At 73.3% G+C, this 54,177-nt stretch carries 55 protein-coding genes and 2 pseudogenes (2 of these 57 cut by a window edge); 22 read left to right on the forward strand and 35 right to left on the reverse strand.

Annotated elements, in window-relative coordinates; all coding sequences use genetic code 11:
• Window positions 1-1,089: the 3' portion of a substrate-binding domain-containing protein gene (locus ACIBTU_RS01055; protein ID WP_399123752.1), read on the forward strand. Its footprint begins 39 nt before the window's first position; the window shows 1,089 of its 1,128 coding nt (coding positions 40-1,128); its start codon lies off the left edge, out of view; the stop codon is at window positions 1,087-1,089.
• Complete coding sequence (locus ACIBTU_RS01060; protein ID WP_399123753.1) at window positions 1,086-1,481, forward strand: HEAT repeat domain-containing protein; 396 nt, start codon at window positions 1,086-1,088, stop codon at window positions 1,479-1,481. Before ACIBTU_RS01055 ends, ACIBTU_RS01060 begins: the two co-directional genes overlap by 4 nt.
• Window positions 1,482-1,517: 36 nt before the next feature.
• Here ACIBTU_RS01060 and ACIBTU_RS01065 read toward each other — a convergent pair whose 3' ends face one another.
• Entirely contained in the window at window positions 1,518-2,420 is a 903-nt protein-coding gene (locus ACIBTU_RS01065) for a helix-turn-helix transcriptional regulator (RefSeq protein ID WP_399123754.1), read from the reverse strand.
• A gap of 235 nt (window positions 2,421-2,655) precedes the next feature.
• Between ACIBTU_RS01065 and ACIBTU_RS01070 the strand changes: the two genes are divergently transcribed.
• Both ACIBTU_RS01070 and ACIBTU_RS01075 read left to right on the forward strand, forming a co-directional pair.
• Entirely contained in the window at window positions 2,656-3,633 is a 978-nt protein-coding gene (locus tag ACIBTU_RS01070) for an aldo/keto reductase (RefSeq protein ID WP_399123755.1), read from the forward strand.
• A gap of 48 nt (window positions 3,634-3,681) precedes the next feature.
• Complete coding sequence (locus ACIBTU_RS01075; RefSeq protein WP_399123756.1) at window positions 3,682-4,533, forward strand: aldo/keto reductase; 852 nt, start codon at window positions 3,682-3,684, stop codon at window positions 4,531-4,533.
• A 51-nt stretch (window positions 4,534-4,584) separates the two neighbouring features.
• On the opposite strand, the gene ACIBTU_RS01080 is transcribed toward ACIBTU_RS01075, so the two are convergent.
• The 8 genes from ACIBTU_RS01080 to ACIBTU_RS01115 all read right to left on the reverse strand — a co-directional run bounded on the left by ACIBTU_RS01080 (window position 4,585) and on the right by ACIBTU_RS01115 (window position 14,554).
• Window positions 4,585-7,107: a polysaccharide lyase 8 family protein gene (locus tag ACIBTU_RS01080; RefSeq protein ID WP_399123757.1), complete on the reverse strand. Its 2,523-nt coding sequence runs from the start codon at window positions 7,105-7,107 to the stop codon at window positions 4,585-4,587.
• Between the two features lie 131 nt (window positions 7,108-7,238).
• The gene (locus ACIBTU_RS01085; protein WP_399123758.1) at window positions 7,239-8,633 is read right to left on the reverse strand and encodes an NADP-dependent succinic semialdehyde dehydrogenase; all 1,395 of its coding nucleotides are present in this window, start codon (window positions 8,631-8,633) and stop codon (window positions 7,239-7,241) included.
• An 84-nt stretch (window positions 8,634-8,717) separates the two neighbouring features.
• Window positions 8,718-9,224: an NUDIX domain-containing protein gene (locus tag ACIBTU_RS01090; RefSeq protein WP_399123759.1), complete on the reverse strand. Its 507-nt coding sequence runs from the start codon at window positions 9,222-9,224 to the stop codon at window positions 8,718-8,720.
• A 10-nt stretch (window positions 9,225-9,234) separates the two neighbouring features.
• Window positions 9,235-10,758 carry an MFS transporter gene (locus ACIBTU_RS01095; protein ID WP_399123760.1) on the reverse strand — a complete coding sequence of 508 codons (1,524 nt, stop codon included), beginning with the start codon at window positions 10,756-10,758 and terminating at the stop codon, window positions 9,235-9,237.
• 153 nt (window positions 10,759-10,911) lie between these two features.
• Window positions 10,912-12,159: a cation:proton antiporter gene (locus ACIBTU_RS01100; protein ID WP_399123761.1), complete on the reverse strand. Its 1,248-nt coding sequence runs from the start codon at window positions 12,157-12,159 to the stop codon at window positions 10,912-10,914.
• A 4-nt stretch (window positions 12,160-12,163) separates the two neighbouring features.
• The gene (locus ACIBTU_RS01105) at window positions 12,164-12,649 is read right to left on the reverse strand and encodes a cation:proton antiporter regulatory subunit (protein WP_399123762.1); all 486 of its coding nucleotides are present in this window, start codon (window positions 12,647-12,649) and stop codon (window positions 12,164-12,166) included.
• Between the two features lie 84 nt (window positions 12,650-12,733).
• Complete coding sequence (locus ACIBTU_RS01110) at window positions 12,734-14,284, reverse strand: ATP-dependent DNA ligase (RefSeq protein ID WP_399124214.1); 1,551 nt, start codon at window positions 14,282-14,284, stop codon at window positions 12,734-12,736.
• 84 nt (window positions 14,285-14,368) lie between these two features.
• A complete protein-coding gene (locus ACIBTU_RS01115) occupies window positions 14,369-14,554 on the reverse strand; it encodes a hypothetical protein (protein ID WP_399123763.1) in 186 nt (61 codons plus the stop codon).
• A 147-nt stretch (window positions 14,555-14,701) separates the two neighbouring features.
• Here ACIBTU_RS01115 and ACIBTU_RS01120 point away from each other — a divergent pair, with 147 nt between their 5' ends.
• Entirely contained in the window at window positions 14,702-15,628 is a 927-nt protein-coding gene (locus tag ACIBTU_RS01120) for an aminoglycoside phosphotransferase family protein (RefSeq protein WP_399123764.1), read from the forward strand.
• 3 nt (window positions 15,629-15,631) lie between these two features.
• Here ACIBTU_RS01120 and ACIBTU_RS01125 read toward each other — a convergent pair whose 3' ends face one another.
• The gene (locus ACIBTU_RS01125; protein ID WP_399123765.1) at window positions 15,632-16,423 is read right to left on the reverse strand and encodes an ABC transporter permease; all 792 of its coding nucleotides are present in this window, start codon (window positions 16,421-16,423) and stop codon (window positions 15,632-15,634) included.
• 117 nt (window positions 16,424-16,540) lie between these two features.
• Here ACIBTU_RS01125 and ACIBTU_RS01130 point away from each other — a divergent pair, with 117 nt between their 5' ends.
• Both ACIBTU_RS01130 and ACIBTU_RS01135 read left to right on the forward strand, forming a co-directional pair.
• A complete protein-coding gene (locus ACIBTU_RS01130; RefSeq protein ID WP_399123766.1) occupies window positions 16,541-17,626 on the forward strand; it encodes an S-(hydroxymethyl)mycothiol dehydrogenase in 1,086 nt (361 codons plus the stop codon).
• The gene (locus ACIBTU_RS01135; protein WP_399123767.1) at window positions 17,626-18,279 is read left to right on the forward strand and encodes an MBL fold metallo-hydrolase; all 654 of its coding nucleotides are present in this window, start codon (window positions 17,626-17,628) and stop codon (window positions 18,277-18,279) included. The genes ACIBTU_RS01130 and ACIBTU_RS01135 overlap by 1 nt, the downstream gene beginning before the upstream one ends.
• A gap of 60 nt (window positions 18,280-18,339) precedes the next feature.
• On the opposite strand, the gene ACIBTU_RS01140 is transcribed toward ACIBTU_RS01135, so the two are convergent.
• From ACIBTU_RS01140 to ACIBTU_RS01150, 3 genes are all read right to left on the reverse strand, one after another.
• Window positions 18,340-18,744: an ATP-binding protein gene (locus ACIBTU_RS01140; protein ID WP_399123768.1), complete on the reverse strand. Its 405-nt coding sequence runs from the start codon at window positions 18,742-18,744 to the stop codon at window positions 18,340-18,342.
• 117 nt (window positions 18,745-18,861) lie between these two features.
• Window positions 18,862-19,167, reverse strand: coding sequence for a hypothetical protein (locus ACIBTU_RS01145; RefSeq protein ID WP_399123769.1), 306 nt, complete (start codon window positions 19,165-19,167; stop codon window positions 18,862-18,864).
• Window positions 19,168-19,258: 91 nt separating this feature from the next.
• The gene (locus tag ACIBTU_RS01150; protein ID WP_399123770.1) at window positions 19,259-20,836 is read right to left on the reverse strand and encodes an FMN-binding glutamate synthase family protein; all 1,578 of its coding nucleotides are present in this window, start codon (window positions 20,834-20,836) and stop codon (window positions 19,259-19,261) included.
• Window positions 20,837-20,974: 138 nt separating this feature from the next.
• On the opposite strand from ACIBTU_RS01150, the gene ACIBTU_RS01155 reads away from it, so the two are divergent.
• Window positions 20,975-21,670, forward strand: coding sequence for a DUF2470 domain-containing protein (locus ACIBTU_RS01155; protein WP_399123771.1), 696 nt, complete (start codon window positions 20,975-20,977; stop codon window positions 21,668-21,670).
• On the opposite strand, the gene ACIBTU_RS01160 is transcribed toward ACIBTU_RS01155, so the two are convergent.
• From ACIBTU_RS01160 to ACIBTU_RS01180, 5 genes are all read right to left on the reverse strand, one after another.
• A complete protein-coding gene (locus tag ACIBTU_RS01160; protein ID WP_399123772.1) occupies window positions 21,651-22,745 on the reverse strand; it encodes an acyltransferase family protein in 1,095 nt (364 codons plus the stop codon). The two genes, ACIBTU_RS01155 and ACIBTU_RS01160, sit on opposite strands and share 20 nt — an antisense overlap.
• 252 nt (window positions 22,746-22,997) lie before the next feature.
• The gene (locus ACIBTU_RS01165; RefSeq protein WP_399123773.1) at window positions 22,998-23,786 is read right to left on the reverse strand and encodes an SDR family NAD(P)-dependent oxidoreductase; all 789 of its coding nucleotides are present in this window, start codon (window positions 23,784-23,786) and stop codon (window positions 22,998-23,000) included.
• A gap of 8 nt (window positions 23,787-23,794) precedes the next feature.
• A complete protein-coding gene (locus tag ACIBTU_RS01170; RefSeq protein WP_399123774.1) occupies window positions 23,795-24,460 on the reverse strand; it encodes a TetR family transcriptional regulator in 666 nt (221 codons plus the stop codon).
• A gap of 83 nt (window positions 24,461-24,543) precedes the next feature.
• On the reverse strand, window positions 24,544-25,584 hold the full coding sequence (locus tag ACIBTU_RS01175; RefSeq protein ID WP_399123775.1) for a PhlD: 1,041 nt from the start codon (window positions 25,582-25,584) through the stop codon (window positions 24,544-24,546).
• A gap of 62 nt (window positions 25,585-25,646) precedes the next feature.
• Entirely contained in the window at window positions 25,647-26,489 is an 843-nt protein-coding gene (locus tag ACIBTU_RS01180) for a helix-turn-helix domain-containing protein (RefSeq protein WP_399123776.1), read from the reverse strand.
• A 449-nt stretch (window positions 26,490-26,938) separates the two neighbouring features.
• On the opposite strand from ACIBTU_RS01180, the gene ACIBTU_RS01185 reads away from it, so the two are divergent.
• Window positions 26,939-27,520: a hypothetical protein gene (locus ACIBTU_RS01185; protein ID WP_399123777.1), complete on the forward strand. Its 582-nt coding sequence runs from the start codon at window positions 26,939-26,941 to the stop codon at window positions 27,518-27,520.
• 16 nt (window positions 27,521-27,536) lie between these two features.
• On the opposite strand, the pseudogene ACIBTU_RS01190 reads toward ACIBTU_RS01185, so the two are convergent.
• Together ACIBTU_RS01190 and ACIBTU_RS01195 are read right to left on the reverse strand one after the other, a co-directional pair.
• Window positions 27,537-28,568, reverse strand: a pseudogene (locus ACIBTU_RS01190) (DUF4032 domain-containing protein); the annotation flags it as partial.
• Between the two features lie 2 nt (window positions 28,569-28,570).
• Window positions 28,571-28,870 (reverse strand): annotated as a pseudogene (locus ACIBTU_RS01195) (Gfo/Idh/MocA family oxidoreductase); the annotation flags it as partial.
• Between the two features lie 255 nt (window positions 28,871-29,125).
• On the opposite strand from ACIBTU_RS01195, the gene ACIBTU_RS01200 reads away from it, so the two are divergent.
• The 4 genes from ACIBTU_RS01200 (at window position 29,126) to ACIBTU_RS01215 (ending at window position 32,334) form a co-directional block, all read left to right on the forward strand.
• Entirely contained in the window at window positions 29,126-30,583 is a 1,458-nt protein-coding gene (locus ACIBTU_RS01200) for an MFS transporter (protein ID WP_399123778.1), read from the forward strand.
• A gap of 4 nt (window positions 30,584-30,587) precedes the next feature.
• Window positions 30,588-31,184: a TetR family transcriptional regulator gene (locus ACIBTU_RS01205; RefSeq protein ID WP_399123779.1), complete on the forward strand. Its 597-nt coding sequence runs from the start codon at window positions 30,588-30,590 to the stop codon at window positions 31,182-31,184.
• Window positions 31,185-31,227: 43 nt separating this feature from the next.
• A complete protein-coding gene (locus ACIBTU_RS01210; protein WP_399123780.1) occupies window positions 31,228-31,521 on the forward strand; it encodes a DUF1330 domain-containing protein in 294 nt (97 codons plus the stop codon).
• An 81-nt stretch (window positions 31,522-31,602) separates the two neighbouring features.
• Window positions 31,603-32,334 carry a dienelactone hydrolase family protein gene (locus ACIBTU_RS01215; protein ID WP_399123781.1) on the forward strand — a complete coding sequence of 244 codons (732 nt, stop codon included), beginning with the start codon at window positions 31,603-31,605 and terminating at the stop codon, window positions 32,332-32,334.
• Window positions 32,335-32,948: 614 nt separating this feature from the next.
• Here the strand turns inward: ACIBTU_RS01215 and ACIBTU_RS01220 are convergent.
• The 4 genes from ACIBTU_RS01220 to ACIBTU_RS01235 all read right to left on the reverse strand — a co-directional run bounded on the left by ACIBTU_RS01220 (window position 32,949) and on the right by ACIBTU_RS01235 (window position 37,575).
• Window positions 32,949-34,823 carry a DUF2264 domain-containing protein gene (locus tag ACIBTU_RS01220; protein ID WP_399123782.1) on the reverse strand — a complete coding sequence of 625 codons (1,875 nt, stop codon included), beginning with the start codon at window positions 34,821-34,823 and terminating at the stop codon, window positions 32,949-32,951.
• A 147-nt stretch (window positions 34,824-34,970) separates the two neighbouring features.
• Window positions 34,971-35,771 (reverse strand): arylamine N-acetyltransferase, encoded by an 801-nt coding sequence (locus ACIBTU_RS01225; RefSeq protein ID WP_399123783.1) that lies wholly within the window; start codon window positions 35,769-35,771, stop codon window positions 34,971-34,973.
• Between the two features lie 53 nt (window positions 35,772-35,824).
• Window positions 35,825-36,073, reverse strand: coding sequence for a hypothetical protein (locus tag ACIBTU_RS01230; protein ID WP_188335264.1), 249 nt, complete (start codon window positions 36,071-36,073; stop codon window positions 35,825-35,827).
• A gap of 47 nt (window positions 36,074-36,120) precedes the next feature.
• On the reverse strand, window positions 36,121-37,575 hold the full coding sequence (locus ACIBTU_RS01235) for a cytochrome P450 (protein WP_399123784.1): 1,455 nt from the start codon (window positions 37,573-37,575) through the stop codon (window positions 36,121-36,123).
• A 142-nt stretch (window positions 37,576-37,717) separates the two neighbouring features.
• On the opposite strand from ACIBTU_RS01235, the gene ACIBTU_RS01240 reads away from it, so the two are divergent.
• Both ACIBTU_RS01240 and ACIBTU_RS01245 read left to right on the forward strand, forming a co-directional pair.
• A complete protein-coding gene (locus ACIBTU_RS01240) occupies window positions 37,718-38,350 on the forward strand; it encodes a TetR/AcrR family transcriptional regulator (protein WP_399123785.1) in 633 nt (210 codons plus the stop codon).
• Between the two features lie 66 nt (window positions 38,351-38,416).
• A complete protein-coding gene (locus ACIBTU_RS01245; protein ID WP_399123786.1) occupies window positions 38,417-38,872 on the forward strand; it encodes a MarR family winged helix-turn-helix transcriptional regulator in 456 nt (151 codons plus the stop codon).
• 11 nt (window positions 38,873-38,883) lie between these two features.
• Here ACIBTU_RS01245 and ACIBTU_RS01250 read toward each other — a convergent pair whose 3' ends face one another.
• A complete protein-coding gene (locus ACIBTU_RS01250; protein WP_399123787.1) occupies window positions 38,884-39,699 on the reverse strand; it encodes a slipin family protein in 816 nt (271 codons plus the stop codon).
• A gap of 292 nt (window positions 39,700-39,991) precedes the next feature.
• On the opposite strand from ACIBTU_RS01250, the gene ACIBTU_RS01255 reads away from it, so the two are divergent.
• The 3 genes from ACIBTU_RS01255 to ACIBTU_RS01265 all read left to right on the forward strand — a co-directional run bounded on the left by ACIBTU_RS01255 (window position 39,992) and on the right by ACIBTU_RS01265 (window position 42,425).
• On the forward strand, window positions 39,992-40,780 hold the full coding sequence (locus tag ACIBTU_RS01255) for a putative protein N(5)-glutamine methyltransferase (protein WP_399123788.1): 789 nt from the start codon (window positions 39,992-39,994) through the stop codon (window positions 40,778-40,780).
• 119 nt (window positions 40,781-40,899) lie between these two features.
• Window positions 40,900-41,517, forward strand: coding sequence for a TetR/AcrR family transcriptional regulator (locus tag ACIBTU_RS01260; protein WP_399123789.1), 618 nt, complete (start codon window positions 40,900-40,902; stop codon window positions 41,515-41,517).
• Window positions 41,514-42,425 carry an SDR family oxidoreductase gene (locus ACIBTU_RS01265; RefSeq protein WP_399123790.1) on the forward strand — a complete coding sequence of 304 codons (912 nt, stop codon included), beginning with the start codon at window positions 41,514-41,516 and terminating at the stop codon, window positions 42,423-42,425. Before ACIBTU_RS01260 ends, ACIBTU_RS01265 begins: the two co-directional genes overlap by 4 nt.
• A 16-nt stretch (window positions 42,426-42,441) precedes the next feature.
• Here the strand turns inward: ACIBTU_RS01265 and ACIBTU_RS01270 are convergent, their stop codons facing one another.
• The 7 genes from ACIBTU_RS01270 to ACIBTU_RS01300 all read right to left on the reverse strand — a co-directional run bounded on the left by ACIBTU_RS01270 (window position 42,442) and on the right by ACIBTU_RS01300 (window position 49,794).
• Complete coding sequence (locus ACIBTU_RS01270; protein ID WP_399123791.1) at window positions 42,442-43,440, reverse strand: MerR family transcriptional regulator; 999 nt, start codon at window positions 43,438-43,440, stop codon at window positions 42,442-42,444.
• The gene (locus ACIBTU_RS01275; RefSeq protein WP_399123792.1) at window positions 43,427-44,116 is read right to left on the reverse strand and encodes a HEAT repeat domain-containing protein; all 690 of its coding nucleotides are present in this window, start codon (window positions 44,114-44,116) and stop codon (window positions 43,427-43,429) included. The genes ACIBTU_RS01270 and ACIBTU_RS01275 overlap by 14 nt, the downstream gene beginning before the upstream one ends.
• A gap of 585 nt (window positions 44,117-44,701) precedes the next feature.
• Complete coding sequence (gene otr(A) / locus ACIBTU_RS01280; protein WP_399123793.1) at window positions 44,702-46,672, reverse strand: tetracycline resistance ribosomal protection protein Otr(A); 1,971 nt, start codon at window positions 46,670-46,672, stop codon at window positions 44,702-44,704.
• 137 nt (window positions 46,673-46,809) lie between these two features.
• A complete protein-coding gene (locus tag ACIBTU_RS01285; protein WP_399123794.1) occupies window positions 46,810-47,265 on the reverse strand; it encodes a protein phosphatase in 456 nt (151 codons plus the stop codon).
• A gap of 284 nt (window positions 47,266-47,549) precedes the next feature.
• Window positions 47,550-47,996: an SPW repeat protein gene (locus ACIBTU_RS01290; RefSeq protein WP_399123795.1), complete on the reverse strand. Its 447-nt coding sequence runs from the start codon at window positions 47,994-47,996 to the stop codon at window positions 47,550-47,552.
• A gap of 97 nt (window positions 47,997-48,093) precedes the next feature.
• Window positions 48,094-49,248, reverse strand: coding sequence for a dihydrofolate reductase family protein (locus tag ACIBTU_RS01295; RefSeq protein ID WP_399123796.1), 1,155 nt, complete (start codon window positions 49,246-49,248; stop codon window positions 48,094-48,096).
• A 96-nt stretch (window positions 49,249-49,344) separates the two neighbouring features.
• Window positions 49,345-49,794, reverse strand: a complete 450-nt coding sequence (locus tag ACIBTU_RS01300; protein WP_399123797.1) for a pyridoxamine 5'-phosphate oxidase family protein — start codon at window positions 49,792-49,794, stop codon at window positions 49,345-49,347.
• Window positions 49,795-49,905: 111 nt separating this feature from the next.
• On the opposite strand from ACIBTU_RS01300, the gene ACIBTU_RS01305 reads away from it, so the two are divergent.
• Entirely contained in the window at window positions 49,906-50,142 is a 237-nt protein-coding gene (locus ACIBTU_RS01305) for a hypothetical protein (RefSeq protein WP_188335249.1), read from the forward strand.
• Window positions 50,143-50,176: 34 nt separating this feature from the next.
• Window positions 50,177-50,518 carry a VOC family protein gene (locus tag ACIBTU_RS01310; RefSeq protein ID WP_399123798.1) on the forward strand — a complete coding sequence of 114 codons (342 nt, stop codon included), beginning with the start codon at window positions 50,177-50,179 and terminating at the stop codon, window positions 50,516-50,518.
• Window positions 50,519-50,577: 59 nt separating this feature from the next.
• On the opposite strand, the gene ACIBTU_RS01315 is transcribed toward ACIBTU_RS01310, so the two are convergent.
• Window positions 50,578-50,961, reverse strand: coding sequence for a VOC family protein (locus ACIBTU_RS01315; protein WP_399123799.1), 384 nt, complete (start codon window positions 50,959-50,961; stop codon window positions 50,578-50,580).
• A 101-nt stretch (window positions 50,962-51,062) separates the two neighbouring features.
• On the reverse strand, window positions 51,063-52,247 hold the full coding sequence (locus ACIBTU_RS01320) for a TIGR03364 family FAD-dependent oxidoreductase (protein WP_399123800.1): 1,185 nt from the start codon (window positions 52,245-52,247) through the stop codon (window positions 51,063-51,065).
• Between the two features lie 128 nt (window positions 52,248-52,375).
• Here ACIBTU_RS01320 and ACIBTU_RS01325 point away from each other — a divergent pair, with 128 nt between their 5' ends.
• Window positions 52,376-53,167, forward strand: coding sequence for a GntR family transcriptional regulator (locus ACIBTU_RS01325; protein ID WP_399123801.1), 792 nt, complete (start codon window positions 52,376-52,378; stop codon window positions 53,165-53,167).
• Window positions 53,164-53,874 (forward strand): phosphonatase-like hydrolase, encoded by a 711-nt coding sequence (locus ACIBTU_RS01330; RefSeq protein ID WP_399123802.1) that lies wholly within the window; start codon window positions 53,164-53,166, stop codon window positions 53,872-53,874. The genes ACIBTU_RS01325 and ACIBTU_RS01330 overlap by 4 nt, the downstream gene beginning before the upstream one ends.
• Window position 53,875: 1 nt before the next feature.
• Here the strand turns inward: ACIBTU_RS01330 and pgm are convergent, their stop codons facing one another.
• Window positions 53,876-54,177 carry the final stretch of a phosphoglucomutase (alpha-D-glucose-1,6-bisphosphate-dependent) gene (gene pgm / locus ACIBTU_RS01335; protein WP_399123803.1) on the reverse strand. The gene runs 1,321 nt beyond the window's last position, so only the last 302 of its 1,623 coding nucleotides appear in the window; its start codon lies off the right edge, out of view — the gene reads right to left on this strand; it ends in the stop codon at window positions 53,876-53,878.

Below are 54,177 nucleotides of genomic sequence, written 5' to 3' on the forward strand. Positions count from 1 at the left end.
GAACTGCTCCGGGAGCGCGGCACGATCCGCGTCGCCGACCTGGCCCGCGAACTCGGCGTCTCTCCGGTGACACTGCGCCGCGACGTCGAGGCGCTTGCCGTCCAGGGGCGCCTCCTTCGACTGCACGGGGCCGTCGTCTGGCCCGGCGACACCTTCGCGGGCCCGCCCGAACGGGGTGCGCTCGCCACCGGTGCGGACCGGGCCCCGTCCGACCTCGTCGTCGGCATGGTCGTGCCGACCACCGAGTACTACTACGCGGATGTGGTGCGCGGGGCCCGCGAGGCGGTGGAGGCGGCCGGTGCCCGGCTCGTGGTCGCCCTGTCCCGCTACCTGCCCGGGGAGGACTCCGCGCAGGTCGATCGGCTGCTCGCGGGCGGGGTCGACGGGCTGCTCCTGACGCCGAGTTGGGAGACCGGAGTGCCCGGGCCCGGTGAGGGACTGCGCATCGCAGGGCGGGACGTGCCCACCGTGCTCGTGGAGCGCTCGGCCCCGCACGGCCATCCTGCGGCCGCGCTCGACCGCGTCCGCTCGGACCACGCCCACGGCGCGGCGGTCGCGGTCCGTCACCTCGCCGCGCTCGGCCACCGCCGGGTCGCTCTGGCCGCGCAGGACTCCCCGACCAGTACGCAGTTGCGGCGCGGGCACGAGGCGGCGGTCGAGGCGCTCGGTCTCGAAGCGGCGCCCGAGCCGTCCCGGCACCCCGTGGCCACGACCGAGGCCGAGCGTTTCGAGCGAACGTTCACCTATCTCCGTGAGGCGGTGGAGGAACACGGGGTCACAGCGGCGATCCTGCACAGCGACGCCGACGCCATCGTCCTCGTACCCAGGCTCCGCGCCCACGGCATCCGGGTCCCCGAGGACCTGGCCGTCATCACCTACGACGACGAGGTCGCCGCGCTCGCCGACCTGCCCCTCACGGCGGTGGCCCCCGCGAAGCGCACCGTCGGCCGCCGCGCCGCGGAGCTGCTCCTGTCCCGCCTCACCCGGGACCCGGCCGAGCCGGCGGAACCGGCCCAGCACCTCGACATCCTCCCGCAGTTGAGAATCCGCAGCTCGTGCGGGGCGTCGCCGGACGGAGCGCCAGGGTGAGCGCCCTCCGAGCGGCCCTCGGGGACGCCGCTTCGCCCGATTGGCAGGTCCGGGCCGACGCCGCCGCTGTCCTGACGCCGTGGGCCCATGTTCCCGAGGCCGCAAAGGCGCTGACCGCTCTCCTCCACGACCCGTCCGACACGGCCGTGACACGCAGGGCCGCCGAGGCCCTGATCGGCGGGGGGAGCGTGGACGCCGCGCGCCTGGTCGCCCGCGCCTTCGCGCACGCCGATGACCAGCAGGCGGACTGGATGGCGGTGGGCGTGACGGACGCGGCGGCGGTCGCCGGCGATCGCGCCGCGATCTGCGTGCGGCTCACCGAGCCCCCCGAACCGGAGGACGTCCGCCGCGGAGCAGCCGAGCTTCTGTCCTGGCTGCGGCCCCGCACCTGACTCCGACCAGCGGTGTACTGCCCTTGCAGCGGCGGCCTATTGGGTGTGGGGAGCTGGGTGGGAAGACCCGCTGGGCTGCCGGCTCGGGGCGGTCAGGTCCAGGAGCAGGAGGGCGTCGTGGTCGGGGGTGCCCGGCTCGGCGGTGTAGACGCCGATGCGCTGGCCGGGGGTGCCTTCGACGTGCAGGGACTGCGAGGTCAGGGTGATCGTGCCGACCTGCGGGTGGTGGAACGTCTTGAGCGCGGGCTTGCGGCCGGTGACTTCGTAGCGCTCCCACAGCCCTGCGAACTCGGGGCTCTTGAGGAGGAGCTCGCCGACGAGGCCGGCAAGGTCGGGGGCGTCGGGCGCGGTGCCGGCGAGGGCGCGCAGGCGGGCGACGCACGCGGTGATCTGGCGGTCCCAGTCGGGGAAGAGGTCACGCGCGGCGGGGTGGAGGAAAAGGTAGCGGGCCAGATTGCGGTGCTTGGCGGGCCAGTCGTCCAGGCCGGAGTAGAGGGCCAGGCCGCCCGGGTTCCAGGCGAGCAGGTCCATGCTGCGGCTGATGACGTACGCGGGGTTCGGCCGCAGCGACTCCAGCAGCAGTTTGAGGTGGGGGCGGACGGTGCGGCTGGGCGCGGGCGGGGGGTCGGAGACGTAGCGGGCGGCGCGGGCGGCCAGCTCGCGCAGGTGCTGGTGTTCCTGGTCGTCCATGCGCAGGGCGCGGGCGAGGGAGTCGAGGACGGCCGGGCTGGGGCGGGTCTCCTTGCCGCGCTCCAGACGTACGTAGTAGTCGATGCTGATGCCGGAGAGGGTGGCCAGCTCCTCGCGGCGCAGGCCGGGAGTGCGACGGATGCCGGTGCCCACGGTGAGACCGACATGGTCGGGGCTGGTCCGGGTGCGGCGGGCGCGCAGGTAGCGGCCCAGCTCGGCGCCCTCGCTCTGTGCGCTCGTCGATGCCATGACTCCAGTCTCACCTGCCCGGCACCCGCCCCGCAGGGTGGAGAGGGGCCCTGTCATTACCCCTGAACAGCCCGCCCTGCCACAGGGGCGCGATCGGGGTGAGAGTGGATGAGGAAGACGTCGGCCCCCTCGCCGCCGCCCAGGCTCCGACCGGCACGACCTGCCGGGCCGGGCAGGAGCGGCAAGAGTGGCAAGAGTGAGGGGATGGGCGACACGACCGACCGGAGAGGGCGAGATGCGGTACATCAAGCTGCGTGACCTGGAGGTTTCCCGGATCGGGCTGGGCGCCATGGGCATGTCCCACGGCTACACCGGCTGCGGTTCCGACGACGCGGAGTCCATCAGGACCGTGCATCGGGCGCTCGACCTGGGTGTCACGCTCATCGACACCGCCGAGATCTACGGCCCCTACATCAACGAGGAACTGCTCGGGCGGGCGCTGAAGGGCCACCGGGACAAGGTGGTGCTGGCCACCAAATTCGGCCTGGTCTCGCACGGCGGAGACGGCGCGTGGAACCTGGACTCCGGCCCGGCCAACATCCGTACCGCCGTCGAGGGCTCCCTCAAGCGGCTGGACACCGACCACATCGACCTCTACTACCAGCACCGCGTCGACCCGAATACGCCGATCGAGGAGACCGCCGGCGCCGTGGGCGAGCTGATCGCGGAGGGCAAGGTGCGGGCCTTCGGGCTCTCGGAGGCCGGCCCGGACACGATCCGCCGCGCTCACGCCGTCCAACCGGTCACCGCCGTCCAGTCCGAATACTCCCTGTTCACACGCGGTGTCGAGGAGCGGGTGCTGCCCGTCCTGCGGGAACTGAACATCGGCCTCGTGCCGTTCTCCCCCTTGGGCCGCGGCTTCCTGACCGGCACCGTGCGTTCCACCGACCAGTTCGACGCGAACGACTTCCGCCGCGACAACCCCCGTTTCACCGGCGAGAACTTCCGGCGCAACCTGGCGCTCGCGGACGAGGTCAAGGCCCTGGCCGACGAGGCCGGCGCCACGCCCGGCCAGGTGGCGCTCGCCTGGCTGCTCGCCCAGGGCGCGGACATCGCCCCGATCCCCGGCACCAAGCGCGTCAGCCGCGTGGAGGAGAACTCCGCCGCCGACGCGGTCAGCCTGACCGCCGAGCAGCTGCACCGGCTCAGCAGCCTGCCGCCCGCGGCCGGCGCCACCCACACCGAGGCCCAGGCACGCATGCTCGAACGCTGACACCGGCCGCCTCCCTCTCTCCCCACCCCGCACGAAGAGGACTTCCCCATGCAGTACGTGACCTTGAACAACGGTGTCGAGATGCCGCTCCTCGGCTTCGGCGTCTACCAGATCCCCGCCGAGGACACCGAACGCGCCGTCTCCGAGGCCCTGGCCGCCGGCTACCGGCTGCTGGACACCGCCGCGGCCTACGGCAACGAGGAGGCCGTCGGCCGCGCCATCAAGGGCAGCGGCATCCCGCGCGAGGAGCTGTTCGTCACCACCAAACTGTGGGTCCAGGACGCCCCCGCCCAGGACAACGCCCGGCGCGCCTTCGAGACGTCATTGACCAAGCTGGGCCTGGACCACCTCGACCTGTACCTGATGCACCAGCCCTACGGCGACGTCTACGGCCAGTGGCGCGCGATGGAGGCCCTCCACCGTGCGGGCCTGACCAAGGCGATCGGCGTCGCCAACTTCTACCCCGACCGCCTGATCGACCTGATCGTCAACAACGAGATCACCCCGGCCGTGAACCAGATCGAGACCCACCCCTTCTTCCAGCGCGCCGACTACCAGGACCTCATGGACGAGCACGGGGTGCGGATCCAGTCCTGGGGCGGCTTCGCCGAGGGCAGGAACGACCTGTTCACGAACCCGCTGCTCGCCGAGATCGGCAAGGAGCACGGAAGGTCGGTCGCCCAGGTCGTGCTGCGCTGGCTGACCCAGCGCGGCGTCATCGCCATCCCCAAGTCCGTGCGCGCCGAACGCATGGCCGAGAACTTCGACGTCCTCGGCTTCCGGCTCACCGACGAGCAGATGGCCCGCATCGCCACGCTCGACACCGGCCGCTCCCTCTTCTTCGACCACCGCGATCCCGAGATCGTCACCTGGCTCTCGGCCCGCCGCCTGGACGCCTGACGCCGGGGCGCCCCATAAGGGGCGCGCCCCGGCGGGAGTGGAGCGCACCCGTTACGACAGACGTACCGTCACCTTCTGCGTGACCCCGCCCGACCCCGTGAGGTCGCCGAACGTCAGCTTCAGCTCACGGCCCGTCGAGACCCCCGTCACGGACGCCGGCTTCGAGGTCACCGAGCGGACCGGGCGGCGCCAGACGAGCGTCGCGCCCCGCACCGCACGGTTCGGGTCGCTGACGGACACGGTCGCCGTGCCGTCGCGGCGTTCGTGGATCTGCACGATCAGCGGCGCGTCCACGCTGACCTTGCCGATCGTGCCCGGCTCCCAGAACACCGCACCGGTGAAGCCGAGGGAGGGGACCCGGACGCCCTGCGCGGCGCCGGAGTTGGTTGTCAGCTCCAGCCAGGCCGCGTCCGCCGCCCGCTCCGCCGTGCGCTGCTCGCTCGCACCCGGCATCAGGACGTACGCGTACGCCGCGTCCGACGGATCCGTGCCGTGGTCGGCGAGCAGGGTGACGTAGCGCCGCGTCACGGGGTCCGTCGAGCCGCCGCCGTTGATCGCCTTCCAGGTCCCCGTGCGCTCCTCCCGCAGAGCCTTGAGCGCCGCCCCACCGGGGAAGACGTAGCCACCGTGGCCGGCGACATGCGCCCAACGGGCCTTCGGGAAACTGCCGTTCCACGGCAGGGCAGTGGGCTGGGCCGTGCCGTCCACCGTCAGGCGCGCCGTGCCCGCCGCCCCGAGGTTGCGCGCGTCGACGACCGACTCGACGCCCGCCCCGTCCGCCGCCGTGATGCCCGCCCCGAGGCAGATCACCGCGTCGTCCACGAAGAACCACGCCTTGCGGCCCCGCAGCGTGGAGGACAGCCCCCGCACGTCCTGCGCCGCCAACCCGTACGTACCGTCCGTCGCACCGCCGACCCACGTCGTGTCGGGACGCGCCGCGCCCCACACCCCGCCCGCCGCGTCCGCGAGCGGCTTGCGCGAGACCGTCGTGCCGGGCAGCCGGTACGGGTCGACCGTCGGCCAGAAGCCGTCGCTGTACTGCCCGCCGCCCGCACCGTCACCGGCGGCCCACCAATACAGCATCCCCGAACCGGTGTGCCAGCCACGGACGTTCTCGCCGTTGCCGTTCTCGTAGAACGTGATCGCCTTCGACGCCATCGACACGGACGCCGTGAACGCGGCCGAGCGGTGCGCCGCGCGTGCCATCGCCGGGAACACCTGGTGCCCGGCCGGCTCGGGCGCCGCCTTCACCGCCCCGTCGGCGAGCAGCGCGGTGACCCGCGACAGCGCGGCGACCCCGAGCGTGCCGCCCGTCGTCACGTCCTTGTAGCGGTCGCGCGTGAACCAGCCCTTCGCCAGCCCCTGCCAGCGCGCGTTCTCCTCCGCGCTCGCCCCCTGCCCGAGCAGCAGGATCGACGCGATGATCCCGTGGCCGCGCGTGTGGTCGTCCTGCTGCACCTTCAGCGGGTCGCCCGCGACGAGCCCGCGGCTGATCGCCCGCCCGGACACGTTGTCGACGACGAGCCCGTCGTGCAGGAACGGTGCGTACGCGCCCTCGACCGAGTCCAGGAAGATCTGCCGTCCGCTGTCCGTGATCGCCCACGTCGAACCGCCGAGCAGCGCGAACAGCTTGCTCAGGCCGTCGATGAGGACCGCCCCGTACGACCCGGTGTACGGCACGTACGTGTGCTGGATCAGCGAGCCGTCGGCGTACAGGCCGTCGCCCGAGGTGACGTACGGGAAGACCGGCGACACAGCGTCGCGCGCGAGGGCGAGCTTCGCGGCGGTGCCGCCGAGGACGCCGCGCAGGGCGAGGACGCGGCACAGGTCGATGCGGTTGGCGCCGGTGCTCGTGCCCGTGTACTTCGCGACGAGCGAGTCCGGCACGAAGTGGTCGACCGCCTCGAGCGCGGCCGTGATCTGCTCCGCGCTCAGGTGCTCGTACATGAGGACCGCGATGTCGAGCAGCCGCTGCGGGGCGCCGATCTGGAAGTTGTACCAGTTGCCGTACTGGGCCTGGGACTTGTTGTAGACCTGCGTGCTCAGGTGGTCGATCGCCGTGAGCACGTCCGCCTTGAGTGCCGCGTCGCCGGTCAGGCCGGTGCCGGGCTGGCAGAAGGCCTCCGCCATCACGCGCACGCGCTCGTAACTCGTCTGGATCTTCTCGGAGTAGCCGTACGACTCGGAGTCCGTGTTCGGCTCGGGGTCGCCGAACACGGCGTCCGGCCACAGCGATCCGGCGGCCGGGGCCATCGCCGTCTGCCAGGCCCGCGCCTGCGTGCCGAGCGTGGCCAGCTTCGAGCGGAACGGCTCGGCGGTCGGGCTGAAGCCCTCGCCGAGGTACAGCGCGCGCCACTTGGCGCGCAGCGCGGCGAACTCGTCCACGGCGGTTCCCGACCCCTCTGCGGCGGCAGGGGCGGCCGCCGACGCCTGCTGCGGTATCCCGGCGGCGAGTGCGGCGCCGGCCGCGGCGGTCGTGGCCAGGAAGCCGCGGCGGGACCACGACGAGCGAGGGGAGGGAACCGCGGAGGACAGGGCGGAAGGCGGTACGGAGGACGGCTGCTGGGGCGTCATGAAGGGCTCCGGGAGGCTGGAGGGTCCGCTGGGAGTAAGCGGTTTCTAGCACCCGGTGATTCAAACGCTCAAGAGAATCGGCCGAATTGATCGTTTCGATCGTTCGGGGGCCGGCGTCGGCCCTTACGGGATCAGGCCCCGATCCACACCGTCGTGATGTCGCAGAACTCCTTGATCCCGTGCCCCGAGAGCTCCCGCCCGTACCCGGACCGCTTGTTCCCGCCGAACGGCAGCGCGGGATGCGAGGCGGTCATCCCGTTCACGAAGACACCGCCCGCCTGACTGTCCCGGGCGAACCGCTCGATCTCGTCCGCGTCACCGGTCCACAGGTTGGAACTCAGCCCGAACGGCGTGTCGTTGGCCAGCTCGATCGCCGCGTCCAGGTCCGTGACCCGGTACAGCGTCGCGACGGGGCCGAACGTCTCCTCGCGGTGGATCCGCATCTCCGGCGTGATGTCCGCCAGCACCGTCGGCTCGTAGAACCAGCCGTGCCGGTCGAAGTCCTTCGGCCGCTGCCCGCCGCACAGGACCGTCGCCCCGCTCTCCACCGCCTCGTCGACCAGCTCCTCCAGGTCCTTGCGGCCCTGCTCACTGGCCAGCGGACCGATGTCGGTCTCCTCGTCGAGCGGATCGCCGACCTTCAGCGCCCGCATCCCCTCCACGAACGCCTCCCTGAACCGCTCGAACACGTCCTCGTGCACGATGAACCGCTTCGCAGCGATGCACGACTGCCCGTTGTTCTGCGTCCGCGCCGTCACCGCGGTCCTCGCGGCCTTCACGACGTCCGCCGACGGCATGACCACGTACGGGTCGCTGCCGCCCAGCTCCAGCACCGTCTTCTTCACCTCGTCGCCCGCGATCGACGCCACCGAACGGCCCGCGGGCTCGCTCCCGGTCAGCGTCGCCGCCACCACGCGCTCGTCCCGCAGCACCCCCTCGACCGCGCCCGACCCGATCAGCAGCGTCTGGAAACAGCCCTCGGGGAAGCCCGCGCGCAGGAACAGGTCCTCCAGGTACAGCGCGGTCTGCGGCACGTTCGAGGCGTGCTTGAGCAGCCCCACGTTCCCCGCCATCAGCGCCGGGGCCGCGAACCGCACCACCTGCCACAGCGGGAAGTTCCACGGCATCACCGCGAGCACCGGGCCCAGCGGCCGGTAGCGCACCTCGGCACGGGCCGCGCCCGAGTCCTTCACGTCGGACTCGGCCGGATGCTCCGGAGCCAGCAGCTCCTGCGCGTGGTCCGCGTACCAGCGCATGGTGCGCGCGCACTTGGCCGCCTCCGCACGGGCCGCCTTGATCGGCTTGCCCATCTCGGTCGTCATGATCCGGGCGATCTCCGGCGTGTCCGCGTCCAGCAGATCGGCGGCGTGCCGCATCATCCTGGCCCGCTCGTCGAACGCCGTCGCGCGGTACGTGGCGAAGGTGCGGGCGGCCAGGGCCAGTTTCTCCTCCAGGGCGTCGGGGGAGAGGGCCTCGTACGTTTCCAGCGTCTCGCCGTTCGCGGGGTTGACCGTCGCGATGGGCATGGGGCGACCTCCTGAGCGCGATTCCTACGACCTTCCCGCGCCCCGCCGGGCCGCGCAACGCGAGAACGTGGCCCGAGCCCCGCCTCAGAGCCGCTCGACGAGCCGGTCCAGGAACACCGCCTGCGCCGTGACCATCACCGCCCGCGCCGCGTCCACGCCGAACCACGCCACCCGGTCCAGCTCGGGGAACTCGGCGCTGCGGCCCGAGCGCGGCGGCCACTCCATCGTGAACGTGCCGGGCGCCACGTCCGCCGGGTCGAGCCGGCCCTCCAGCGCCCACACCGTGACGTGCTTGCCGCCGGACTGCACCACCTCGCCGAGGGCCAGCGCGGTTCCCTCGGGAGCCGGCAGCCCCAGCTCCTCGCGGAACTCCCGGCGGGCCGCGTCCCACGCCGTCTCGTCCTCCTCGTACTCGCCCTTCGGCACGGTCCACGCCCCCGCGTCCTTGCGCGCCCAGAACGGGCCGCCCATGTGCCCGAGCAGCACCTCGGGCCCCGCGTCGGTACGGCGGAACAGCAGCAGGCCCGCGCTGCGCCGCGGTCGCTTCCCGGCCTTGGTGGCCTTATCGGCCTTATCGGCCTTGTCGGTCATGGCCTCGGGCTCACATGTGGACGGCTTCGCCGGTCAGTGACCTGGGCGGGCCGGGCCGGTACAGCACCAGCGTCACCACGAACCCGACCGCGAAGAACAGCGCCGACCACCAGTACGCCGTCGCGTAGCTCTCCAGCGCCGCCTGTGTCCTGGCCTGCGGCGTCGGCTTCTTGCCGACCATGTAGTTCGCGGCGGCGCTCGTCGCCAGCGAGTTGAGCAGCGCCGTACCGATCGAACCGCCCACCTGCTGGCTCGTGTTCACCATCGCGGAGGCCACCCCCGCGTCGTGCGCGGCCACACCCGCCGTCGCCAGGTTCATCGCGGTGGCGAAGACCAGGCCGAGGCCGATGCCGGAGAGCAGCAACGGGGGCATGACATGGGCCGCGTACGAGCTGTGCGTGTCCAGCGCGGTCAGCCAGGCCATACCGGCGGCCGCGAGCGCCATGCCCAGCGGGACCAGGGGTTTCGGGCCGAGCCGGGGGAGCAGCGAGTTGGTCGCCACGACCGAGGAGAAGATCATGCACGCCACCATCGGCAGGAACGCCACACCCGTGAGCACCGGCGAATAGGCGAGGATCTGCTGGAGGTAGTACGTCAGGAAGAGGAACACGCCGAACAGGCCGGCGCCGGAGATGAACATCGCCAGGTACGAGGCCCCGCGGTCCCGGTCCGTGACCACGCGCACGGGCAGCAGCGGATGCGCCGCCCTCGTCTCCCACCAGGCGAACACGACCAGCAGCGCCGCGCCCACCACCAGGAAGCCCCAGGTCTGCGCGTCTCCCCAGGCGTGCGACTCGGCGTTCGCGAAGCCGTACACGATGCAGAACAGGCCGACCGACACCAGGATCGTGCCCGGCACGTCCAGCTTCGGCCGGTCGGCGGGCCGCCCGCCGTGCAGCAGCCGCATTCCGCCGAGGATCGCGACGACCGCGAACAGCAGGTTCACGTACAGGCACCAGCGCCAGTCCAGGTACTCGGTGAGCACGCCGCCGAGCAGCAGTCCGACCGCGCCGCCCGCGCCCGCGATGGCGCCGTAGATGCCGAAGGCCTTCGCCCGCTCGCGCGGGTCCGTGAACGTCGTCGTGAGCAGGGACAGCGCGGCCGGCGCGAGCAGCGCGCCGAACATGCCCTGCAACGCCCGCGCCGCGACCAGCATCCCGAACGTGGTGGCGGCACCGCCGAACGCGGAGGCCGCGGCGAAGCCCACCAGGCCCGCGAGGAAGACCGCCTTGCGGCCCACCAGGTCGGCGATGCGCCCGCCGAGCAGCAGCAGACTGCCGAACGCGAGCGCGTACGCGGTGACGACCCACTGCCGGTTGCCGTCGGTGAACCCCAGATCCCGCTGGGCGGACGGCAGCGCGATGTTCACGATGGTCGCGTCGAGCACGACCATGAGCTGCGCGATGCCGATGACGGCGAGGATCAGCCACCGGTGCTCGTGCCGCCCGCCGCCGGGGTACGCGGTGCTCGTGCCCGGTGGGGCGGAGGCGGGTACGGATCCGGCGGTTGCTGCGGAATCGGGCGAGCGATCCATGGAGGCCTCCAGACACCCAGGTGCACCCCCGATCAACATCGCCCACCACGCTATGCGCCCGAACGGGGGACGGCGACCGGGGAGAGAACGCGTGCGTTCTCCTCGCGGTCGCCGTCCGGGCGAGCGATGCGGGACCTGGCCGGCCCCCGGGGTTCAGGCGCGGGGCGCCCCGTCCGTGGCGTCCACCGCGGCCGGCTCCTCCGCGGGCCGCGGCTCCGGCACGGCGGCGGTCGTCACGGGTGCGGCCCGCTGCTTGAACAGGCGCTGTGCGAGCGGCTGCGTGAACCGCGCCGTCAGCGGCCCCACGATCACCAGGATCAGCACGTACGCGGTCGCCAGCGGGCCGAGCCGCGGCTCGATCCCCGACGTGACGGCGAGACCCGCGATGACGATCGAGAACTCGCCGCGCGCCACGAGCGCGCCGCCCGCCCGCCAGCGGCCCTTGACGGAGATCCCGGCGCGGCGCGCCGCCCAGTACCCCGTGGCGATCTTCGTGCAGGCCGTGACCACGGCCAGGAGCAGTGCGGGCACCAGCACCGGCGGGATGCTCGCCGGGTCCGTGTGCAGTCCGAAGAAGACGAAGAACACGGCGGCGAACAGGTCCCGCAGCGGCGACAGCAGCGTGTGCGTGCCCTCGGCGACCTCGCCGGACAGTGCGATGCCCACGAGGAACGCGCCGACCGCGGCCGACACCTGGAGCTGCTGCGCGATCCCCGCGACCAGGATGGTCAGACCGAGGACCACCAGGAGCAGCTTCTCCGGGTCGTCGCTGGAGACGAAGCGTGAGATGTGCCGCCCGTAGCGGACGGCGACGAACAGGACGAGCCCGGCCGCGCCCAGCGCGATCGCGAGCGTCAGCCCGCCCGCGGCCCAGCCGACCCCGGCGAGGAGCGCCGTGATGATCGGCAGGTACACCGCCATGGCGAGGTCCTCGAGGACGAGGATGCTCAGGATCACCGGTGTCTCGCGGTTGCCGACCCGGCCCAGGTCGTTCAGCACCTTGGCGATGACACCCGAGGACGAGATCCAGGTGACGCCCGCGAGCACCACGGCGGCCACCGGGCCCCAGCCCATGAGCAGCGCGGCGGCGGCGCCCGGCAGCGCGTTGAACGTCATGTCGACGAGGCCCGCCGGGTACTGGGTCTTGAGATTGGAGACGAGGTCGCTCGCCGTGTACTCCAGGCCCAGCATCAGCAGCAGCAGGATCACGCCTATCTCGGCGCCGATCGCGACGAACTCCTCGCTCGCGCCGAGCGGCAGCAGCCCGCCCTCGCCGAACGCGAGACCGGCCAGCAGATACAGCGGGATGGGCGAGAAGCGCAGCCGCCCGGCGATCCGGCCGAGCAGGCCGAGCGCCAGGATGATCGCCCCGAACTCGATCAGGAAGACAGCGGAATGCATCCGATCACTCCCGACCCAGGATCGTGGCCGCCGCCTCGACGCCCTCGCGGGTGCCGATGACGATCACGGTGTCGCCGCCCGCGAGCCGGAAGTCCGGCGCGGGGGACGGGATCGCGTCCGCGCGGCGCAGCACGGCCACGATCGAGGCGCCGGTCTCGGTGCGCATCTGCGTCTCGCCGAGCAGCCGCCCGTTCCAGTACGAGGCCGCCGCCACCTCGATGCGCTCGGCGACCAGGCCCAGGTCCGTGGTGTGCAGCAGGTTCGGGCTGTGGTGCGAGGGCATCAACGCGTCGATGAGCGCCTCGGTCTCACCCGACGTCAGCCTCAGCGACAGGGAGCAGGCGTCCGGGTCGTCGGCCTGGTACGCGCTGAGGGTGCGGCCGCCGTCCCGGTGGGCGACGACCGACAGCAGGCGCTGCTCGCGCGTGGTCAGGTCGTAACGGATGCCGATCCCTGGCAATGGTGTTCTGCTCAGGCGTGAAGCGGGCACGTCTCCCCCTGCGAATGGATGTCGGATGCACCTTGTTCGGCGCTAGGGACACCATATACGTGCCATGTTTTGGCAAAGAAACGGTCAGTTACCCGGGGGCCGGTCCCGCTCGGCGAGGACCGTCTCCACGGTGTCCGCCTGCTCGGGCGCCTTGTCCTCCCGGTACCGCACCACCCGCGCGAAACGCAGCGTGACGCCCTCCGGATAGCGCGTGGAGCGCTGCAGACCGTCGTACGCGATCTCGACGACCAGCTCCGGACGCACCGTCACCACATGCCCGTCGTCGGACACGGCGAGCGCGCCCAGCCGCTCGGTCTGCCAGTCGAGCAACGCGTCCGTCAGCCCCTTGAACGTCTTGCCGAGCATCGCGTACGAGCCGTCGGCCCGCCGCGCCCCCAGATGCAGGTTCGACAGCCGGCCGGTGCGCCGCCCGTGCCCCCACTCCGCCGCAAGCACCACCAGGTCGAGCGTGTGCACGGGCTTCACCTTCAGCCAGGACGCACCCCGGCGGCCCGCGCTGTACGGCGCCTCCAAGCCCTTCAGGACGACGCCCTCGTGCCCGCGCTCCAGCGTCGCCGCGAAGAACGCGTCGGCCGCGGACCGCTGTCCGGCGTCCGAGTCGTCGTCCACCACGAGGCGGCGCACCCGCATCGGCTCCGGCACCAGAAGGGCCAGCCGCTCGTGCCGGCGCGCGAACGGAAGATCCAGCAGCTCCTCCCCGTCCAGGGACAGGACGTCGAAGAAGACGGGGGAGACCGGCACGGCTGCAGCGGCCCGCGCCACGTCGACCCGGGAACCGACCCGGCCCGCGATCTCCTGGAACGGGCGCGGCCGCCCCGCCGCGTCGTACGCGATGACCTCCCCGTCCAGCACGCACGACGTCCCGGGCAACGCGCGCGCCGCCGCGCTCACTTCGGGCAGCCGGTCCGTGATGTCGTCCAGCGTGCGCGTGTAGATCCCCACCTCGTCCCCGGACCGGTGCACCTGCACGCGGATACCGTCGAGCTTCTCCTCCACCGCGCACGCCCCGAGCTTGTCCAGGCCCTCGCCGACCGAACCGGCGCTGTGCGCCAGCATCGGCAGCACGGGCCGGCCCACCGTCAGCCGGAAGTCCTCCAGCGCGGCCGGCCCCCGCGCCAGCAGCGACTGCGCCACCGGCTGCACCCCGCCCGCCAGCATCACCGCCCGGCGCACCTCGGCGGGCGGCGCGTCCGTGGCCTTCGCCAGCCCGTCGATCGCCACCGCGTCCAGCGCACCCTGACGCACCTCACCCGTCACGAGCCCGAACAGGAACCGCTGCTCCGGCTCGGTCGCCGCGCCCAGCAGCTCCCCGACCAGGCGTGTCCGCTCGGCCTGCGAACCGGCCCCCGAGACATCGCCGATGACCGTCAGCGCGGCGTCCACGTCCTGGACCGTCAGCCGGGGCTCCACCGCGGGCTCCACCCGCCGGCTCAGCACCCGCCAGCCGATCCCCAGCCGCCCCTGGGGCAGCCGCCCGGCCAGGTACGGGATGACGATCGCCACGTCGTCCGGATGCGTGTCCCGGAACAACTCCGCCAGCAGCTCGATCTTCCGGGACCGCGCCGAGGTGGCGGCGACCTCCTGGGACACCTGGGCGAGCCGGGCCAGCAACATGCGGTCCATCGTCCTACGGGCGCGGGGGCCGCCGCATGTCGGAGCGGCGTGGGTGCGAGCGAGCCCGGGGAGGGCTCGAGGACGTCACAGGAACAAGAACCACACCACGAACCCGACCGGCACCAGCGCACAGACGAGCCCGGCGGCCAGCAGCAGCCACGCGAGCACCTGGAACGCGAGCGCCCGCTGCGCACGGCACGCCGCGAAACCCGTGAAGCACAGCACCGCCAGGCAGGGCAGGATGACGAATACGAACCCCAGCGCCGCCATGTTCCCCACCCGTCGATAAAAGAGCAGCCCACCCGGCTCGCCCCCGTGTTCGACAGGAACGTACTGCAGCCCCCGAACACCCTTCACACCGGTCCCCGCGCCCTTGTCTGCGAGAGTGCGGAGATGCCTACGGAGATGCCTACGGATATGCCTGCGGGGACAAGAGGGCCCGAGATCGATGAGCCACTCGTACGGGCCCTGCTGCGCGAGCAGCACGCGGACCTCGCCGAGCTGCACCTGCGCCACGCGGCCACCGGATGGAGCCACCAACTGTGGCGGATCGGCGAGGACTTGGCGGTCCGGCTGCCCTGCACCGACGCCGACTCCCGCTCCGTGCACAACGAACAGCGCTGGCTCCCCGGCCTCACCCCCGAGCTGCCGCTGCCCGCCCCGCAACCGCGCCGCCATGGTGTGCCGTCGGCCCGCTTCCCACGCCCCTGGACCGTCACCACCTGGATCCCCGGCACCCCGGCCGACCGCACTCCGATCGCCCCGGGCACCGGCTCCGCGCCCGCCCTGGCGGCGTTCCTGCGCGCACTGCACCGCCCGGCACCAGCGGACGCACCGGCCCATCCGGGCCGCGGCGTCCCTCTCGAGACCCTCGCGGCGGACTTCGAGAACTGCCTCGGGGAAGTGGAAGGCATCCCGGACGTGCCCGGCACAGACGCGCTCCGCGCTCTGTGGGACGACGCCGTGGCCGCCCCGGTGTGGAGCGGCCCGCGCCTGTGGCTGCACAGCGACCTGCACCCGGCCAACGTCGTCGTCGACGCCACCGGCCGTCTCTCCGGTGTCATCGACTTCGGGGACCTGTGCGCAGGCGATCCGGCCGGTGACCTGTGCGCCGCCTGGACCCTCTTGCCCGAGGGCGAGGCGGGCCCGCTTCTCGCCGCGTACGGAGCGGACCCGGAGACGGTGCGCCGTGCCCGGGGCTGGGCCGTCCTGCGGGCGCTCGGCCTGGTGCTGATCGGGCGGGCCGGTGACTGGGGGCTGCCCGGTGGACAGCCCACCTGGGGGCCGGCCGGTCGCGCGGCGCTGCGCAAGGTCGTGGGCGACGCCGGGGCCCGGGCGGCCTGAGGATCAGGGTTCGGGGCGGTGCAGGCGGCCCCGGGCCACCAGTTCCACCGTCGCCGCCACCGCGATCGCCTGCACCGCCATCAGCGCGACCAGGACGAACAGCTGCACCGCGCCCGCCGCCACCGGGGACGCGCCGCCCAGGAGCATGCCGACGAACGCGCCGGGGAGCGTGACCAGGCCCACCGTGCGGGTCTGGTCCAGGCCGGGGAGCAGGGCCTCCGACGCGGCGGGGCGGGCGATCTCCAGACGGGCCTCGCGCGGGAGCAGCCCGAGCGAGAGACAGGCCTCCACCTCGCCCTTGCGCAGCGTCAGCTCGTCCAGGGCCCGCCGCCCCGCGAGGACCGTCGCCGTCATCGCCCCGCCGATCAGGATGCCGGTGACCGGGATCAGCGCGATCCCGCGCGTCGGCAACAGCCCCGACAGGACCAGCGCCCCGACGATCGGCGCGACCGGCAGCGCGATCGGCACCGCCGCCCAGGCCCACGCCCACCCGCGGGCCCGCGTCACGCGCCGCCCCGCCGTCACCGCGGCCACGGCGCACATCACCAGGAGGAAGCCGAGCAGCGCCGCGCCGTGCCGCACCACCCAGCCGATCACCAGCGCCACGACCGCGAGCTGCACCGCGGCCCGCACCCCCGCGAACACGATGTCCCGCGCCCGCCGCCACGACCCGTCCGGCGCGAGCCGGAACACCGCCGCGACCGTGGCCGCGAGGACCAGCAGCACGATCAGCGCCGCCGCGAGCGACCCGTCGACCGGCAGCAGAGTGGAAGCCGCAAAGCTTGTCTCACGCACGTACGCACCCTAGAACGCCCCGACCTGCGCACCCCTGCTGCGCCGCACCCTCGCCGTGAGCGACGATGGGCGGGCAACAAGCGTGAACGAACGCGTAGAGAAAGAGGGCTGACCGTCATGGCACAGCAGGTTCAGGGCGTGATTGCACGGGCCAAGGGCGCACCGGTGACCATCGAGACGATCATCGTGCCGGACCCCGGACCGGGCGAGGCCGTCGTGAAGGTCCAGGCGTGCGGGGTCTGCCACACCGATCTGCACTACCGGGAGGGCGGGATCAACGACGAGTTCCCGTTCCTGCTCGGCCACGAGGCCGCCGGCGTCGTCGAGTCGGTCGGCGAGGGCGTCACCGAGGTCGCTCCCGGCGATTACGTGATCCTCAACTGGCGCGCGGTGTGCGGCCAGTGCCGCGCCTGTCTGCGCGGCCGCCCCCAGTACTGCTTCAACACCCACAACGCGAAGCAGAAGATGACGCTGACGGACGGCACGGAGCTGTCCCCGGCGCTCGGCATCGGCGCGTTCGCCGAGAAGACCCTCGTCGCCGCCGGCCAGTGCACCAAGGTCGACCCGGCCGCCTCGCCCGCCGCCGCGGGCCTGCTCGGCTGCGGCGTCATGGCGGGCCTCGGCGCCGCCATCAACACCGGCGAGGTCGGCCGCGGCGACTCCGTCGCCGTCATCGGCTGCGGCGGCGTGGGCAACGCGGCGGTCGTGGGCGCGCGCCTGGCCGGTGCCGCGAAGATCATCGCCGTGGACATCGACGACAAGAAGCTGGCGACCGCCCGCTCGCTGGGCGCCACCGACACCGTCAACTCCCGCTCCGCCGACGCGGTCGAGGCCGTGCGCGAGCTGACGGGCGGCTTCGGAGCCGACGTCGTGATCGACGCGGTCGGCCGCCCGGAGACGTACGAGCAGGCCTTCTACGCCCGCGACCTCGCCGGCACCGTCGTCCTCGTCGGCGTGCCCACCCCGGAGATGCGGCTCGACCTGCCGCTGCTCGACGTCTTCGGCCGCGGCGGCGCCCTCAAGTCCTCCTGGTACGGCGACTGCCTGCCCTCCCGCGACTTCCCGATGCTCATCGACCTGTACCTCCAGGGCCGCCTCGACCTCGACGCGTTCGTGACGGAGACCATCGAGCTCGCGGACGTCGAGAAGGCCTTCGAGCGGATGCACCGGGGCGACGTGCTGCGTTCGGTGGTGGTCTTCTGATGGCCGCCACCGAAGCCGCCGCGGGCGCCGCGCGCGTCGAACACCTCGTCACGTCCGGCACGTTCTCGCTCGACGGGGGCACCTGGGACGTCGACAACAACGTGTGGCTCGTCGGCGACGACCATGAGGTCGTCGTCATCGATGCCGCCCACGACGCCGACGCGATCGCCGAGGCCGTCGGCGAGCGCCGGCTCGTCGCCATCGTGTGCACCCACGCGCACGACGACCACATCGACGCCGCCCCCGCGCTCGCCGAGCGCACCGGAGCGCCGATCCTGCTGCACCCGGCCGACACCGAACTGTGGAAGCGGACCCACCCGGACCGCGCGCCCGACGGTGAACTCGCCGACGGACAGGGCCTGTCCGTCGCCGGGGTCGAACTGACCGTGCTGCACACGCCCGGCCACTGCCACGGTGCCGTCAGCCTGTACGCCCCGGCCCTCGGCACCGTCTTCACCGGCGACACCCTGTTCCAGGGCGGCCCGGGCGCCACCGGCCGCACCTTCAGCGACTTCCCGACGATCATCGAGTCGATCCGCGGGAAGCTCCTGACGCTGCCGGCCGACACCGTGGTGCGCACCGGCCACGGCGACACGACGACGATCGGTGCCGAGGCGCCGCAGCTGGAGGAGTGGATCGCGCGGGGTCACTGAGTCCCACGCCCCACCAGGACGCGGCGGCGGCCCCGAGGACCGTCGTCGCGTCCCGTGCGCTCAGCAGGGGCCCAGCACCGCCCGCACCGTCTTGCCGCCGTACGGATGCCGCTCCACGCTCCAGCGGTCGGCCAGCGCGTGCACCAGGGCGATCCCGCGCCCCGACTCGGCGGTCGTGGACGACGGCTGCAACCGGGGGAGCCCCGGGGCGTCGTCGTGCACGGCCACCGTCAGCTCGCCCGCGTCGAGGCGCAGACTCATCCGCACACTGCGGCCGCGGGAGGCACGGGTCGCGTTCGCGACCAGTTCGGAGACCACCAGTTCGGCGTCGCCCGCCGCGCACTCCAGCTGCCCGGCGAGGAACGACCGGGTCATGCGACGGGCCCATCGCGCCGCTCCCGAGCCCTGCGGCATCAGGAACTCCACGCGCGCGGTACGCCGGTCGGCGCCCATGGACGCACGCATGACGATCACTCCCTCTCGTTCGCGTCGGGGCGGAGCCCCCTCGTAACGAGCCACATTCCCCGGGAACCTGATCGACAAGCAGATCCCGGGCGGGAGGCGTGCGCGCCCGTCCCGGGCTCAGGCCGGGTCGGAGGCCGCCGCCGGGTCGGCGGGATGGGCCAGCGTGTCGAGGAAGCGATCCAGCGCAGGGGACGAGGCGCCGCCCGCGCACCGCGCCCGCTCCAGATGCGGTATCGACAGTTTGCCCAGGTGCGGGGCCTGGACCTCCAGAGCCTCCGTCAGATGCAGGCGCTCGAGAGCCCGCTCGGCGGCCGACCGGGCCACGTACTCGCTCACGGTCACTCCCAGATGGTCCGCGTGCCTGCGGACCGCCTCGTACTCGTCGGCCGTGAAGAGCTCTCGGAGCAGCGCAGTACCGTCCATGGCGGGCATGATGCCGCTCGCGACGCCGGGCGCGTGGGCGGATGGCATATTCACCCCCCGTTCGCGTGGAGTTGGGGTGAGCGGGTGGCGCTCAGAAGCGGTCGGGGTCCGCGTCCGCCCAGTCCCCGGCCCAGCCCGCGCGGGGATCCCCTGTCAGCTCGCCCGGCTCCAGCCACTCGTAGAGCCGCGCGTAGGAGACCAGTTCGTGCGGTGCGACACGGCGGACCAGCTGGTCGGGGTCCAGGTCGCGCGGGTCGCGGACCCCCATCGCCGCCATGATCTGGGCCGCGCTGCGCACCGTCGCCCGCTGGTAGTGGTAGACGCGGGCGGCCTTGTCCGCGACGTCCAGGGCGCGCACCCGGCGCGGATCCTGGGTCGTGACCCCGACCGGGCAGGTGTTGGTGTGGCAGCGCTGGGCCTGGATGCAGCCGACCGCGAACATCATCGCGCGGGCCGCGTTCGTGAAGTCCGCGCCCTGCACGAGCCGTTTGACGATGTCGGCGCCGGTGGCGACCTTGCCGCTCGCGCCGATCCGGATCCGGTCCCGCAGCCCGGCCCCGACCAGCGCGTTGCGCACCGTGATCAGGCCCTCCGTGAGCGGCGTGCCGAGATGGTCGGCGAACTCCAGCGGGGCCGCGCCGGTGCCGCCCTCGGAGCCGTCCACGGTCACGAAGTCCGGGCTCACGCCCTCGGCCAGCATCGCCTTGCAGACCGCGAGGAACTGCACGCGTGAACCGACGCACAGCTTGAACCCGACGGGCTTGCCGCCCGCCAGCTCCCGCAGCTCGGCGAGGAACAGGACCATCTCGCGCGGCGTCGAGAACTCCCGGTGGTACGGCGGCGAGATGACGGTCTCGCCCACCGGCACGTCCCGCACCCGGGCGATCTCGGCGTTCACCTTGCCGCCCGGCAGCACCCCGCCGATCCCGGGCTTCGCCCCCTGCGACAGCTTCAGAGACACGCACTTGACCTGGGGGTTCGCCGCCTTCTCGGCGAACTCGGCGCGGTCCAGGCCCCCGTCCTTCGTACGGCAGCCGAAGTACCCGGTGCCGATCTCCCAGACCAGGTCGCTGCCCGGCGCCAGATGATGGTCCGACAGACCGCCCTCCCCGGTGTCGTGCGCGAAGCCGCCGCGCGCCGCGCCCGCGTTGAGCGCCCGGATCGCGTGCGAGGACAGCGCGCCGAAACTCATCCCCGAGACGTTCAGCAGGGACATGTCGTACGGGCGTGAGCAGTCGGGCCCGCCGAGCCGCACCGTCGGAGCCTCCTCGGGCACGTCCACCGGCCGCATGGACGGGACCAGGAACTCGTGGCCGGGGGCGTACACGTCCTGCTCGGTCCCGAAGGGCTCCTCCGCCTCGGTGTCCTTGGCCCGCTCGTAGACGATGCTGCGCACGTCGCGGTCGTAGGGCCGGCCGTCGTAGTTGCGCTCGATGAAGTACTGCTGCATCTCGGGCCGCAGCGACTCCATCAGGAAGCGCAGGTGGCCGACGAGCGGGTAGTTGCGCAGGACCGAGTGGCGGGTCTGCGCCAGATCGGCGACGCCGAGCGCGGCCAGGGCGAGCAGGGGACCGGCGGCGCACCACCACCACGGCGACACCAGGAGCGACAGGGCCGTCGTCGCGGCCGCTGCGGCGGCGACGAGGACGAACACGAGGAATCGGCGCATCCGTCGAGTCAAGCGCACGCGGGCTCCCCGGGCGGGGACGACACAGGGGCGCAGAGGGGGACCGGGGTGGGGCCCGGGGTGGATCCTCCCCGAGGTCTCAGATAAGTTAGGCAAGGCTTACCTAATGGAGGTTCCGGGATGGGTGTCCGATCGATCGCTGCCGCCGTGCCCACCACGGCGGCCCACGCACGCTCCGTGCTCGCCACCGCGTTCAGCTGCGGCGTCACCACCGACGTGGGACGGGACGACCTCGTCGGCGCCCACCGCGTCGACGAGGACGGCACACTGCGCATCGCGCCGCCGCCGGACAGCGTCCTCGCCGCCGCCGCGCTCTGCGCCCCGCACGGCCGGCCCACGACCCTCGTGGAGTTCGCCGACACCGCACCCGTGCCCGTACGGGACCGGATCCGCGCCCGGCTCTGGCTCTCCGGTGAACTCGTCCCGGACGGCGACGAACTGGTGCTGCGCACCGAACGCGCCGTCCTGCAGACCCGCACCGGCCGCACCGGCATCGACCTCGACGAACTCGCCGGTACTCGCGCCGACCCGCTGGCCCACGCCGAACCCCGGCTCCTGACCCACCTCGCCGACGCCCACCCGGAGGCCGTCGAGCAGCTCACCCGGCTCATCTGCCCCGACAGCCTGCACGGCGTCAACCGCGTCCAGCCGCTCGCCGTCGACCGGCACGGACTGACGCTCCGTCTGGAGCGCGCCCGCGGCCAGGCCGACGTCCGCATCCCGTTCCACAGCCCGGCCGACGACCTGGCCTCGCTCACCGAACGCATGCAGTGCCTCCTCGCCTCGGCGCAGGCCGTCACCCACCGCCGGATGTGACCCGCGCCGGCTGCTCCCGTGCGGACTCCCGGGCCGCCGCCCGGCGCTCGCGCCGCGTCGGCCGGAACGCCCAGTCCATGGCCGGCTCCACCACCGGCCGGAACACCCGGCGCACCGGCCCGGTGCACAGCAGCGTGATCCCGCCGACCGCCAGAGCCGTCACCCCCAGCTCACCCAGCGGCGTGTGCAGCCACGGATGCGCGTACCAGTCCCCGAACCGGGCCGCCTTGATGACGAACCCGTGCAGCAGATACGCGTACAGCGTCCCCGTGCCCAGCGCCGTGCACCACAGCCTGCGGCCCGGCACCCACGCCAGGAAGCAGGCCGTCAGCACCAGCGCGAGCACGAACAGCGCGGGCGTGACGATCAGGCCCGTCCACGCCGGCACCCCCTGCCCCGCGACGCTGCTCCGGTGGTAGAACCAGCCGGCGTCGAGCCACGGCTCCACGGCGTACGCCGCCACAACCGCCGCCGCGAGCACCGCCGGCGCCGCCCGGCGCACCCGCCAGGTCCGCAGCCGCGCGAAGTGCTCCGGCCGCAGCACGAGCCCCACCACGAAGAACGGCAGGAACTGCAGCACCCGCTGCAACGCCAGATCACCGCCCGCGCCCGGCCACATCGACACCGCCGTACCGATCGCCAGCGCCACCGGCACGGGGTGACGCAGCTGCAGCCACAGCGGCGTCGACATCCGCCACACGAACAGCGCGACCAGGAACCACATCAGGTACCAGGGATCCAGCAGACTGACCGGGTACCCGGGATCGTCCTGCGCCCAGCGGTAGAACAGTGTGTAGGCCACCTCGAAGACGACGTACGGGACGACCACCCCGGTGATCAGACGCCGCAGCCGTCCGGGAGCCATGTCGAAGCTCCGCGAGAAGTACCCCGACACGAGCGCGAACGCCGGCATGTGGAAGGCGTACACGAACAGGTACACCGCGTGCACGGTCCGGCTGCCGTACGTCAGCGGCTCCCACGCGTGCCCGCAGGCGACGAGCACGATCGTCAGGTACTTCACGTTGTCGAAGTACGACTCACGGCCGGCGGATCTGCCCTGCGGGGGAGCCGCCACCGGCTCCTGCACCGGTGCCTGCGCCCGTGCCCGCGCCTCGGGTGATGTCCCTGTGGGTGTCGGTGTCCGTGCCGTCCGTTGTGCCATCGCGTCGCGGTGCCCCTCGTCGTGCGTGTCGCCCGTCGGGTGAGTCCAGGCCTCCCGTCTTCCCGGCATCGACCGTTCCATGGCACCCCGAAACGGGACAAGGGCCCCCGGCGGCGAGTCGGAACTCGCCGCCGGGGGCCCTGAGGTGAGAGGCGCCCGGGCGTGTCACACCGCCGTGTAGCCGCCGTCCACGAGGTGGTAGCTGCCCGCCACGAACGAGGCACGGTCCGAGAGCAGGAACACGATCAGCTCCGCGACCTCCTCGGAGCGGCCGAGCCGGCCCGCCGGGTGCAGAGCGACCAGACCGTCGTAGGCGGCCTTGTCCATCTCCTTGAGCAGGGGGGTGTCGATGAAGCCCGGGCCCACCGCGTTGACCCGGATGCCCTTCGCCGCGTACTCGGCGGCGGCCGTCTTGGTCAGGCCCACGACGCCGTGCTTGGCCGCGACATAGGCCGGGGAGCCGGCGAAGCCGACCGAGCCGAGGATCGAGGCGACGTTGACGATCGCACCGCCCTTGCCGGAGGCCTCCATGGCCGGGATCTCGTGCCTCATGCTGAAGAACACGCCGTCCAGGTTCGTCCGGACGACCCGGTGGTAGACATCGATGTCGTACTCGCCGGTCGGGGCGCTCGCGCCACCGATGCCCGCGTTGTTGACGGCCAGGTCGAGCCCGCCGAACGTGTCGACCGTGAACCGCACGGCGGCGTGCACGGACTCGGGGTCGGTCACGTCGAGCGCCACGGCGGCCGCCTCGACGCCCTCCTCGCGCAGCGCCTCCACGGCGTCCCGTGCGCCCTGCTCGTTGAAGTCGGCGACGACGACCTTCGCTCCGCCGAGGCCGAGCCGGCGCGCGGTGGCCAGGCCGATGCCGGAGGCGGCGCCGGTGACCAGGGCGGTCTTCCCGGCGAACTCGGTGGCGTAGTCGGGGGTGATGGTGGAGGGGGTGGTGCTCATGGTGCGGTTCACTCTCTGGTTGCGTTGTCGGCGGTCGCCGCGCGGGCGGCCTCCCCGAAGAGGGCGTCGTAGGCCCGCGCCACCAGATCGGCGAGGTCTTCGGCGTCCGAGCCGGCGCCGCGCGCCCAGGTGCGCAGCGCGGCGGTCAGCACACCGGCGGCGGCGCCGACCACGATGCCGGGAAGCGGGTCCCGGGCCGGGTCGGTGCCGAGCCGGTCGGCGATGATGCGTACGGACTCCTCCTGGGCGTCGACCCGGATGCGCTCGTACGCGGCGAACAGGGCGGGCTCCGCGTCCACGACCGCGTACAGCTCGCGCAGGCGCGGGCGGTGGTGCCAGCCGGGGGTGTCCCGGTCGGTCAGCCAGTCCGAGACGGCACGGCGGTACGCGAGGAGCGGGGGCTCGGCGGCGGGGCGCTCGCGCAGCGCGGCGTTGATCCCCGTGCCGTCGGCCCGCGTGAAGTCGAGCGCCGCGTCCTCCTTGCCGGTGAAGTGCCGGCTGAAGGTGCGGCGGGTGACGTCCGCGCGCTCGGCGATGGCCTCGACCGTGACGGCCGCGAGCCCCTTCTCGAGCACGAGCTCGACGGCCGCCTCGGCCAGCGCCTCACGCGTCCTGAGCGCCTTCAGCTGCCGCCGGTCGACCCCTTGGGCCCCCGCACTCTCGTTCGCCTTCATGCCCCCAGAGTACACCTTCATGTCCCGTGGGGACATGAGTCCCGGTGAGACATCTTTCACGGAGGGTGGGGGAGGGGATGGGCTCAGGCGTGCCAGTGGCATTTCAGGGCCGCGCTGAAGAAACCCGGGCCGTACGCGACGGTGAGCCCGCGGGCGCCCGCCGCGGGCGGCTCTGCGCAGGTCCGTTCCAGGACGCGCAGGACGCTGACGCCGCCCAGGTTGCCCTCGTCGGCGAGCGACTCGGTGGAGTGGCGGGTGAGCGTGGGATCGACACCGAAGGCTTCCGCCGTGTCACCGATGATGCTGAGGCTGCCCGGGTGGATCACGGTGAAGTCCGGTACGTCCACGCCGTACCAGTCCTTGACCACGGTCAGTGTCTCCGCGGCGGTAGTGGGGGCGAGTTTCGTCGACTCGAAATGCATCCCCTTGTCGTCGAGCCGGCCTCTGTAGCGGGTGACGCTGTCCGGGAGCGTGTACTCGAAGGTGTCGTCGACGGCGAGACCGGGGCCGAGCGGATCGCTCGTGACCACGGTGGCCGCGGCCGCGTCGCCGAAGAGGGCCTTGTAGATCATGGACTCGATCGACGACGCCGCGTGGTTGTACGTCGCGGACAGCACCTCGGACGCCACTACGAGGACGGTGCTGCCGGGGCGCGCGGCGACGAGGTCCGAGGCGCGGATGAGCGCCTGGGCGCCACCCCCGCAGGCCGCCGTCGTCATGGCGACGCGCCGGGTCGTCGGCCGTAGCCCGAGACGGTGGATGAGGTGGATGTCCAGATTCGGCACCGCCCAGCCCGTCGCGTGCGTCGTCACGATGGCATCGATGTCGTCCGCCGCCAGGCCCGCGGTCTCCAGCGCGGACATCGAAGCCCGCTCGGCCAGGTCGAGGGCGTCCTCGAACGCGAGCCGTGTGCGCTCGTCCACACCGGCGTTCCCGGAGATCGTGGCCGCGTCGAGCGGCCGGGTGAAGTGCCGGGTGCGGACCCCGCAGTTGTCGACGACGCGCAGGACGGCCCGCAGTCGCGGATGGTCCGGGTGGTGCAGTCGTATGTCGTCGGATATCTCCTCGGTGGTGACCTTATGGGCGCCGAGGACGGTGCGGGGCGGTGAGACGTACGCGGGCATGGCAGCTCCCACAGGGGTGAGTAGGGAGTGGGGGGTGCTGCTCAACGTACTTCACAGGAAGCTCAGTCACCCCAGGCCCGGGGGCGGTCGGCGCGCAGGTTCGGCGGTGTGGGGACGGAGCGTTCCGGGCCCGGGCGGAACAGCAGGATGAACATGCGGGACCCGGGCGCCGTCATGGGCTGCGCCGCGCAGATCGACACCCAGCCCGGCCCCTTGAGCGCGTGTCGCAGCGGGCGTTCGTGCCCGTCCGGGTGGACCAGGGCGCCGCCCTCCTCGTAGAACGGGGCGATCTCAGGGGCGTCCAGAATCTCCCGCTCGATCTGCGCCAGCGTCCCGTCCTCGGGGCGCGCCGTGATCGCCGCCCGCAACTGGGGGATGATCCAGGGCACCCACGCGGTGTTCCACTGCAACAGCGTGCCGCGCGCCTCGGGTTCGAGGAGCATCCAGCGCATCGTGTTGGTCGGGACCCGGCCGTCCGGGAACAGCTCGGCGAACGCGGAGTTGTACGTCAGCAGGTCCCAGGAGGCGTCGGTCACGTAGGCGATGTGCTCGATGCCGTCGACGGCCTCCTGCCAGATGCCCGGGATCTCCTTGCCGGAGGAGGAGTGCAGCGGACCGGGTGGGTCCTGGTGCAGGGCGAAGCGGCACAGCGAGCTCCACTCCTGCTCGTCCAGACCGAACAGGAGGGCGATGTCGCGCAACAAGGAGCTCGGGGGATTCGGATAGTTGCCCGACTCCAGCCGGTGATACGTGCCCAGCGTCCGGTGCAGCAGCTGGTCCACCTGATGCTGCGAAAGGCCCGGCGCCCGTCTGCCCTGTCCCGTCGGACGCGTGAAGCCGTGGGACTCGGGGGCTATCAGGGCGCGCCGTTCGCGGAGCAGGGCGCGGAGCGCCTTCTTGTTCATGGTGGGTAATCCCCATTCGTACACGCCGAGTTGAGCACCGGCAGTCTAAATACTCCCAACGGCTTTGGTAATAAACATTGCCCGAAGAAAACGATCAGTCGGTCCGTCATGATGAGTCGTGCGGGGTTGCCCACCTGCCGGTTTCATCGTCTGTGCGTACGTAGACACAGTGATGTGGCACCTGTGCCAGGCCGCTCGAAATTGGCCGAAATTTCCCGGCGACGGGTAACCCGCGAGCCTCCTGGGGCTGTTCGAGGAAGAGAGTGGGACCGGGCCACCAATTCGTTCGATGTGGCCGGAAAATGCGTTGCACGACGCACGTCCCGCACTCGTTCGCGACGCCCCGACGGGGTTTCTGGCTGCGGTCGGTGCCGTCACTCGCCATTACGTAGCGGCCACGGCACCGGTCGCGCCCGGTCCGCCCCGCATCCGCGGGGCATACTCGGCGCATGATGATCACGGGAACCACCGGGCGCCCCAAGGCGATCCGAAGACGTGGGGCCACAACCTGCGCCGCGATCGGCGTCGCCCTTCTGCTGCTCAGCGGCTGCGGAGACGAGAAGGCGACCGACGCCGGCGCCATCGCCCCGCAGACCCCCTCCGCCTCCGCCTCGGCCATCCCGGCCGCCGACTGCCCCGCGGCGACCGCCGCCGCCACCGTCACGGCAGAGCCCGGATCGGGCGGAGACGCCAACCCCAAGTACGGCGAGAATCACGCCTTCCAGCGGCCCGTCGAACTGAAGGGCGCGGACCTGTGCGCGGCGGCCAGTGAACAGGAGCGGGTGCGGGGCGCGCTCACCCGGTTCGCCGGACACCGGGACGTCGGCGCGGACAGGGTCAGATCAGCCCTGGAGAAGCTCGGTTACCAGCCCTCCGAGATCACCGTGGCCGGATCCGATGCCCTGGTCACGTACATCGTCGACCTCACGCCCGTGTGCGTGGAGGGCTCCGTCGGCGATCTCCTCCGGGTGGAGACCCACGGCGTCTACATGGAAGGCACGGGCTGCGTGAAGCCCGAAGGCGGCCACTAGTCCGGCTGCCGCCCGCCTACGGCCTCTGTTTCGCATACGTCACGTAGTCCTCGGCCGCCGCCTCGAGCCCGATGTCGTGACCGTCGCGCTCGGACAGGTACCAGCGGTGCTCCAGCAGCTCGTGGTACAGCTCCGCCGGGTCGACGGGGGAGGGGAGACGGTCGCGGACCGCGCGGACCGTCGGCCGGAACACGTCACGGACCCAGCGGTGCGCCAGTACCTCCGGCCGGGCGTCCCGCACGTCGTCCTGCGTGGCCATCCAGCTCTCCAGGTCGTTCAGCAGCCGCCGCGCCTGGTTCTCCTCCGCGTCCAGGCCGGTGAGCCGCAGCAGCTGACGCTGGTGGTGCCCCGCGTCGACGACCTTCGGCACGAACGTCACCGTGTCGCCCTGCGGCGAGCGCGAGATCTGCATCTCGGCCACGTCGAAGCCCAGGTCGTTCAGCCGCCGGATCCGCCGCTCCATGTAGTGGTGCTTGCCCGGCGGATACACGGAGGTGCGGGTCAGCTCGCTCCACAGGTTCGCGTACCGCTGCCCGATCTCCGTACCGAACTCGATCGGGTCGATGGACGGATGCAGCGCGCCGGAGGCTTCCAGGTCGAGCATCTCGCCGCTGATGTTGACCCGGGCCAGATCGATGTCGTACTCCCGCTGCCCGTCGCTGAGCCGTGGATGGATCTCCCCGGTCTCCGCGTCCACCAGATACGCGGCGTACGCGCCCGCGTCCCGGCGGAACAGCGTGTTGGACAGCGAACAGTCGCCCCACGCGAAACCCGCCAGGTGCAGCCGTACGAGCAGCACGGCCAGCGCGTCCATCAGCCGATGCACCGTGGAGGGGCGCAGCGTCGTCTCGAACATCGAGCGGTACGGCTGCGAACCGCCCAGGTGCCGGGTGATCAGGACCGGTTCGAGCGGGGCGCCGTCCGCCGTCGTGCGGCCCGTGACCACGGCCAGCGGATCCACCGCCGGTATGCCCGTCCGGTCCAGGACGCGCAGCATCTCGTACTCGCGCAGCGCCGGCCGCTCGGCGAGCTCCTTCACGGCCACGACCGGAGCGGCTTGTCGAGCAGCAGGTGACAGCCCGCCGCGGCGGCCCGCTCCGCCAGCGGCGCCTGCACGTCCGGCGGCACCGCGAACGCGACCGCGTCGCAGGCCGCGAACAGCGCGTCCACGTCCGCGTACGCCGTCGTCCCGTGCGCGGCGGCCAGCTCCGAGGCCGCCTCCGGGCGCCGGCCCCAGACCCCGGCGAACCGCACCTGCGGATGGGCCTGGAGAACAGGGGCGTACGTGCGCCGAGCCCAGGGGCCGGTGCCGACGAGTCCGAAGCGCGGGGCGTCCGTGGTGAGCGTCATGGGCCGCAGTATCGCCCGGGAGCGCGGGCCCGCGCAGGCCCCGCGCGAGGGTCGTGAGTCGGGGCCGTGGGGCGGGGGTCGTGGGGCGGGGCCCGGCGGGTGTGACGGAGGTGGCAGGACCGGCGTGAGACAGGCGCAGACAGTCGGGCACTCGGTGGTGAATACTGATTCACCACCGGGTGAATGGCCATTCACCCCACGCGGGCGCCCACCGGAGCGCACCGGCCCGCGCCCGACGCCCCGAGCAGGAGACCCATGGACCCCGTGCCGATACCCGCGACGCCGCGCCCGCGCGAGCGGTTCACCGTCCCCGTCCTCGCCTTCGGCGGCATCCTCATGGCCGTCATGCAGACCGTCGTCGTCCCGCTGCTGCCCGACCTTCCCCGGCTCACCGGCGCCTCCCCGGCCGCCGTGTCCTGGATGGTCACCGCGACACTCCTGGCCGGCGCCGTGCTCACCCCGGTGCTCGGCCGGGCCGGCGACATGTACGGCAAGCGGCGCGTCCTGCTCGGCGCGCTCGCGCTCATGACCGCGGGCTCCGTGCTCTGCGCGCTGACCTCCGACATCCGCGTCCTCATCGCGGCCCGCGCCCTCCAGGGCGCCGCCGCGGCCGTCGTACCGCTGTCCATCAGCATCCTGCGCGACGAACTGCCGCCGCACCGCACCGGCTCCGCCGTCGCCCTGATGAGCTCCACGGTCGGCATCGGCGCGGGACTCGGACTGCCGCTCGCCGCGCTCGTCGTCCAGTACGCGAACTGGCACGTCATGTTCTGGGCGACCGCCGCGCTCGGCGCCCTCGGCCTCGCCGCGGCGTGGTGGGCGGTGCGGGAGTCGCCGGTCCGCTCACCGGGACGTTTCGACGCGCTCGGCACGACCGGGCTCGCCGCCGGACTCGTCTGTCTGCTGCTCGGGGTCTCGCAGGGCGGCCAGTGGGGCTGGGGCAGCGCGACGGTCCTCAGCCTCTTCGCGGGCGCCGTCGTGATCCTCGCCCTGTGGGCCCTGTGGCAGCTGCGCACGGACGAGCCGCTCGTCGACCTGCGGCTCGCGGTGGGCCGCCGCGTCGGACTCCCGCACGTGGCGGCCCTGTTCACCGGCTTCGCCTTCTACGCCAACTCGCTGGTGACCGCGCAGCTCGTGCAGGCCCCCGTGGCCACCGGCTACGGGCTCGGTCTGTCCATCGTCGCGACCGGCGTGTGCATGCTGCCCAGCGGCGTCATCATGCTCCTCTTCTCGCCGGTGTCCGCCCGGATCTCCACCCGCTGGGGCCCCCGCGTCACCCTCGCCGCCGGCGGCGTCGTCCTCGCCCTCGGCTACGGGATCCGCATCGTCGACAGCACCGACCTGTGGGTGATCCTCGTCGGCGCGGCCGTCGTCTCGACCGGCACGACCCTCGCCTACTCCGCCCTGCCCACCCTCATCCTGCGCGCCGTCCCCGCCGCCGCGACCGCCTCCGCCAACGGCGTCAACGTCCTGATGCGCACCATCGGACAGGCCGTCTCCAGCGCGGCCGTCGCCGCCGTCCTCGTCCACCACACCACCGACGTGGGCGGCCTCCCGGTCCCGACCCTGCACGGCTACCAACTGGCCTTCGCCATGGCCGGTAGCGTCGCCCTGGTGGCCACCGCCATCGCCCTGGCCGTCCCCGACGACCGCGCGGCGGGGACGGCCGGCACCCCCGTGGCGGCCCCCGTCGCCACCGCGAAAGGAGCGTGAGGCGATGGACGGCACGGACACGGCGCACCCGGGCGGAGCGCGACCCGCACCGGCCCGCCGGGACGCCGGGGCCAGCAAGGCGGAGATCGTGCGCGCCACGCGCTATCTGCTCGCCCGGCACGCTCAGAGCGACATCACCCTGAAGGCGATCGCGGACCGGGCCGGGGTCAGCCCGCCGCTGATCCTCAAGTACTTCGGCAACAAGGACGCGCTGCTCGCCCACACCATGGACTTCGAGACCGACGTCGACGCCCTCCTCGACGCGCCGCTCGAGGATCTCGGCCGGCACATGGTCCGCTCGGTGCTCACCAGCCAGGCGGGGAACGGCACCGACCCGATCCTGCGCATCGCCTTCGCCCCGCTCCACGGCGCGCAGGGCGAGATCCTGCGCGCCAACTTCCGCGCCCAGGTCACCGAACGCCTCGCCACCCGTCTGACCGGCCCCGACACGGGTCTGCGCGCCGAACTGGCCGTCGCCGCGCTGCTCGGCCTGGGCGTCGTCTACGGCCTGGCCCGCGGTCCGTACGTCCGCGCCTCGGAGATCGAGGACATCGTCCATCGCTACGGGCCCGCCGTCCAGGGGCAGTTGGACCGGCCCTAGGCGGATCATGGCGATGCACACGCATCCCGACACTGGAGGTTCCATGCCCAAGGGCTACTGGGTCAGCGTCTACCGCACCATTTCGGACCCGGAGAAGCTGGCCGCGTACGACAAGTTGGCCGGTCCGGCCGTCCGGGCGGGGGGCGGTCGGGTCCTCACCCGCGGAGGCCGGGTCCTCACGCATGACGGCGGAATCCCCGAGCGCGCCATCCTGATCGAGTTCGACAGCTTCGAGCAGGCCGTCGCGGCGCGCGAGAGCGCGGCCTACCAGGAGGCGTTGGCCGTCCTCGCGGACGCCGTCGAGCGCGACTTCCGCATCGTCGAAGGCATCGACTGACCGACCGGGCACGGAGCCGGTGCTCTGCCGACGGCAGAACACCGGCCCGACCGGACTCGACGATCACTACAGTCCAGGCTCATGACGACGGTGACCACACGCACGATCGAGTACGCGGCCGACGGCCTGACGATGATCGGGCACCTCGCGCTCCCGGCCGGCGCCGACCGCAGGCCCGCGGTCCTGGTCGGGCCCGAGGGGGTCGGGCTCAGCGACGTCGAGCGTCACCGTGCCGAAGCGTTCGCCGAGCTGGGGTACGTGGCGCTGGCCTTCGACCTCCACGGCGGGCGCTACCTGGGCGACCCCGAGGAGATGCTGGCCCGCTGCATGCCCCTGCTCGCCGACCCCGACCGGATGCGAGGCATCGGCCACGCGGCGCTCGACGTGCTCCGCGCCGAGCCACGTACCGACCCCGACCGGATCGCCGCCGTCGGCTACGGCACCGGCGGCGCCATCGCGCTGGAACTCGGGCGCGACGGCGTCGACCTGCGCGCGATCGCGACACTCAACGCACTGACCACGGGCCGGCCGGGCGAGGCGGCGCGCATCCACTGCCCGGTGTGGGCCGGGGTCGGGTCGGAGGACCCGATCATGCCGCCCGCACAACGGGACGCGTTCACCGCCGAGATGCAGGCCGCGGGCGTCGACTGGCGCCTCACGGTCTACGGTGGCGCCTTGCACGCCTTCCATCACCCGTCGGTCGACCACACCGTGCGCCCCGGGGTCGGCTACCACCCTCAGCACGCATGGCGAGCCTGGCGAGACGTCGTCGACCTGCTCGAAGAGTGCCTGCCCGTCACAGGGTTGACCTGACCGGCTCCCACGATCCCGGCCCACGAACGGCTCGGACCGGAACCCATCGGCCGACCGTCGGCCGCGGACTGAGGACCGCTGCCGTCGCCCGTCGTCGGTCGACCCCCGAACGCAGCTCGTCGCGCGCCGACCACCGGCCACCGCGTGTCGAGCGCCGGCCGCCACCCACCGGCCACCGCCCGCCGAGCGCAACCCACCGGCCGCCGCCCGCCGGCCGCCGAGCGCAGCCCGTTGAGCGTCGCGCGTCGGCCGCCGACCACCGGCCGCCGCACGCCGGCCCCTGGCCGCAGTCCTTCGAGCGCCTGCCACCGGCCGCCGCCCGCCGGCCGCCGAGCGCAGCCCGTTGAGCGTCGCGCGTCGGCCGCCGACCACCGGCCGCCGACCACCGGCCGCCGACCACCGGCCGCCGAGCGCCGCACGCCGGCCCCTGGCCGCAGTCCCTCGAGCGCCTGCCACCGGCCGCAGCCCGCCGAGCACAGCCCGCCAACCGCCGCTCGCCGAGCACAGCCCGCCAACCGCCGCTCGCCGAGCGCAGCCCGTTGAGCGTCGCGCGTCGGCCGCCGCTCGCCGCCCGCAGATCACCGGCCGCCGCTCGCCGCCCGCCGCCCCCGAACTCACTCGCAGCGCACGCTCACCGGCGTGAAGGCGATCACGGTCGTCGGGCCGTTCGCCCAGGCGACCCGCAGTGCGTCGTCCGCGTACGTCACCTCGGTCACGGCGTCCGCCGGCGCGACCTCGTCGGCCGATCCGCCCAGGGAGGCCAGGGCCGCGAAGACCCCGGTGCCCTCGACCGGCGCCCCGAGACGCGGCACCCGTACCCACGCCTCGTACGCCGTGCCCTCCGGAGCCCGGATCGCGTCGCGCTCCTCCCAGCCGTAAAGGCCGGTCAGCTCCGACGGGAGCGCGTCCGTGGCCCAACCGGTCAGGGTGACGCGCGCGTCGTGCGGAGCGCCCACGACCCGGTGTACGCGCAGCTCGTGCCGGCCCCGGGCCACGGTCACGCTCTCCACGCGCAACCCGGGCACCATCGGGGCGCCGGACGGGAACACCGGGCGGTGCCAGGACGCCGCCCAGCCCCAGCCGTCCCCGTGCCCCGCGCCGAGCGGCAGGATCCGGCGGCGGACACTGCGGGCCCCGCCGATCTCCACCGACAGGTGGTTGTCGGGGACGTTCGTGAGGGAGGTCGGGCCGGTGTGCGTGGAGTACGCGTGCCGGCTGTAGTGGGCGTCCTCCTGGGACGCGACCTCGCCCGCGTGCGGCGGGATCTGGTCGCTGCCGTGGTTGTGCAGCCGCACGATCCCGTCGGCGCCGGTCGACTGCACGAGCAGACCCGGCGCGGGCAGCGCGAGCACCCGGTCGGGACCCTCGCTCGGCGCCGCCTCCTCCGTCGCCGTCCACAACGGATGGTCCTGCGGCGCGAGCAGCGCCACGAACCCCTTCGACGCCCAGTACGGGGACGCGGGCCCCGAGTAGTTCTGCAGCGTGGCCGCGTGCGGTCCGTGCCAGCCGAGGCTCAGCAGGCCCCGGTCGGTGACGGCGCCGCGATCGAGGAAGTACCGCAGGCTTCCGCTCGCCAGCCGCCGCGACGTACCGGGGGAGAGTGGCGTGTGCCCCGTGAGCGCGCCCACGCCGACCGCCGCCGTCGCCGCGAACCGGTACGTCAGCGACCGCCCGAAGTGCACCGGGGCCCCGTCGGCCCCGAACAGCAGCGAGAAGCCCTCCAGGTGCTCCCGCAGCCGCGGCCCGAACCGTGCGAGGAGCTCCGCGTCTCCCGACAGATGGGCGTGCAGCATCGGATACAGGTGCAGCGCCCACCCGTTGTAGTGGTCGAAGGACCGCCCGTCCCCGTCCGCGTACCAGCCGTCGCCCCGGTACCAGGTCTCCATCAGGTCGAGCGCGCGCTCCCTCGCACGGGCGGTCACCGCGTCGCCGCGGCCCACCGCCTCCAGGAACGAGGCGACCGTGAACGGGAAGAGGTACCAGTTGTTCGGCGCGGGCGTGTGCGTGAGCGCCCCGCGCAGCCAGGTCTCCGTCCGGTCCCGCACCCCGTCGTCGAGCCGGTCCCACAGCCAGGTCCGGGTCAGCGTCAGACCGAGCGCGACCGACGCCGACTCCACCATCGGCTGGCCCTGCACGTGGTGGTCGAGGATCAGAGGCCAGGACTCGGCGTCGTCCCGGCCCGGTGTCGCGGTGCCCGCGGCGAGCCCTTCCGCGTACCGGTCGAGCCAGCCGTGCGGATCCTTGCCGTCGGCGCCCGCGACCCGGAACGCGGCCGCGAGGAACGTGCGCGCGTACCCCTCGAGACCGTCCGAACGGACCCCGGACACGGACGGCGCGCCCGGCAGGTCGAGCAGCGCCCCGCGCGGGGTCGCCCAGCGCCAGGCCGCGCCGAGCAGCCCGTCGGCGACGGCCTCCCAGTGCGCCCGGGTGTAGCCCGTGACCGGGCTCAGCTCCCGGTCCTCCTCCGGCAGTTCGAACGGGATCGTCATACGGGGAACGCCAGCCTCTCGCGTCGAACGGAAGGAACTCCCGCGTCACCCGGAAGGCAGGAAGACAGGAAGGCAGGGAGACGGGACGGTCGCCCGGGGTGCCGGAGAGCTCCGGCGCGCAGCATAACCAGGCGACGGCGCCGCAGGTCAGTCCCCTGACGACGCCGGTTCCGGAGGGACCCGGTCGAGCGCGATGCCGAAGTGCCGGGCGTACGCGTCGAGCACGGCGGCGTCGGACGGCAGCACCACCTCGCTGCGGCCCTCGCCCAAAGTGGTCTTGAGCGTGCGCCCGGTGAGCGTGATCCGGCCCTCCTCGGTGAGCAGGGAACAGACCAGGGAGCGGGTGAACCGGGAGGCCGGCGAGGTCCGGTGGTACCAGGCCCCCACCTCGAAGTCCGCCAGCGCCCGGGGCCGAAGGTCGAGCAGATACTGCGGCACCCCGTCGCAGCGCAGCAGCAGATCGCCCCCGGCGGCCTCCTCGACGCGGAAGACACCGCCCGGATCCGTCTGGTCCCCGCGCTCGTCGAACCGCAACGGGAAGTGGCTGAGCGCGCCGAACCCGACGTCGGCCAGCCAGTCCGTCCCCTCGGCGGTCCGGACCCGCAGAGCCAGGTGGTCGTAGGGGATGCCGAAGCCCCCGCCCTCGCGCGCCACCCGCGCCTGCAACAGCGTCACCTCGAAGCCGAGCGCGTCGAGCAGCGACGCGAACGCCCCGTTCAGTTCGTAGCAGAAGCCGCCGCGCCGCCGGTCGACGACCTTGGCGAACAGGGCCCCGGGATCGAGCGAGACGTCCTCGTCCAGATGCACCGACAGGTTCTCGAACGGCACCGTCCGCAGATGCGCGTACTGCAACGCGCGCAGGGCCTGCGCCGTGGGCGAGGCGGGGCGCTCGGCCCCGATGCGATGCAGGTAGGCGTCGGCGCGGCCCGGATCCAGCTGATCTTCCATACGGCCAGTGTCACCGACCTTCCGCCCGACGGGGGAGACCGACGCCGTCCGCGCTACGCGGACCCCGGTGCCGCGTCCAGACCGTAGATCCGCTCCAGCAGCCACGCCTCGTTGCCCGCGAGGCCCGCGCGCCGCAGGGCCTCGTCGGCCTCCGCGATCGGCACGGTGAGCACCGACGCCGTGTCCGGTGGCTCCGTGCCGCACAGCGCGGCCCGCGCCGTGTGTGTGAGGCGCAGTAACGCCTGCGCGGCCGCCCGCTCGTGATGTGTCGTCCGCTGCCCGAGGTTCGTCGTCCCGTTCATGCCCCCCACTCTTGCGCACGGCACTGACAATCCGGCTCCGGCGCAGGTCAGCGGCGCGTGAGGTGCAGGCGCAGGTCCTGCGGCATCAGCGTCAGCCGCTCCGCGATGCGCAGCCGGTAACCGGGCTCGGGCGCCAGGTCGTAGCGGCGCAGCAGCAGTCCGAGCACCAACGTCGCCTCGTGCAGCGCGAACTGACGACCGATGCAGGCCCGCGCCCCCGTGCCGAACGGCTTGAACACGTGCCCCGGACGCGCCCGGACCGCCTGCGGCGCGAACCGCTCCGGATCGAAGGCCTCCGGATTCTCGCCCCACGCCGCCGGATCGCGGTGCAGCATCGTCGTCAGGACCAGCGCCCACGCCCCGCGCCGCATCGGATGCGCCCCGCCGAGCGTGGTGTCCGTGACCGCCTCGCGCGCGAACGCGGGCGCCGTCGGCCACAGCCGCAGCGACTCGTCGAGCACCCGCCGCAGATACCGCAGCTTCGCCACCTGCTCGTACGCCGGCACGTCCACGTCGCCCCACACCCGGTCGACCTCGTCCCGCGCCTTCGCGAGGACCTCAGGGTTCTGCGCGAGATAGTGCAGTGCGAACGACAGGGCGCCCGACGTCGTCTCGTGCCCGGCGACCAGGAACGTGATCACCTGCCGCCGGATGTTCTCGGGCGTGAGCCGCTCACCGGTCTCCGGATGCGCCACCTCCAGCATCCGGTCCAGGAGATCGCCCGGACCGTCGCCGGACGCGCGGCGCGTCGCGATCACCTCGTCGACCGTACGGTTCAGATAGGCGCGGTCCGCCGCGTTGCGCCGCTCCGCGCCCCGCAGCAGCACCGAAAGGAGCGGCGGCACCACGTTGCGCCGCTGGGCGAACGACAGGGCGCCCACCATCGCCGAGATGAACGGGTGCGGGCCCTCCTTGTCGAAGTCCCGCTCGAACGAGCCGAAGTCGTACCCGAACCCGGTCCGCGCGATCGTCTCCAGGGTCAGCTTCGTCATGTCGACCGGCACGTCCACGCTGCGGCCCGCCGCCTCGCTCGCGTCCCACGCGCTCATCAGCCGACCCGCCACGTCGAGCATCAGCGGGTGGTACCCGGCCATCGCGTCCCGGCTGAACCCGGGGGCCAGCACGTCGTGCGCCAGCTGCCAGTTCGGCTCGTGGTTGTACGCCGTGAACAGGCCGTCGCCCGCCAGCGGCCGCAGATTGGCGACCCCGAGCCCGACGTGCTTGGCGAACCGGGACTCGTCCGCCAGCTCCGCCGCGAGATCGGCGCCCCAGACGAAGACGATCTCCTTGCCGAAGCCCTTGCGCCGGAAGATCGGGCCCAGCTCGGCCGCGATCCGCATCGAGTCCTGGATCGGCGTGCGGACGTTCGCCCCCACCACGTCACCTATCAGCGGCACCCGGCGCGACGGGTGCGGTATCCGGTCCAGGCGCGGCCACCCCTGCTCGGCACTGCGAAAGCCCCGCGGCAGCACACCGCCGGGCGCCTGAGTCACCTGCGCCATCGTGCCCATCTCCCTTGCGCCGACCGCCCGTTGAGCGGAACCGAGCACCTTGTTAGACGTGGATTCAATAATGCGCCACAGTCTGGGCCTGTTGTTGAACTCACGTCAAGTAATCGGGCGAAGCCGCAGTAGAGTGCCGTCCATGGCGACGGACCGAGGGGGAACGGGCACGTCGGGGGAGCGCACCACGCGCCGCCGGCTCAGCACCGAGGAGCGGCGCGAGCAACTGCTCGGCGTCGGAGCGCGGCTCTTCGCCCAGCACCCGTACGACGACGTGTGGATCGAGCAGGTCGCCGAGATCGCCGGCGTCTCGCGCGGGCTGCTCTACCACTACTTCCCGACGAAACGGGACTTCTTCGCGGCCGTCGTCCGGCGCGAGAGCGAGCGCATGCTGCGGCTGACCGCCGCCGTCCCCGGCGTCCCCGTCCTCGACCAGCTGGGCACCGGACTCGACACCTTCCTCGACTACGTCGCCACCCACGCCGAGGGCTTCCGCGCCTTCCATCGCGCCGAGGCCGCCGGGGACCCGACCGTGCGCGCCGTCTACCGGGAAGGCCTCGCCGCGCACGAGGCACAGATCAGGGCCGCCCTCGCCGCCGACCCGCAGCTCGCCGGCCGGCTGCCCGCGCCCGACACGCTCGGCATCGCCGTCCGCGGCTGGCTCGCGTTCCTCGTCGCCGTCTGCCTGGACTGGCTCGACCGGCCCGAACTGCCCCGCGCCCACGTGCGCGACCTGTGCGCGCGCACCCTGCTCGGGGCCATCGCCGCGGGCTGACCCGGCCCGCCGCTTCGCAGCCGGCGCGGCTTGTGAGGCCTCACATCCGCCTCGTACCGTGGGCGCATGCCAGGAACGCAGGGCCGCACGGCCGAGGACCCGCCCACCGAGCGGATCGCCGCCGACCTCGCGACCGCCGTGGGCCGGCTGGCCCGCCGCCTGCGCACCGCGTCGCCCGACAGCCTCCTCACCCCGACCCAGCGCACGGTCCTCGCCCGGCTCGCCATGGAAGGCCCCGCGACGACCGCCGCGCTCGCCCGCGCCGAGTACGTACGCCCCCAGTCCATGCGGCTCACCGTCGGCGCGCTGGAGGACCGCGGCCTCGTGTCCCGCGCGCCCGACCCGGAGGACGGACGCCAGTCGGTCGTCTCGGTGACCGAGGAGGGCCGCGCCGTCCTCGACGCGGTCCGCGCCGCCAAGCGCGACTGGCTCGCCGCGGCCGTGGACGCCGAACTCGACGCGGACGAGCGGCGCACCCTCGCCGAAGCGGTCACGCTGATGGAACGTCTCACGGGCACGTAGCGTCCGGCGCCCTACGGTTCGACCTCGGGCGGCGGCGACGGCGAGGGCTGAGCGGACGGAGGCTGTTGCTGCTGCGCCCGCTCCAGGAACCGCAGCAGCTCCACCGGGAACGGCAGCACCAGCGTCGAGTTCTTCTCCGCCGCGACGGCGACCACGGTCTGCAGCAGCCTCAACTGGAGCGCGGCGGGCTGCTCCGCCATCTGCGCGGCGGCCTCCGCGAGCTTCTTCGAGGCCTGCAGCTCCGCGTCCGCGTTGATCACCCGCGCCCGCCGCTCACGGTCGGCCTCGGCCTGCCGCGCCATCGACCGCTTCATGGTGTCGGGCAGCGACACGTCCTTGATCTCCACCCGGTCGATCTGCACGCCCCACCCGATCGCCGGACTGTCGATCATCAGCTCCAGGCCCTGGTTCAGCTTCTCCCGGTTCGACAGGAGATCGTCGAGGTCGCTCTTGCCGATGATGGACCGCAGCGAGGTCTGCGCCATCTGCGAGACCGCGAACCGGTAGTCCTCGACCTCGATCACCGCGTTCGCCGCGTCCACGACCTTGAAGTAGACGACGGCGTCGACGCGCACCGTCACGTTGTCCCGCGTGATCCCTTCCTGGGCCGGCACCGGCATCGTGACGATCTGCATGTTCACCTTGCGCAGCCGGTCGACGCCGGGCACGACCATCGTGAACCCGGGCTCGCGGACCCCGCCGGACAGTCTGCCGAGCCGGAACACGACACCGCGCTCGTACTGCTTCACCACGCGGGCCGCGGCCGCCACGTACACCATGCAGGCGGACACCGCTGCCGCGCCCGCCACGACGAGTTCCTGGACCATGACTGCCCCCAGGCGTCCGAAAGGTCCCCTCAGTCAACGATATGCCCGGCAGGCGCGGCGCGGCGAGGGTCGTGCGGGCGGTGCCTTCCCCGGTCGGTGGGGGAGTGGTGCGGTAATGTGACCGGGCCGTACAGGCCGTGAACGAGAGAACGAGGAGGTGGGTCCGATCACCGCAGTGTCAGGTCGGGAGCTCCCGCCTCCTGCCGTGCGCCGCGTCCGCTCCAGCTGAGCGGTCCGACGGCGGCGCGGCGGCCGGGAGCCCCATCGGCTTCCCGAGAGGTCACGCTTTTCCATGTCTGATCCGCTCCTCCTGCTGCCCGGTTCCGACCGGGTGGTGACCGCGCTGCGCGCCGCCGGCTGTGTCTTCGCCGAGGACGAAGCGCGCGTCCTGTTGTCCACCGCCCGCGACGGCGCCGAACTCTCCGCCATGGTGGAGAGCCGGGCCGCCGGGCTTCCCTTGGAACACGTCGTCGGCTGGGCCGAGTTCTGCGGCCTGCGCGTCGAGGTCGACCCCGGCGTCTTCGTGCCGCGCCGCCGCACCGAGTTCCTGGCCCGTCAGGCCGCGGCCCGCACGCCGGCCGGGGCCGTCGTCGTCGACCTGTGCTGCGGCACGGGGGCCGTCGCGGCGTTCCTCGCCGGGCGCCGCCCCGCGCGGCTCGTCGCCGCGGACCTCGACCCGGCGGCGGTGCACTGCGCCCGCCGCAACCTCGCCCCGCTGGGCGGCGAGGTGCACGAGGGCGACCTGTACGACCCGCTGCCCCGGTCCCTGGCCGGCCGCGTCGACATCCTCATCGCCAACGGCCCCTACGTCCCCACCGACGACATCCCCCTGCTCCCGCCGGAGGCCCGCGACCACGAGCGCCGCATGGCCCTCGACGGCGGCACCGACGGCCTGGACATCCTCCGCCGCGTGGCCCTGGAGGCCCGTACCTGGCTGTCCCCCGGCGGGCGGGCGTTCATGGAGACCAGCGCCCGCCAGTCGGACGCGGCCCTGAGGGCGGTCAGGGAAGCGGGCCTCACCCCCACGCTCGCCGAGGACGAGGACCTCGCGGCGACCGTGATCATCGCCACCGCGCACTGACGCGGGAGGGCGGATCCGCATCCGCGGCCGCGCGGGTCTTGCCGCGCGGCCGTCCGGGCCCTTTAATGAATGAACGAGCATTTATTAATGAGGCAAGAGAGAAGAAGAGGGGAGCGGTGATGGCGGGACGTCCTCGCGGTGTCGACGACGCGGTGATCCTGCGGGCGGCCGCCGAGGTGATCGGCCGGGTCGGCCCGGTCGGCCTGACCCTGGCCGCCGTGGCGAACGAGGTGGGACTCGTGCCCGGCACCCTCGTGCAGCGGTTCGGGTCCAAGCGCGGCCTGCTCCTGGCCCTCGCCGAGCGGTCCGCGAAGGACGCCGACGCGCTGCCCGGGACCGTACGCGAGGACCACGCGTCCGCGCTGGAGGCGCTCACGGCGCTGATCGTGGAGCCGATGGCGGCCATGGCCACGCCCGAGACCTACGCCAACCACCTGGCGTTCCTGTGCATCGACCTCACGGACCCCGAGTTCCACGCGCACGCCCTGGCCATCCACCGCGCCCGGGGCCGCGCCGTCGAGGCCCTGCTTGCCGAGGCCCTGACCACCGGCGAGCTCCGCGCCGGGACGGACGTCACCGCCCTGGCCGGAACCGTTCAGGCGATCGCCTCCGGCGCGGGCCTGAACTGGGCCCTCGACCGCCGGGGAACCCTCGAGCGGCGCCTGCGGCAGGAGCTCGCCCACGTGCTGGACTCGCACCGCCCGCCCCGCCACGGCCACGACCTGGAGGAATCATGACGAGGAACGCACGGCCGCTGACCGGCAAGGTGGCCCTGGTCGCCGGCGGCACCCGAGGCGGCGGCCGCGGCATCGCCGTCGAGCTCGGGGCCGCCGGTGCCACGGTGTACGTCACCGGCCGCAGCAGCGCCGCCGGACGCTCGGACCTGGACCGCCCCGAGACCATCGAGGAGACCGCCCGCCTGGTCACCGACGCCGGCGGCCTCGGCATCCCCGTCCGTACCGACCACAGCCGCCCGGACGAGGTCCGCGCCCTGGTCGAGCGGATCGCGGCCGAACAGGACGGTCGGCTCGACGTCCTCGTCAACTCCGTATGGGGCGGGGACCCCCTGACCGACTGGGCGCATCCGCTGTGGGAGCAGGACCTCGACACCGGACTGCGGTTGCTGCGGCAGGCGGTGGAGACCCACGTGATCACCAGCCGGTTCGCCCTCCCGCTGATGGTCGCCCGTGGCAGCGGCCTGGTCGTGGAGGTCACCGACGGCAACACCAACCGCTACCGGGGTTCGTTCTTCTACGACCTCGCCAAGTCGGCGGTCATCCGGCTCGCGGTGGCCCAGGCCGCCGAACTGAAGGAGCACGGCGTCGCGGCCGTGGCCGTCACGCCCGGCTTCCTGCGCTCGGAAGCCATGCTGGAGGGCTTCGGCGTCACCGAGGCCAACTGGCGGGACGGCGCGGCCAAGGACCCGAACTTCGCCGCCTCCGAAACCCCGGCCTACCTGGGACGGGCGGTCGCCGCGCTGGCCGCCGACCCCGACGTCATGGCCAGGACCGGGCAGGCCCTGGCCACGTGGGGCCTGTACAAGGAGTACGGGTTCACCGACGCCGACGGGACGCAGCCGGACTGGCCCGCGCACTGGGCCGAGGCCCTGGAGGAGGAGCACGGGCCGCTCGGCGACCCGGTGTGACCTGAGTCGCCTGCCGTCACCGCGGGGCGCGCAGCCGCAGAAGGTACGCGGCGGTCAGGGCGACCGCGGGGTCCTCGTCCCGCGCCAGTTCCCCGAGGGCACGCGAGGCCGTCGCCCCCGTGAGACCTGCGAGCGCCTGCGTCAGCCGGCCCCGCGCGGGTGCCCCGGTGGCGGGATCGGCGAGCCGGTCGACGATCCTCGTCGCGATCCCGTCGGCCGTCATGGTGTCGCCCGCCAGCGCGCCGAGGGCGTCGGCCGCATCGGTGTCGTTCCTGCCCGCCACGATCATGTCGACGAGCGTCGGAATGGCCTCGGCCGCCCCACGTGTCCCGAGCGCCAGCGCCGCGTATCCGCGGACCTCCGGGTCGGTGTCGGCGAGAGCGTCGCGCAGATGCGCGGCCGGTGCGGTGCCGGGCAGCTCGGCGAGAGCCTGGACGGCGCGTACGCGGACCGCGGCCGTGGGGGAGGCGAGGCCCTTCGCGAGGAGCGCCGGGGCGCCGTCGCCCGAGCGCGTCAGCGCCCATCGAAGGGCGCCGGCGACGTGCGGATCCGTCTCGCTCAGCGCCGCCTCGGCCAGTGCCTCCACCGGCACCTCGCCGGCCGAGGAGAGGGCCGCGCGCTGGCGGGCGTCCGCGCTCGGCGAACCGAGGGCCTGGAGCAGGGCGACGACCTGGAGGACGTCCTCCCAGCCTGCCGGGTCCGCGGCGTCGATCCGGCGCAGCCGCGTGAGCAGCTCGGTCTCGGCCGCGATGCGCTCCCGGGTCTGCCGCACGAGGTCGCCGACGAGCGCCGCGGGCGTGAAACCGGGATCGTCGAGCGCGCGCCCGATCTCCCGCAGCGACAGACCCAGGGACCGCAGGCTCTCGATGTGGAAGATGCGCCTGATGTCCTGCTCGCCGTACTCCCGGTAGCCGGAACCGGTACGGCCCGAAGGCCGCACCAGGCCCAGGGACTCGTAGTGCCGGAGCATGCGGGCACTGACTCCGGACCTTCTCGCCACCTCACCGATCAGCATGGGCCCCATTGTCCGTCCCGGGAGCGCCGGCGAGAGCCACGATGCGCCGCGCCTCCTCGATCGCCGACTCGAATCCGGCGTCCGGGTCGCGCAGCAACTGCCCGGTGGCGAGCGCGTGGGCGCGCACGCCCGGGTCGTCCATCGTGGCCGTGCCCTGCAGCACCGGCACGATCGCCTCACCCAGGGCGACCAGCGCCTGGCTCAAACTCAGCTGTGTCTCCCGCGTGCCGCGCCCGAGCTGGGTCGCCAGGACTGTGGCCAGGCCGGCCACCTCGTCCTCGGGCACGAGGACCACCGCGGCCCGCCAGGCGCTCCGCGCCACCTCGTCGTCGGCGTCGGTCAGCAGGGCCCGGGTGAGCGCCGGCCAGGCCCGCGGGTCCCCGATCTTGGACAGCGAATGCAGTGCCTGACTGCGCGCCTGCGCCTGCCCCGAGCGGAGCTCCCCGAGCAGCCCGGGGAGCGTCAGGTCCACCGGGTGGCGGGTGAGCGCCCAGGTCAGCATGTCGCGGACGAAGAACTCGGGCTCGATCGCGCACCGCTCGACGAGCGGGCCGACGAAGCGCGGATCGGGCGCCGAGCCGATCGCCATCGCCGCCCGCAGCCGCACGGACGAACGCCCGTCCTCCAGCGCCCTTAGCGCTCGCATCGCATCCGTGTCCCGCCGTGCCGTGGTCATGGGACCACCTCCTCGGCAAGCAGTGAAGACCTTGCCACGGTGTCAAGGTCAACAGGGACCTGCCGGCCGGCCGGGGGCATCGGGAGGAGCGGGAGGGGGCCGACGCCCCAGAGTTCGGGATGCGGCCGGTGTCCGGGCGGGGGAGGCGGGACGACCAACCCCCTCACCTCGAGGGCAGGGTGCGGCCGGTGTCTGGGATGGCAGGTCGGGGCCGGTGCCCGCGGTACGGAGGCCGGCGCCCCGGTCGGGGCCGGTGGAGGTCGGGGTCCCGCCCCCGGAGACGCGGGACTCCGCCCCTCATCCATGGATCCCGGTGCGGCTGGTGTCCGGCCCGGAGGCGCTGCCGGCGAAGCGGACGCCCACGCCTCGGTCGCCGGGGGGCGGGACGATCATGCTCCGCCCCCCCCGAGTCGCGGGACGACCACACCCCCCTCACCCCGTCGGTCACGGTGCGGCCGGTGTCCGAGGAGGAAGGCCGGGGCCGCTGCCGGCGAAGCGGACGCCCACGCCTCGGTCGCCGGGAGGCGGGACGATCACGCTCCGCCCCCGAGTCGCGGGACGACCACACCCCCCTCACCCCACCGGTTACGGTGCGGCCGGTGTCCGAGGAGGGAGGCCGGGGCCGGTGCCCGCTGTGCGGATGTCCACGGCCCGGTCGGCCGAGACGCGGGACCACCACACGCCCTCGCCGCGCGTGAGTCCGGGCAGTGCCACCTCGGTCTCCCGTACTCGTCGAGCCACCATCTCTCCCCGGACGACCCATGAATCCCGGCCCCCGACGGTTTCCCGGAACGAGGCACCGAGGCCGGCCAGCAGGCCGGTCACCGGGGCCAGTGCGTTCAGCGGTACCTCCACCTCGAAGGTGTGCACCGGCTCGAACACCCCCGTCCCGGCCCGCTCCAGCGCCCGCCGCACCACCAGCTCCGTGACCACGCGGAAGTCCCCGGCCACACTCAGCACCGAGTTGAAGCCCGAGTGCGTCAAGGTGACCCGGCAGTCCGTCACGGGCCAGCCGTGCGGCCCGCCCCGCCCCGCCAGCACGCTCTCCACCGTGTCGGCGATCGCCTGGTGAAAGGCCCGGGGGAGCGCCCCGAGCTCCGTCTCGTACGAGAAGACGCGCCCGGAGCCCCGCGGCCCCGGCGCGACCCGCAGCCCGACGGTCGCGGGCAGCGGAGTCGTGCTGTCCGGCCCCATCTCCTCGACCGCCGCACCGATCCCGACGGGCCGCTCCACGCACCGGATCCGGCTCGGCTCGAAGACGGTCTCGATGCCGAACTCCTGCGCCAGCGTGGCCGCGAGCACCTCCTTCTGCACCTCCCCGTACAGGAGCAGCGCGGTCGCGCCGTCGTCGGCGGCCCGCGCGTGGATCAGCGGATCCTGGTCGGCCAGATCGAGGAGCGCGGCCCGCAGGGCCGCCCCCTGACCGGGCCGGACCGCCCGTACGACCGATTCGAGCGTCGGCGGAGCGAAGCGCACCCGCCCGGCCCGCGGCGCCCCGAGCCGGTCCCCGACCCGGACCCCGTGCAGCCCGCGCACCTCGGCGATCTGCCCCGGCCCGGCGACCGCCGGACGGTCGCCGGACCCGGCCTGCGCCCCGACGACCCGCAGCCCGGTGATCCGCCCCGGCCGGCGCTCGGTGCCCCCGTCCGCGTCGGCCCGCAGCAGCGTCACGTCCTGGCGGGCCCGCACCTCGCCCTCGTACATCCGCAGATGGGCGATACGCTCACCGGCGGGCCCCCGGTGCACGGCGAACACCGTGCCGGAGGGGCCGTCACCGGTCTCCGCGACCGGCGCGGGCGGCAGGAACTCGCGTACAGAGGCCAGGAGTTGGCCGACTCCCTGTCCGCCGAGCGCGGAGCCGAGCAGCAGCGGATGGACCCGGCCCTGCGCGGTCCGTGCCGCGAGCGTCGCGCGGACGGTCGCGGCGCTCGGCGCGGGCCCGTCGACGAGCGCGGCGAGCAGGTCGTCGTCGACCTCCGCGAGGGTCAGCGCGGCGGCCTCCCGCACCGCCGGGTCGTCGAGCGAGCGGGCCACGACGCGGGCACCCGGGGTCCCCTCCGCGCGCACGTCCGCCAGCGGCACCACGTGCGGCGTGAGCCGCCGCCGGATGTCGTCGAGCAGCGGGGCGATCCGCGCCCCGGCCCGGTCGACCTTGTTGACGAAGATCAGCGTGGGCAGGCCGAGCCGCCGCAGCGTCTTGAGGAGCAGGCGGGTCTGGGCCTGCACGCCCTCCACCGCCGAGACGAGCAGGACGGCCCCGTCGAGCACGTCGAGCGCGCGCTCGACCTCGGCGATGAAGTCGCTGTGCCCCGGGGTGTCGATGAGATTGATGCGGGTGTCGCCGACGGTGAACGACGCGACGGCGGAGCGGATCGTGATGCCGCGCTGCCGCTCGATGGCGCCGGTGTCGGTGCGGGTGTCCCCGGCGTCGACGCTGCCGAGCCGGTCGATGGCACCCGTGTCGAACAGGAGCCGCTCGGTGAGGCTGGTCTTACCGGCGTCGACGTGGGCGACGATCCCGATGTTCAGGGTGGAGCGGAGCTGCTGGGGCTGCATGGAAGGTCGAGTCCTCGAAAGTGTTCGTCCGGCGGGGGCGCTGAACTGCTTCGAGGAATCGGCGCATTCGGGTGCTCCAGATCAAGCGGGGTCGATGACCGGCCCATGGTGCCCGAAGGACAGGGGCGGGCCGCAAGTCATTTTCGCGGGGCGCCGAACTTCCGTACGTACCGCTTCTGCCAGGGCGTCTCCACCGCACGGGGGTCGTAGTGCCGGCGCACGTACGCGACGGCCTCGTCCGAGGGCACGCCGTCCAGGACCGCCAGACAGGCGAGCGCCGTCCCCGTCCTGCCGCGCCCGCCCAGGCAGGCGAGCTCGACCCGCTCGCCGGAGCACCGGCGCAGCACGTCGCTCAGCACGGCGCGGGTGCGGGCCGGATCGGCGGGGAGGCGGAAGTCGGGCCAGCGCAGCCAGTCGGACTCCCAGTCCACGGGCTCCGGCGGCGCGCCGAGCAGGTAGACGCCGTACGCGGGCAGGGGGCCCGCCGGGAGTGCGTGGCGCAGGCCGCGCCCGCGCACGAACCGGCCGGACGGCAGCCGCAGCACACCGGGAGCGTCCGCGTCCCAGAACTTGTGGGGGTCCTCGGTCACCATGCGGCCAGCCTAGAGCGGGGCCCGGGGCCGAGGGGCGGGTACGGGGGGGGGGGGGGGGGGGGGGGGGGGGGGGGGGGGGGGGGGGGGGGGGGGGCGGGGCGCGGGGGCCCCGGGCGGGGGGGCGGCCCCCCCCCCCCCCCCCCCCCCCCCCCCCCCCCCCCCCCCCCGCAGGTTCTCCGTCCGTGAGAGGGATCCGTGATGGTGGGATCAGTGCGTGGGATCCGTGAGTGGGGATGGAATCGGGTGTGGCGATCGGGTGCGTGTCCTGGTTCGCCCGCCCGGGCCTAGGTCGTGGTGTCGCGACCGCTCTTCATCGCGACGCCGACACACGCCAGGCCCAGCAGCACCGCGAGGCCGCCGATGATGACGTTGTTGATGATCACGCCGCGGTCGGGGCTGTCACCCACGACCCAGGGGGAGATGATCATCCACACGCCCATCGCGCAGATGGCCGCGCTGAGGCCGGACATCCGGGCAGGTGCGACCGTGAAGCCCAGGCCCAGCAGCGCGATCGCGATCCCCATGACGAGGTTGTGCGACGCGAGGACGGGCTGGTTGGCGGTGAAGTGCACGACCCAGGGGGAGATGGCGCAGTAGAGGCCGAGCAGGAACACCGGCCCGTCCACGAGCGCGCTTTGGCGGCCACCGAGCATACGTGCGTACCGGTCCCGCATTTCGTGTACGTCGGGGTGACTCGAGAGATCGCCCCTGTGATGGGAAACGTCGGCCATGGAAATCGACTCCTCTTTCACCGAGTCCGACCGCGTCGCGCGGTGGGGCCGACCGTCGGGACGGCAGAGCCGCGCATATCCATTCTGCGCTTATTTGTTATTTATGTGTACCCGGGTTGACCAGGTGATTGTTGGGGATCATGGCGGCCTCGGCGAGCTCGGGCACCTCCGCGACCGCGATGCCCGCCGCGGCGAGCACCCCGATCCCGTCCGCGCCGGGCACGAACGTGTCCGGTTCGCGCCACGCGGTCACCACCCGGCCCGCCCCCGCCTCCACGATCAGCCGGGCGCACGGCTTCGGTCGCGAGGCCCGCCGGCCGCAGGGCTCCAGGCTGCTGTAGACGGTGGCCCCGGTCAGGCGCGGCTCGTCGCCGGCCAGCTTGGCGAGGGCCGCCTCCTCGGCGTGCACGGTCGGGTCGCCGCCCTCGCGCGAGTAGCCGCGGGCCAGCTCGGTGCCGTCCGCGGCCACGACGACCGCGCCCACGCTGAAGGCCGTCCGGGACGGCGGGCACAGCGTCGCCAGGTCGCAGGCGATCCGCAGCCAGTGCCGGTCCGCCGGGGTGGCCCGCGCCGTGTTCCCCGGGACCGTGGGCGCGTACCGCGTCACGATCATGTCCCCGACCTGCTCGGTGCCGAGCACCCGCATCCGGCTGCGCGGTCCGCCGGGGTAGTCGCCGGGTCCGAACAGGCGCGGCGCGTCCGCTTCGCCCACGACCAGCGGGGCCACGGCCAGCCGCAGTTCGTCCGCGAGGCCGAGCCGCAGCAGCCGCGTGTGCACCCGCGCCCCGCCCTCGACCATCAGCCGCAGCACCCCGCGCCCGCCCAGGTCGTCGAGGAGCGCCGCCCAGTCGACGGCCGGGCCCAGGGCCACGACCTCGGCGGCCGCGCCGAGCCGGGCCCGCGCCGGCCCGGCGCCCGCGTCCGTCGTGTAGACGAGCCGGTCGCCGCCCGTCGTCCAGAAGGGATCCGCCGGGTCGAGGTCGCCGGACCCGCTCACGGTCACCTTGAGCGGGTACGCGGGGCGGCCCTCCGCGACCCGCCGGGCGCGCCGCGGCTCCGAGTTGACGAGCAGCCGGGGCCGGTCGGCGCGCAGGGTGCCCGCCCCGACGAGCACCGCGTCGCTCTCCGCGCGCAGGGCGTCGACCCGGTCGAAGTCCTCGGGGCCGGACAGCAGCAGCCGCTCCGGGCCGGTGTTGTCGAGACAGCCGTCGAGCGAGACGGCGGCGGACAGCAGCACGTGGGGGCGGGACATGGCGGCTCCGTGACCAGGAAGGACGTGGAGAGCGAGCCTATCGAGACCGGGACTCGGGGCAGGGGAGAGGGGAGAGAGGAGAGGGCGGCCCGGCGCTCAGGCGGGGGGATGGGTCCGGCTCGCCCCGATGTCCGCGCTCAGCCAGTGCTCGGGCAGCAGCTCCACCAGGGCCACGCCCTCGGGTCCGAAGCCGCGCAGCGCGTTGTCGGTGTACGTGGCCACCACGTCCGGGGCCAGATACCGGCCGACGATCGCCGCGATGTCCTCGGCCGTCGCCGTGCGCAGTCGCACCGGGCCCTCCGCCGACACGTACCGGAACGTGGGTTCGACGCGCTGCACGAGCAGCGTGGCCCGGCCCGCGGCGGCCAGCAGGCGCGCCTTGCGGCTGTCGCTGCCGGTGACGAAGGTGAACGGGCCGCCGCCGGGCCGGTAGGCGTACCAGATCGGGACGTTGAGCGGGCCGCGTCCCTCGCGGGCGTCGACCGCGAGGCACGCGGGACGCGTCCCGGCGAGGAACTCTTCGCGCTGCTCCGGCGTGAGCGGCATGGGCCTCCCTCGGCCGTGGGACGGTGCTGTCCCTCCCGTTGTACCGGTGGTGCTCGGGTAACGCATGTGGCGGAAGTGCGAGATCGCCGAGGCGGGCCCAGAATCTTAGACATGTCCCTTATGTCCGCAGGTGTGACATGGCTCGGACTCGGCCTCACGGTCGGCACGGCCGGACTGGTGACGTACGGTCTCGCGGTGCTGCCCTGTTCGGCCTCGGTCCGCCAGGAGGACGCCGAACTGGCCTGCCGCCCGGCACGCCGTACGGCACTGGCACTGGGGTTGCTGGGTGCGGCCTCACTGGTCGTGGGCACGGTGTTCCTCGTGCTCCACATGACGGACTTCAGCTGACACGGATCTCGAAGAACTCGCGAAGGAGCGTTTCATGACCACCGGTCAGAAGACCGTCATCACGCCCGTACGGGATCTCGACGCGGCCAAGGCCCTCTACACGGAACTGCTCGGCGTGCAGCCCGCCGTCGACGAGCCGTACTACGTGGGCTTCGAGGTCGCCGGACAGCATTTCGGGCTCGATCCCAACGGGCACAAGAGCGGCATGACCGCACCGGTCGGCTTCTGGACCGTGGACGACATCACCAAGTCGGTCGAGTCCCTGGTCGCCCGGGGCGCGGAGGTCGTCCAGGACGTGACCGAGGTGGGCGGCACCCGGCGGGTGGCGAAACTCAAGGACGCCGACGGGAACGTGTTCGGCGTGCTCCAGGACTGACCCGGGCACGGGCGGGGCCGCACCCCGAGGGGTGCGGCCCCGCCCTTCGACCCGATCGCTCAGAACCCGCCGTACGGGCGCGTGATGACTTCCATCCCGTGACCCGCCGGGTCCAGGAAGTAGACCCCGCGGCCCCCGTCGTTGTGGTTGATCTCGCCGGGCTGCCTGAGATGCGGATCGGCGTAGTACGTGATCCCGGCTTCCCGGATCCGCCGGAAGATCCCGTCGAACTCCTCCTCGGTGACGAGGAAGGCGTAGTGCTGGGTGACGATCGAGTCGGCCGGGACGGTCGCGAAGTCGAGCGTCACGCCGTTGCTGAGTTCGAGCGGGATGAAAGGACCCCATCCGTCCCCGGCGACGAGCCCGAGAACGCCTGCCAGGAACTCGGCGGACTCCCGGTTGTCCCGGGAGTGGACGATGGTGTGATTGAGATGTACTGCCACGATGGATTGCCTCCAGAAGGCAACTCCGGCACCTCCATGCCTCACCCGGACGGTGACCGGCACGCGATGCTGTCTCGATCGTAACCCGCCCGCCACGCCGGTCACACAGTTGTTCGCAGCGCCCCGTCGAAGGTCGCCGCCGCCAGGCCGAAGGACAGCGTCATGCCGATCCCGGACGTCACCGTCACGGCCCGCACGCCCGGGGCGAGGTCACGGACCAGGAGCGGGCCGCGCTCGCTGCTCGCGTAGACCCCCTGCCAGCGCTCGGTCACCCGCACCCCGGCCGGGTCGACACCGAGGACCCGGGCCGCCTCGCGCAGCAGCAGACGGTTCGTCGCCTCGTCCTGGAAGGGGATCTCCGTCGTGTCGTACGCGTGCGAGTCGCCGACCAGGACCGTGCCGTCGGGCAGGCGCGTGAACATCACGTTGGCGCCGATGTCGAGCAACTCCGCGCTGTGCCCGCTCACTTCCTCCCGCAGTGCGGCCGCGGACGGCATCGCGGTGAAGCCGTCGTAGCGCAGCATTGAGGTCGCGGTGAGGACCGCGGCGTCGCCGCGGAATCCGGCCGGCGCCACTATCCGGGCCATCGACAGACGGCAGCGCTGGATGCCGTGGGCCTCCGCCTCGGCCGGGCGCAGCCGGTCCAGGTCGTGGCCGACGCAGAGCAGGATCTGGTCGCCGTGCACCGGGCCGCGGCTGGTGTGCACGGTGCCGCTCTCGACGCCGACGACGTTCGTGCCCCACGCGATCTGTACACCGGACTGCGCGGCGAGCCACGCGGCGAGCTTCGGCGCCGCCTCCCGCGGGTTCACCCGCAGGTCGGCGGGGAGTACGGCGCCGCCGACCAGGTCGTCGCGTCCGTCGGCGGAGCGGCCGAGCGCGTCGGCCACCTCGTCGCGCGTGCGCATCCGGACCGCGTCGGTGCCCCGCTCGTCGCGCAGCTCCTCCAGGACGGCCAGCTCGGTCGCGGACCTGGCCACGACGAGCGCGCCCGCCTCCGGGGCCCAGAGTCCGGCCTCGGCGGCGGCGTCCAGCCATCCGGTCCGGGACCGCCGCGCCAGATCGAGCAGCTCGCCGCGCTGGGCCGTGACGCAGCAGTGCCCGAAGTTGCGGACGGACGCGCCGACCGGCCGCAGGTCCCGCTCGACGATCGTGACGCTCAGTCCGCGCCGGACCGCCTCGACGGCGTGGGCGAGACCGACGATGCCCGCGCCGACGACCACGAGATCGGAGCGGGTGCCCGGCAGGGAGGAGCGGGCGGGAGTGGGTGCGGTTGCGATGCTCATGCCGACCACCCTGCGGACCGACCCGCGCCCCGGGCAAGTGTTGTCTATACAAGTTTCCCGACTGTTTACCGGACGGCCGCCAGGCCCCACCTTGATTCGTCGGGTGCCGGGCTGCGAGACTTCGTGTTGTGAAGACAAGTGATGACGGGCCGCTGCACCAGCGGCTCGGGGCCGAGTTCCGGCGGCGGATCGCGTCGGGGGAGTGGCCCGAGGGGCAGCCCGTGCCGACCGAGGCGCAACTGTGCGAGGAGTTCGGCACCTCGCGCGGACCCGTGCGCCAGGCGCTGGCCCAACTGCGCGCCGAGGGCCACCTCGTGGGCGGGCGCGGCCGGCCGCCGGTGGCCCGCAGGATCGCGCCCTCGCAGCCGTTCGCGTCCCTGATGTCGTTCACCCAGTGGGCGCACTCCATCGGGCGCACCCCGGGCCAGTACACCGTCGAGGTGGCCCGCCGCCGCGCCCTGCCCGACGTCGCGGGCCGGCTCGGCCTGGACGAGGGCGCGCCCGTCGTCGACCTGGTCCGGGTCCGGCACCTCGACGGGGTGCCCGCCATGATCGAGCGCTCCACGTTCGTCCTCGACGCCGGCCTGCACCTGTTCGCCGTCGACCCGGACGCCGGATCCGTCTACGAGGCCCTGACCTCGCGCGGGGTCGACCTGCACCACGCCCGGCACACCATCGACGCCATCGCGGCCGGACCCGAGGACGCCGGACTCCTCGGCATCGAGGCCGGGCAGCCGCTGCTGCGCGTCCGCCGGCTCGCCCACACCCGCGACGGCACCCCCGTCGAGTACGCGGACGACCGCTACCTGCCCGCCATGGCCACCTTCACCATCGAGAACACCGTCGGGGGCCGCACCGTCGCCGGACGCGACCCCTCCGACGCCGCACCGCACCGAACCACCAGTGAGGAAACCGAGTGACCGCCCAGACCCCCGCCCCCGCGATCGAGCTCGCCGTCTTCGACATGGCCGGCACCACCGTCGAGGAGCACGGCGCCGTGTACGAGGCGCTGCGCCACGCCGTCGAGACGACCGGAGCGTCCGTCGCCGCGACCGACCTGCAGACCTGGATGGGCACCGACAAGCGCGAGGCCATCGCCGCGCTCGTCCGCATCGGCGGCGGCACGCCCGACGCCGCGCTCGTGGAGCGCCAGTACGAGGTGTTCCGCGCGTATCTGCGCGAGGCCTACGCGAAGACGCCGCCGGAGCCGATCGCGCAGGCCGACAAGGCGCTCGCCGAGCTGCGCGCCCGCGGCATCAAGGTCGCGCTCACCACGGGCTTCAGCGACGACGTGGCCCTGCCGCTGCTGGAGTCGCTCGGCTGGGCCACCGGCGAGGGCGGCAACCTCGACGCCGTCGTGACCTCCGACGAGGTGCTCCGCGGCCGCCCGGCCCCGTACATGATCCACCGCGCCATGGAGAAGGCCGGCGTCGTCGACGTGCGCCGGGTGCTCGTCGCCGGGGACACCGCCGTCGACCTGGAGGCGGGGACGAACGCGGGCGCCGGGGTCGTGGTGGGCGTGCTCACCGGTCAGCTGACCCGTGAGCAGCTCGAGGCCCACCCGCACTCCCACGTCCTGGACAGCGTCGCGGACGTCCCCGGCCTGCCCGAGACCGCCCGCGCCTGACCTACGCCAGCGCCGCGTCCACGATGGCCTGCGCCTCGGCCTGCACCTGGGCGAGGTGCTCGGCCCCGCGGAAGGACTCGGCGTAGATCTTGTAGACGTCCTCCGTGCCGCTGGGCCGCGCCGCGAACCACGCGTTCTCCGTGGCCACCTTCACGCCGCCGATCGCCGCGCCGTTGCCCGGTGCCTCGGACAGGCGGGCCGTGATCGGCTCGCCCGCGAGGGTGTCCGCGGTGATCGCGTCCCCTGTGAGCTTCGCCAGGCGGGCCTTCTGCTCCTTGGTCGCCTTGGCGTCGATCCGGGCGT

Source organism: Streptomyces sp. NPDC050145 (assembly GCF_044460245.1).
GTDB lineage: Bacteria > Actinomycetota > Actinomycetes > Streptomycetales > Streptomycetaceae > Streptomyces.

Excerpts from the sequence above, each read along its gene's own strand:
- ACIBTU_RS01205 (WP_399123779.1), top strand. The coding sequence starts at position 30,588 with ATGGACGGCACGGACACGGCGCACCCGGGCGGAGCGCGACCCGCACCG.
- ACIBTU_RS01110 (WP_399124214.1), bottom strand. The coding sequence starts at position 14,284 with ATGTTGCTGGCCCGGCTCGCCCAGGTGTCCCAGGAGGTCGCCGCCACC.
- ACIBTU_RS01290 (WP_399123795.1), bottom strand. The coding sequence starts at position 47,996 with ATGGCCGACGTTTCCCATCACAGGGGCGATCTCTCGAGTCACCCCGAC.
- ACIBTU_RS01130 (WP_399123766.1), top strand. The coding sequence starts at position 16,541 with ATGGCACAGCAGGTTCAGGGCGTGATTGCACGGGCCAAGGGCGCACCG.
- ACIBTU_RS01185 (WP_399123777.1), top strand. The coding sequence starts at position 26,939 with ATGATGATCACGGGAACCACCGGGCGCCCCAAGGCGATCCGAAGACGT.
- ACIBTU_RS01145 (WP_399123769.1), bottom strand. The coding sequence starts at position 19,167 with ATGGACGGTACTGCGCTGCTCCGAGAGCTCTTCACGGCCGACGAGTAC.
- ACIBTU_RS01265 (WP_399123790.1), top strand. The coding sequence starts at position 41,514 with ATGACGAGGAACGCACGGCCGCTGACCGGCAAGGTGGCCCTGGTCGCC.
- ACIBTU_RS01095 (WP_399123760.1), bottom strand. The coding sequence starts at position 10,758 with ATGGATCGCTCGCCCGATTCCGCAGCAACCGCCGGATCCGTACCCGCC.
- ACIBTU_RS01300 (WP_399123797.1), bottom strand. The coding sequence starts at position 49,794 with ATGCCGCTCACGCCGGAGCAGCGCGAAGAGTTCCTCGCCGGGACGCGT.
- ACIBTU_RS01155 (WP_399123771.1), top strand. The coding sequence starts at position 20,975 with ATGGGTGTCCGATCGATCGCTGCCGCCGTGCCCACCACGGCGGCCCAC.
- ACIBTU_RS01270 (WP_399123791.1), bottom strand. The coding sequence starts at position 43,440 with ATGCTGATCGGTGAGGTGGCGAGAAGGTCCGGAGTCAGTGCCCGCATG.
- ACIBTU_RS01065 (WP_399123754.1), bottom strand. The coding sequence starts at position 2,420 with ATGGCATCGACGAGCGCACAGAGCGAGGGCGCCGAGCTGGGCCGCTAC.
- ACIBTU_RS01150 (WP_399123770.1), bottom strand. The coding sequence starts at position 20,836 with ATGCGCCGATTCCTCGTGTTCGTCCTCGTCGCCGCCGCAGCGGCCGCG.
- ACIBTU_RS01075 (WP_399123756.1), top strand. The coding sequence starts at position 3,682 with ATGCAGTACGTGACCTTGAACAACGGTGTCGAGATGCCGCTCCTCGGC.
- ACIBTU_RS01120 (WP_399123764.1), top strand. The coding sequence starts at position 14,702 with ATGCCTGCGGGGACAAGAGGGCCCGAGATCGATGAGCCACTCGTACGG.
- ACIBTU_RS01100 (WP_399123761.1), bottom strand. The coding sequence starts at position 12,159 with ATGCATTCCGCTGTCTTCCTGATCGAGTTCGGGGCGATCATCCTGGCG.
- ACIBTU_RS01175 (WP_399123775.1), bottom strand. The coding sequence starts at position 25,584 with ATGCCCGCGTACGTCTCACCGCCCCGCACCGTCCTCGGCGCCCATAAG.
- ACIBTU_RS01085 (WP_399123758.1), bottom strand. The coding sequence starts at position 8,633 with ATGCCCATCGCGACGGTCAACCCCGCGAACGGCGAGACGCTGGAAACG.
- ACIBTU_RS01275 (WP_399123792.1), bottom strand. The coding sequence starts at position 44,116 with ATGACCACGGCACGGCGGGACACGGATGCGATGCGAGCGCTAAGGGCG.
- ACIBTU_RS01140 (WP_399123768.1), bottom strand. The coding sequence starts at position 18,744 with ATGCGTGCGTCCATGGGCGCCGACCGGCGTACCGCGCGCGTGGAGTTC.
- ACIBTU_RS01230 (WP_188335264.1), bottom strand. The coding sequence starts at position 36,073 with ATGAACGGGACGACGAACCTCGGGCAGCGGACGACACATCACGAGCGG.
- ACIBTU_RS01090 (WP_399123759.1), bottom strand. The coding sequence starts at position 9,224 with ATGACCGACAAGGCCGATAAGGCCGATAAGGCCACCAAGGCCGGGAAG.
- ACIBTU_RS01170 (WP_399123774.1), bottom strand. The coding sequence starts at position 24,460 with ATGAAGGCGAACGAGAGTGCGGGGGCCCAAGGGGTCGACCGGCGGCAG.
- ACIBTU_RS01310 (WP_399123798.1), top strand. The coding sequence starts at position 50,177 with ATGACCACCGGTCAGAAGACCGTCATCACGCCCGTACGGGATCTCGAC.
- ACIBTU_RS01295 (WP_399123796.1), bottom strand. The coding sequence starts at position 49,248 with ATGTCCCGCCCCCACGTGCTGCTGTCCGCCGCCGTCTCGCTCGACGGC.
- ACIBTU_RS01180 (WP_399123776.1), bottom strand. The coding sequence starts at position 26,489 with ATGAACAAGAAGGCGCTCCGCGCCCTGCTCCGCGAACGGCGCGCCCTG.
- ACIBTU_RS01115 (WP_399123763.1), bottom strand. The coding sequence starts at position 14,554 with ATGGCGGCGCTGGGGTTCGTATTCGTCATCCTGCCCTGCCTGGCGGTG.
- ACIBTU_RS01200 (WP_399123778.1), top strand. The coding sequence starts at position 29,126 with ATGGACCCCGTGCCGATACCCGCGACGCCGCGCCCGCGCGAGCGGTTC.
- ACIBTU_RS01255 (WP_399123788.1), top strand. The coding sequence starts at position 39,992 with ATGTCTGATCCGCTCCTCCTGCTGCCCGGTTCCGACCGGGTGGTGACC.
- ACIBTU_RS01220 (WP_399123782.1), bottom strand. The coding sequence starts at position 34,823 with ATGACGATCCCGTTCGAACTGCCGGAGGAGGACCGGGAGCTGAGCCCG.
- ACIBTU_RS01285 (WP_399123794.1), bottom strand. The coding sequence starts at position 47,265 with ATGGTGACCGAGGACCCCCACAAGTTCTGGGACGCGGACGCTCCCGGT.
- ACIBTU_RS01225 (WP_399123783.1), bottom strand. The coding sequence starts at position 35,771 with ATGGAAGATCAGCTGGATCCGGGCCGCGCCGACGCCTACCTGCATCGC.
- ACIBTU_RS01235 (WP_399123784.1), bottom strand. The coding sequence starts at position 37,575 with ATGGCGCAGGTGACTCAGGCGCCCGGCGGTGTGCTGCCGCGGGGCTTT.
- ACIBTU_RS01215 (WP_399123781.1), top strand. The coding sequence starts at position 31,603 with ATGACGACGGTGACCACACGCACGATCGAGTACGCGGCCGACGGCCTG.
- ACIBTU_RS01305 (WP_188335249.1), top strand. The coding sequence starts at position 49,906 with ATGTCCCTTATGTCCGCAGGTGTGACATGGCTCGGACTCGGCCTCACG.
- ACIBTU_RS01070 (WP_399123755.1), top strand. The coding sequence starts at position 2,656 with ATGCGGTACATCAAGCTGCGTGACCTGGAGGTTTCCCGGATCGGGCTG.
- ACIBTU_RS01165 (WP_399123773.1), bottom strand. The coding sequence starts at position 23,786 with ATGAGCACCACCCCCTCCACCATCACCCCCGACTACGCCACCGAGTTC.
- ACIBTU_RS01240 (WP_399123785.1), top strand. The coding sequence starts at position 37,718 with ATGGCGACGGACCGAGGGGGAACGGGCACGTCGGGGGAGCGCACCACG.
- ACIBTU_RS01080 (WP_399123757.1), bottom strand. The coding sequence starts at position 7,107 with ATGACGCCCCAGCAGCCGTCCTCCGTACCGCCTTCCGCCCTGTCCTCC.
- ACIBTU_RS01245 (WP_399123786.1), top strand. The coding sequence starts at position 38,417 with ATGCCAGGAACGCAGGGCCGCACGGCCGAGGACCCGCCCACCGAGCGG.
- ACIBTU_RS01210 (WP_399123780.1), top strand. The coding sequence starts at position 31,228 with ATGCCCAAGGGCTACTGGGTCAGCGTCTACCGCACCATTTCGGACCCG.
- ACIBTU_RS01260 (WP_399123789.1), top strand. The coding sequence starts at position 40,900 with ATGGCGGGACGTCCTCGCGGTGTCGACGACGCGGTGATCCTGCGGGCG.
- ACIBTU_RS01135 (WP_399123767.1), top strand. The coding sequence starts at position 17,626 with ATGGCCGCCACCGAAGCCGCCGCGGGCGCCGCGCGCGTCGAACACCTC.
- ACIBTU_RS01250 (WP_399123787.1), bottom strand. The coding sequence starts at position 39,699 with ATGGTCCAGGAACTCGTCGTGGCGGGCGCGGCAGCGGTGTCCGCCTGC.
- ACIBTU_RS01320 (WP_399123800.1), bottom strand. The coding sequence starts at position 52,247 with ATGAGCATCGCAACCGCACCCACTCCCGCCCGCTCCTCCCTGCCGGGC.